This window comes from Microbacterium aoyamense, assembly GCF_023155855.1.
Taxonomy (GTDB): Bacteria; Actinomycetota; Actinomycetes; order Actinomycetales; family Microbacteriaceae; genus Microbacterium; species Microbacterium aoyamense.
The window spans coordinates 102,739-158,250 of record NZ_JAKNUT010000001.1; the positions used below are offsets into that span (position 1 = coordinate 102,739).

Below are 55,512 nucleotides of genomic sequence, written 5' to 3' on the forward strand. Positions count from 1 at the left end.
AGCGCGCACAGCAGGACCGTCGCGACGCTCGTGATGATCGCGATGAAGAGCGAGTTGACGTACCACGTGCCGTACGGCACGGCCGGGTCGGTGAACAGACGCTCGTAGTTGCGCAGCGAGAACGCCGAGAACAGCTTGTTGGATCCGGTCAGGGTGCCGGTCGGGTTGAGCGAGGCCGAGATGATGTAGAGCAGGGGGAAGAGAGCGAAGACGATCGCGACCCACGCGATCACGTGCCGCCAGCCGGTGTCGACGAACCACTGCTTGAAGGTGCGCTTGCGCTCGGTCGGGGTGCGTCGCGTCCCCTTCTCTCCGAAGGCGGCGAACCCGGCACCTTCGCCGACGTTCATCGAGGCACCGAGCTTGCCGCTGATGGTCTCGGACTCCTCGACCGCGCGGGCGTTGAGGTTGCTGTTGCTCATCAGTTCAGATCCTCCAGTGCCTTGGTCTGTCGGAAGCTCACGATCGCGACCACGGTGACGATGATGAAGATGAGGATCGACAGAGCGGATGCGAGGCCCAGGTCGCGCCCGCCGCCGCTTCCGAACGCGACCTTGTAGACCATCGTGATCATGATGTCGGTCGCGCCGATGTCGAGCGTCGTGTCGGTGAACCTCGGCGAGCCCTTCGTGAGCATGTAGATGACGCCGAAGTTGTTGAAGTTGTAGGCGAAGGTCGCGATGAGCAGCGGTGCGACGGCGACGAACAGCAGCGGGAGCTTGACGGAGCGGAAGATGCGCCACGCACCGGCGCCGTCCATCTTGCCCGCCTCGACGATGTCTTCGGGCAGCGACTGCAGCGCACCCGTGCAGACGAGGAACATGTATCCGTAGCCGAGCCACATGTTGACCAGGAGCACACTGATCCTCGCCAACCAGGGGTCGGCGAGCCAGGGTATGTCCGCGCCACCGAGGAGGACTTCGTTGATGAAGCCGAACTGCTGATTGAGCATGCCCGCCCACACGAGTCCGGTCAGATACGCCGGGAACGCGTACGGCAGGATGATCAGGATCCGGTAGTACTTCTTGCCGCGCAGAGTCGGATGATTGAGCACGATCGCGAGGAACAGGCCCAGCGCGAAGCAGAGGAACGTCGACCCGATCGCGAAGACGAACGTCCAGATCGTCACACGCAGGAGCGGGTCGCGGATCTGATCGTTGGTGAAGGCGTAGGCGAAGTTGTCCCAGCCGATCACGACGCGCCAGCCGGGCGTCAGCGTCGTGCCGTCGTCGGCACGGAAGTTGCCTTCGCCGTCGTCGACGTAGACGGCTCCGGTGTCGGTGTTGGTGAAGGTGTCGGCAGCCTCGTCGTACTCGAGGCTCGAGACGTAGACGTAGGCCTTCTGGCCGTCCGAGGTGCGCAGCGTCCCGTCGTTGATGTCGTCGGACACCTGGACGTTGAGCGCGAGGACCTCGTCCTGGAAGCGGATGATCTGGTTGAGGTTGAGCTCGTTCCATCCGCCCGGGGCGCCGTTCACGTCTTCGAGCGGCTGCTCGTTCGTGCCGAACGACAGTTCACCGCCGGGCTCCGCGACGAGCAGGCCGAACTGGTCGCCCTGCTTGAGCACCTGGACGGTGTACTCGGGCGAATCGGGCACGCGGTCCTGCGACGTGCGGATGATCTGCTCGATCGCGTCCTGCTTCGTGCTGTTGTGCGCGTCGCCGGCGTTCGTGAAGGCGATGAAGCCCGTGTAGATGATGACGAAGACCTGGAACACCGCGAGGAACGTGAGCCCCGGCGCGAGGTACTTGCCCGGAAGGAGGCCCGGACGCAGATAGATGTAGTTGACCCCGAGCACGACGAGGATGAGGATCGCGCAGGCGATCCAGTCGCCCGTGCCGATGAGGATGTAGACGGCGAAGATCGTGACGGCATCGATGATGCCGAGCAGGACCACCTTGAAGATCAGAGCGACGAGCCCGCCCGACGTGAGTCGCTTCTTCGGGTGGAACGGATCGCCGGATGCTGCGGAACCCGAGCGGGTCGCGGCATCCTGCTTCACATCGGTCATCGAGGACACTCCTCCGTCGCAGGGTCTGGGTTCTTCATTAGCAGATGGGTGGGGCTGCGAATAGCCCCACCCATCTGTGTCAGCGGCTGGTATCAGCCGTTGATCTTGGTCTGGATGTTGTCCGCCATCGTGGTCCAGATCGTGGCGGGGTCTCCGCCCTCACCCTTGATGATCTGGAGCTCGGCGTTGCCCCAGTCCGACCACACGGCACCCATCTGCGGGATCGCCGGCATTGGCATGCCGTTCTGGCCGATCTCACCGAACGCCTTGACGTCGGGGTTGTCCGCGGCAGCCGTCTCGTAGGCCGACGTGAGCGCCGGCGGGCGACCGCCGACCTCGTAGAGCGCGAGCTGCGCCTCGTCGGTCGAGAGGTAGTTGACGATGAAGTTCGTCGCCGCGAGCGCGTTGGTCGACTTGCTCGAGAGGAAGAAGCCGTTGACACCGATGAAGGGCTTCGCGTCCTGACCGCCGGCGCTGGGCAGCGGGTCGATCGCGTAGTTGATACCGGCCTCGGCGATCGCGGGAACGTTCCACGGACCCGTGAGGTAGTACGGCGACTGACCGGCGAGGAAGAACTCGCGTGCGCGGTCTCCGTCGATGTTGGCGTTGATCGCGCCGGTGCCGGCGGCACCCTGCGTCGCGAGCCACGCGGCGAAGGCCTGGCCCGCCTCGTCGCCGATCACGAGGTTGCTCGAGTCGTACGAGCCGTCGGCGTTCTGCGCGAAGACGTACGAGCCGAACGAGCTCTGGAACGGGAAGAGGTGGTAGGGGTCGCCCTGCTCGGGCGAGAGGCCCACGAGGAACGGGTACTCGGTGCCGGCGGCCTGGCCCGCGGCGAGGACCTCGTCGTAGGTGGCCTTCGCGTCGGGGACGAGGTCGGCGTTGCGCACGAGCGCGACGTTCTCGATCGAGTACGGCACGCCGTAGACCTTGCCGTCGTACGTCATCGCCTGGATGGCCGATTCGGCGAAGCCGCTCGCGACGTCACCGAGCTCGAGCGGCGCGACGACACCCGCGGCGACGTACGCGCCGAGCTTGTCGTGGGGGCTGACGATGATGTCGGGGCCCTTGCCGGTCGGAACCTGCGAGATGAAGTCCTGATCGACGGTCGCGAAGTCCTTCGTGACGATCTTGACCTCGACGCCGGTCTCTTCCGTGAACGTCGCCGCGACGGGCTCGATCGCGGGCTTGCGCTCGATGTCGACCCAGATCGTGATGGGGGTCGAGTCGCCGCTGTCTCCGCCGTCGCCGCTGTCTCCGCTGCCGCTTGCGCAGCCGGAGATCACGAGTGCGCTGCCCATGAGTGCGCCGATTGCGAGCGCGCCCTTCTTGGTCACCTTCATCGGTGTGCCTCTCTCAAGTGCTGTTGGGGGTGGTCCGGCCCCCCGGCGGTGCGGTGCACCGTGGAAGACCGTTCTTCCGCTCGCAAGAAACCTGCAAGCGCTTACATTGTTACCACGATCGCGCCCGAGCGCAAGCATTCCGTGTCCCCATCGATACGAGTTCGTGACATGACGGGGACGAACGGATGCCGCATCCATCGCCCTCGTGCAAGCGCTTGCAGATCTGCCATCGCGCGCGTCGTCGCGACTAGACTGCCGCGCATGGCAGATTCCTCCTTCGACATCGTCAGCAAGGTCGACCACCAAGAGGCGGAGAACGCGCTCAACCAGGCCCGCAAAGAGATCGAGCAGCGCTACGACTTCAAGGGCACGGGCGCCTCGGTCGAGTGGAGCGGCGAGTCCGTGCTCATCAAGGCGAGCACCGAGGAACGCGCCAAGGCGGTGCTCGACGTCTTCCAGTCGAAGCTGATCAAGCGCGGCATCTCGCTCAAGAGCCTCGACTCGGGAGAGCCGTTCGCGAGCGGCAAGGAGTACCGGATCGTCTCGACGATCAAGGACGGCATCTCGTCCGAGAACGCCAAGAAGATCTCGAAGATCATCCGCGACGAAGGCCCGAAGGGCGTCAAGTCGCAGATCCAGGGCGACGAGCTGCGCGTGCAGTCGAAGAGCCGCGACGACCTGCAGGAAGTGCAGCGCCTGCTCAAGGCATCCGACCTCGAGGTCGACCTGCAGTTCGTCAACTACCGCTAGGCCGAGGTCAGTTCGGCGAATCCTCCAGCACCGCGACAAGGTCGCAGTGGATGAGCGCTTCCCCGTCGAGATGCGCGGCCATGACCTGGCGCGCCGGCCGGGAGACGGTGTCCGGGAACATCGCCGTCCACTCGCGGTTGATCGCGTCACGGTCGCGGTAGTCGACGACCCAGAAGGTCATCTTCGCGATGTCGTCGATCGAGCCGCCCGCCGCATCCATCACCTCCCGCACGTGAGCGAAGACGTTTGCGCACTGCTCGTCGAGCGATTCGGGCATCTCCTTGGTCACGGGATCGCGACCCGTGAGCACACCGGTGAAGAGGAAGGGGCCGATCCGGCTGGCGGCGGGCACCGGGTTGGTGTGGGCAAAGCTCCCGATCTCGATGCTGACCCGCTCCGTCATGTCACGCCTCGTCGACGACGCGGTTCTCGATTGCGCCGAGCCCGGCGATCTCCGCACGGACGACGTCGCCGGGCACGAGCCAGTTCTGCGTCGGAGCGCCGATTCCTGCCGGTGTGCCGGTCGCGAGGATGTCGCCGGGCATGAGCGTCATCACTTGGGTCAGGTAGGCGATCTGCTCGTAGATGTCGTAGATCATGTCGTTCGTCGCGAAGTCCTGGCGGACCTCACCGTTGACGGTCAGTCGCATGTGCAGGTCGAGCGGGTCGTCGATCTCGTCGTCGGTCGTGAGCCACGGGCCGATCGGACCGTGTGTGTCGAAGGACTTGCCGAGCGTGAACGTCGGCGAGCGCTTCTGCAGCCAGTCGCGCACCGAGACGTCGTTGACCACGAGGTAGCCGGCGATGACCGAACGCGCGTCCTCCGCCGACACGTGACGGCACGTCTGCCCGATCACGACGCCGAGTTCGATCTCGTAGTCCAGCGCCTCGCTCACGCGGGGACGCTCGATGTCGCCGAACGGCGAGTTCAGACAGGACACCTGCTTGTTGAACCACATCTGGCTTGTGGGGATCGGGATGCCCGCGGCGCGCGCTTCCTCGGCGTGCTCCTTGTAATTCATGCCGATACCGAGGAACTTCTGCGGGTCGTCGATCGGCGCTTCCAGAGTCACGCGCGAGAGCGGGATCCTCGCACCGTCAACGGCTTCGATCGCTCCGCGCAAGGCCGGGAGCTCGGGGAGGATTGCGCGCAGCGATGTGCCCACGCCGGGGATGTCGGATATGTCGACGAGACTGTCGCCCTCGACTCGGCCGAGTCGCGCGGGACCGCCATCCTGTCGATATCGAGCGATCTTCACTTCTCGATCTCCTTGTCGTCCTCGGACGGAAGAGCACCCCACGCCTGAGTGCCGTCGGGTGTCATCTGGAAGCTGATGAACCGCCATTGCCCGTCTTCGCCACGACGGAGCACCTGGGTGACCATCCCGCCGACGACGCGTTCGGATCCGTCCTCCGACCCGAGGCGATTGGTGAGCCGCCCCGTCATGATCGCGACGTCGCCGATCAGTCGGATGGTCAGTTCGCCCCGTGACATGTCGAGGTACGCCTGCCGTGTGGCGACATGCTCCAGCAGCTGAGTCTTCGTGTGGGTGACGCCCGGCGCGTGGATGTGTACGAGCGACTCGTCGTACAGGCTGTCGAGGGTGTCGAGGTCCACCTCGAGAAGTGCACGCTGTCGCAGCTCTTCGACGGCGAGGATCTCATCCCTGGTCGTCGGGTCGGGCTCGTTGATGTTGTTCATATCTGTTCCGTGTGGTGCGGTGTCTGCGGTGCTCATGACGTCGAGACGGGTTCTTCCCAGGTGCGGAAGCCCGTAGCCTCACCGGCTTCGTGACCCGGCCGCGGCGCACCGACCAGCGCGTGGTACTTGCTGAAGATCTCGTCCGCCTCGGCGAGGGGCAGGACGTCTTCGATGTCGTCGAAGGGCTTGCCGTCGGTCCGTTCGGCGACCATCCGCCGGATCACTTCGTAGCCCTCGCCCCGCATGTTGTCGGCGATGCGGTTGACGATCGCGCGTCGAGCGTCGTCGTAGGCCGCGAACGCCTGCGCCGGGTCCTCCAGTTCGACGAGTTTCTCGGTGAGGACGCGCGCGTCGAGCATGGCCTGGGTGATGCCGTTGCCGCCGCGCGGGTACATGGCGTGCGCCGCGTCGCCGAGCAGCACGACGCGACCGTCGACCCACGTGTCGAGCGGGAAGTGACGGATGAGCGGGAAGAGGTACACCTCTCGCGACTCGCGGATCAGCTGCTGCACGTCCAGGAACGGCAGCTTCAGTGTGTCGAATGCGGGGATGATCTCTTCGGGATCGGCGACCTGGTTCCAGTCTTCGATGGTCTCTTCGCCGTTGGTCTCGACGACCCAGTTGATGAGGTCCTTGCCGCTGCCCTCGAAGTTCTCGGCGATCGGGTAGATGATCATCGTCGAGATGCGCGGGTCGCCGAGGTGCAGGATGGTGTGCCCGCCGCGGATGGGCTCGCGGAGGGTGGTGCCGCGCCACATCGTGATTCCGGAGAACTCGGGCTCTGCTTGGTTCGGGTGCATCTGTCGGCGGACCGCCGACTTGATGCCGTCTGCCGCGATGACGGCTTCGTGGCGCACCTGCTCGGTGCGCCCGTCGCGATGCTCGATGTGGAGGGTCACACCGTCGGCGTCCTGCTCGTAGCGCTCGACGCGGGCGCCGAGCACCACCGCGTCTTCACCGAGCCGTTCGAGCACGGTGCGGAAGAGCATCATCTGGAGGATGCCGCGGTGCACGAAGCGCTGCTCATGCAGGTACCCCATGTGGACGCCGCACTTCTCGGCGTAGATCTCCTGGCCGAAGTGGTTGTAGAAGATCGAGTCCTCGGCGTCGACCGAGATCGAGCGAAACTCCTCGAGCAGCCCGAGGTCGTCGAGTTCCTTCGTGCCGACGGTCTTGATGTCGACGCCGACGCCGAGCGGCTTGAGCTCGGGGACGGTCTCGTAGATCGTGGGGGGGATGCCCTGCTGGTGCAGGCGGAGAGCGGTGATGAGTCCGCCGGGGCCGGCTCCGACGATGGCGATGTCGGTCATGATTCCTCTTGGTCGTTTCGTGCTCCGACGCTCGTGAGAGCGGTCGTGCGGGGGTGAAGGGTCTCGTGGAGGAAGCGCGTCGTCGCTTCCTGGGATCTTGTCGCGGCGCGTTCGTTATAGGCCGCGATGGTCGGCTGGGGGGATGCCGCGAGCCGCGGATTCGTGAAGGCGTGCACTGTTCCGCCGTAGACGTCGAACTCCCAGTCGAGGTCGTTGGCGGTCAAGGCGGCCTGCAGGCCGGTGCGCTGCATGCGGGTGGCCATCGGGTCGTCGTCGCCGATGCAGGCCAGAACCGCGGCGCCGGAGACGGGAGACCATTCGGCGTCTTCATCGAGGAGATCGAGTCCGGGGTGGATGGCGACGACCCCGCGCACCTCTCCCCCGGTCCGCAAGTACTCGAGGGCCGACGATCCTCCGAAGCAGTAGCCGACCGTCACGATGCGATGAGGGTTCACCTCGGGCTGCTCGCAGGCGGTTCGATGGGCCGCATCGATCCTGCCGAGCCACTCCTCGCGATCGGCGGCCATCGATCCGATCAGAGGACCGACCTCATGGTTGCCGGCCGGCTGCTTCCGGTCGCCCCACACATCGGCGGCGAACACGGTGTAACCGAGGGTCGCGTAGCGGCGGGCTTCATGAAGCGAGAACCCTGCGAGGCCGAAGGCGTCGTGGATCAGGACGACGGTCGGCGCGGCGATGTTCCCGACGTCTGCGATGAGCAGGCCGCGCATCGTCGTCGCGCCGAAGGCGTACTCGACGTCGCGTTCGATGACCGCGTTCATGAGGGTCCTCCTTCTCGGACGACCCGTTCGGTCAGGTCGAGTTGCGGGCGCGGAACCACGCCGTCATGAAATCGAGGAAGATCTTCACCCGTTCGGGGGTCTGACCGCCCGGGCCGTGCACCGCGTACAGCGAGCGCGGCTGAGGTGGCAGCTGCGGAAGCACCTCGACGACCGAGCCCGAAGCCAGGGCGCGCCGTGCCGACAGCCGGGGAATGAGCCCGATGCCCCTGCCCGACTCCACCAGTTGTTCGATCACGAGGTAGGCGTTCGTCGTCACGACGGCGTTCTGCACCTTGTAGTGGACGAGGTCCTTCCCCTCGCCGAGGCGCCAGGCCGCGTCGTTCGTGTGCGCGATCAGCTCGTGCGTGTTCAGATCGTTCACTTCGCGCGGCGTGCCCCGTCGGCGCAGATAGTCCGCCGATCCGGCCAGGACGAATGGCAGCTCCGTGATCCGCCGGACACGGACCCGCGAATCGCGAGGATCCCGCGCATGGAAAGCGACGTCGAAGCCGCGGTCCAGGAAGTCGTACGGGCGATCCGAGATCCCGCCGAGTTCGAATCTCATCCGCATGCGTGGGTGCTTCTCCACGAAGGCGCCGATCGCTGTTCCGAGATCCATCAGGCCGATCCACTTGGGACTGATGACCGACAGATGCCCCTCCGCCGAGTCCTGCGCGGAGGGCGTGAGTGCGGCATCCGCATCCTCGATCTCCTGCAGGATCCGCTCGCAGAAGGTCGCGTACTCGATCCCCTCGGGCGTCAGCGTGAGAGAGCGCGGGGTGCGGTTGACGAGCCGGACCCCCAGTTGCTCCTCGAGATCCGCGACGTGTCTCGATACGAGCGACGGCGAGATTCCGAGTTCGAGCGCCGCGACGCTGAACGTCGACGACCGCGCGACCGTCGCGAACGTCCGCATCACCACCAGTCGGTCCACGGTGTCCGCCTCTCAGCTCACAGAGCGTCGCGTTCATCCTGCCACCGCCGCTCGATCCGCTATCCGCTCGGCGCGACGTTCTTCGCGCCCGACGGGCGTCGACGCGGGTGTCGCCTCGAGAAGTGTGCGGGTGTAATCGTCCTTCGGCGCGGTGAAGAGGTCCTCGGTCGCGGCGAGCTCGACCAGGCGACCGCGGTTCATCACGCCCACACGGTCGGCGATGTGGCGGACGAGACCGAGGTCGTGCGCGATGAACAGATAGGCCACGCCGGTCTCGTCCTGGAGCTCTTCGAGCAGGTTGATGATCTGCCCTTGCGTCGACAGGTCGAGAGCGCTGACCGCCTCGTCGCAGACGATGAGCTTCGGCTCGAGAACGAGTGCCCGTGCGATCGCGACCCGCTGCTGCTGACCGCCGGACAGCTCGCTGGGGAAGCGGTTCAGGTGGGAGCGGTCGAGGCCCACCATCTCGAACACCCGCTCCATGCGAGTGCGCAGATCCTTGCGGTCCGTCATTCCGTGGCGACGCATCGGCACTTCGAGCGCCTGAGCGACGAGGTGGCGGGGGTTGAGCGACGCGCTCGGATCCTGGAACACGGCCTGCACCTGCCGGCGGTAGCTGAGGGGCGTCTTGGATCCCCAGGCGGCGAGGTCTTCGCCGGCGAACCGGACGGTGCCGGTCATCGTCGGGAGGAGCCGCAGCACGACACGGCCGGTCGTGCTCTTGCCCGACCCGGACTCGCCGACGAAGGCGACGGTCTCGCCGGAGTGGATCGTGAACGAGATGTCCTCGATCGCGGGGACCTTGGTGCGCGGTGAGAAGAGAGCGCCGCCCTTGTCATACCCGGCGGTCACCGATTCGAACTCGAGAAGCGGGCGTGCGTCGGTCATCATCCCTGCCTCACCGCCAGCGCGTCGACCTCGGCGAGAGCCGCGTCGATCTCGGCGCGGAGGCCGCTGTCGATCGTGTGGAGCTTCTGCCCGGGCTCGGCCCCCATCGGGTTGGCCTTGAGCAGGGCAGCCGTGTAGGCGTGCTGCGGTGCTTCGAACAACTGCTGGACGGGTGCATCCTCAACGATCCGCCCGCTGTACATGACGGCGACCCGATCGCAGGTCTCGGCGGCGACACCGAGGCTGTGCGTGATCATGAGGACGCCCATACCGTACTCATCGCGAAGGTCCAGGATCAGGTCGAGCACTTGCGCCTGGGTTGTGACATCCAGCGCACTCGTCGCCTCGTCGGCGATGAGCAGCTGCGGCTCCGCGGCAAGGGCCATCGCGATCGCGACGCGCTGCGCCATGCCGCCCGAGAACTGGTGCGGGTAGTCGTCGAGCCGGGTTGCCGCGTTGCGGACTCCGACGCGCTCGAGCAGTTCGATGGAGCGCTCGCGAGCCTGCTTCTTGTTCATCCCCTTGTGGATGCGCAGCGGCTCGCCGAGCTGGAGCCCGACGGTGTGCACCGGCGAGAGCGCGCTCATCGGGTCCTGGAACACCGCTCCCATCCGCGTGCCGCGGATGTGACGCATATCCTTCTCGCGGCGGTGTGCGATCTGCTCGCCGAGGAGCTCGATCGATCCGCCCGACAGCCACGCCCCGGGCGGGAGCATTCCGAGGACTGCTCGTGCGAAGGTCGACTTGCCCGAGCCGGATTCGCCGAGCAGGCCCACGATCTCCCCCTTGGCAACGTCGAGCGAGACGCGCTTGACGATGTCGACGGCGGACCGGTCCGTGCGGGCGAGCGACACCGTCACGTCGCGGGTGATGAGGACGGTGGATGCCGCGGCCGGCGTGACCGGGGCCTCAGGCGGGCTGGCGACCTGCTTCGAGGCGGGAACGGGTGCCACGGGAGCGGGCAGTGTCGGCTCGGCTTTGACTCGCAGGCCGAGTCGCGGCAGGCGTCGGCGCTCGCCCGTGAGGGCGTCGTTGAGGCCGTCGCCGAAGACGCTGAAGGCGAGGACGGTGAGCACGATCGCGATGCCCGGCGGCCAGGTCAGGTACGGCGCCGTCGCCTGGTTGTCGAGCGCGAGGCTCAACATCGCTCCCCAGGTGGGAACGTCGGTGTCGAGACCGACCCCGAGGAAGCTCATCGCCGACTCGATCATGATCGCGGAGCCGAGGAACACGGAACCCTGCGTGACGATCGGGCCGACGAGGTTGGGGAGGATCTGGCCGAAGATGATCTGCGCGCGAGTGAGGCCGGCGACCTCGCTCGCCTCGACGTAGAGCTTGCTGCGCTCGACGAGAACGACCGCGCGGGTCATGCGTGCGAAGAGGCTCGCTCCGATCAGACCGATCGCGAACATGAGGATGAAGATGTTGCGGCCGAGGATCGCCACGACCGTGAGGCCGATGAGCATGCCGGGAAGGGCCTGGGCCATGTCGACGAATCGCATGCCGATGCGATCCCACCATCCCCCGTTGAATCCGAAGACGAGACCCAGCGGGACGCCGATGATCGCGCCGACGAGCACCGCACCGACCGCCACGATGAGCACGATCTGCGTGCCGTAGATAAGGCGGCTCAGCTGATCGCGTCCGAGGTCGTCGGTGCCGAGCAGGAACTCGGCTGACGGCGGCTGCAGGACGTCGTCGAAGTGCACTTCGGTCGGCGGGTAGGGCGCGAGCACGGGTGCGAGGATCGCGACGAGCACGAGGGCGAGGATGAAGAGGGCGGCGACGATGGTGGCGGGCTGGCGGCGCATCCGTCCCAGGATTCGTCCGAGGCTCGTCTGGTGGCGCTTCTCTGTCGAGACGCGGATGCGCGTGGTCTGTGTCTGGCTCATGAGGGACGCGACTTCGGGTTCAAGACGCCGTAACTGACGTCGATGATGAGGTTGACGACGATCACCATGATCGCGATGAGGAGCACACCGCCCTGGACGACGGCGAAGTCCTTGCCGGTGACGCTGCGCAGCATGAGCGCGCCGATCCCGGGGTAGGCGAACACCTTCTCGACCGAGAAGCTCGCGCCCAGCATGATGCTCACGGTGATGCCGGTGGAGGCGAGCACGGGAACAAGCGCGTTCTTGAAGCCGTAGCGCATCACGACGCGACTGCGGGGAACGCCGACAGCGGTCAGCGAGTCGACGAACCGCGACGACATCGTCACCGACATCGCGGTGCGCGTCTGGCGTGCGATGAGCGCCGCGCCGCCGAGGCCGAGCGCGATCGCAGGAAGGATGAGGCCGAACGCCCAGCCGGCGGGATCGACTGCGAAGGGCACGTACGAGACGACCGGGAAGATCTTGAGCTGGACCGCGAACAGCAGGAGCAGCACGATGCCGACCCAGAACTCGGGGAGCGACATCGATACCGAGCTGAATGTCGTCGCGACACGATCCCGGATCGATCCGGGCTTCGTGCCGCCGATGATGCCCAGCACGAGGCCCAGCGAGATCGCGACGACGAGCCCGCCGAACATGAGCGACAGGGTCGCGGGGAGCCGTTCGAGGAACAGCTCCATGACGGGGCGCCCGGAGACGAACGAGGTGCCGAAATCGCCCTGGAACAGTCCCGCGTAGTACTGGCCGAGGCGAACGAGGAACGGCTGATCGAGCCCCAGCTGCGCCTCCAAGCGCGCAATGCTCTCCGGATTGGCCGCGGCCCCGAGGATGGCGGCCGCGGGACTGCCCGGAATCAGATACATGAGCAGGAAGACGAGGAACGACAGGAGGAGCAGCTGGGGGATCGCCAGGGCGAGCCTCGAGAGGATGAGCTTGTACATCAGGCGCACACGCCCTTCGTGGCTCGCCCTGGCTGGTGGAACAGGAACATCAGGATGCGGGCGTCAGCTCGCGGTAGTTGACGGACTTGGGCTCCCACGGCTCGTTCGGCGCGTCGACGCCGGACACCGTGTCGGAGTTCCACGCGAGCAGCTCAGGGCCGCGCCAGTGCGCGCAGGTGAGAGCTTCGTCCGAGATGATCTTGGTCACCTCGGCCCACAGTCCGGCAGCCTCCTCGGAGTCGCCCGCGGCGATGGCGGCATCGGCAGCAGCAGCGAGCTCGGGGCTCTCGATCCCTGACGGGTTGCCGGGAGCATCCGCCGAGAACCAGGCCTCGTACCACTCGAAGGGCGTCTGCTCTTCGTTGCTCGAGAGGCCGAGCGGGTAGCGGCCGGAGTTCCACGTGCTGTTGTACTCCGGCGGAGGGAGCTGAGTCACGGTGATGCTGACCTCGGGAAGCGTCTGCGCGATCTGCTCCGCGAAGATCGAGATCTGCCGGTTGTTGTACGGCGCCGACACCATCTCCACGTTCACCGTCGGGCTTCCGGCGGCGGCGTACAGTTCCTCGGCCGCAGCAGGATCGGTCGGGTAACCCTCGATGTCGGGGTTGTAGCCGACCTCGCCCTCGGCGAAGTGCTGCGTGGCGCTCTCGCCCTCGCCCTGCACCTCGGACATCTGGTCGACGTCGATCGCCGTGCAGATGGACTGTCGCAGGTCGACCGATTCGAAGACACCGCCGGGTCCGCGGTCGAAGAAGAACAGGTTGTTGCGGATCGCGGGGTACTCGACGGTCTCGATCGACGTGCCCTCGAAGCGCGGGAACACTTCGTATTCGGTGTCGGTGATGTCGATCTCGCCGGCGACCAGTGCCGCTGCTTGCGCCTCGGGCTCGGTGATCGCGTAGAGCTCGACGTTCGCGAAGCCGGGCTGCTCGCCCCAGTAGTCGGCGTAGTTCGAGAAGACCATGCGCGTGCCGATGACCGAGGCATCCTCGTCATAGGCCCACGGCGACGTGCCGACCGGCGACTGTGCGATCGACCCGTCCGCAATCGCGGCGGGGCTGCCGATCGGGAGCACCCGCGACGTGAGCGTGGTGGGAAGCGAAGGGTTGGGACCGGTGAGATTGAGGCGGACGGTGTAGTCGTCGACGACGTCGACCGACTCGATCGCCTGCAGAGGTCCGGAGTACGCGGTCGCTCCGTCGCGCACGAGTTCGACGTTCGTCTTGACCGCCTCGGCGTTGAACGGCTCGCCGTCCTGGAACGTCACGTCGTCGCGCAGCGTGAGAGTGAGCGAGTCCTCCGTGAGCTCCCATTCGGTCGCCAGCCACGGCTGGATCGAGCCGTCATCGCCGCGCGCGAGAAGCGTTTCGTAGGGGATGCGGAGCGGGCCGCCCTCCATCTCCTGCCCCGGTGACCAGTTCTCGGGGAACTGGCCGAAGTTCACGCGAAGAGTCGCATCGCTCGCCGCCGACGTGTCGTCGGGGGTTGCGCTGCCACCGCCGGTGCAGCCGGTGAGGATGAGCCCTGCGATCGCCAGCGGCGCCACTGCGCCGACGAGCCATCGTCTCTTGGTCTTGCCTTTCACGCTTGCCTCCTTGCATCGTGATTGTGGACGACTCGGCGATGCTGCCGAGGGTTCCGGGTCCATGAACGCTAACCGGCGAAGATCCCCCGCAACACCGCCGCGGACGCAATGTAACTATGCAGGATCGTGCACGTCGTTCGACGCAGTTGTGCATATCGTGAATGAAGACCCAGGACATCCCGGGCCGGCAACGCGGCCGTCCGACCAGAAGGAACCACGCCAATGACCGTCGTCGACATCAACGTCCACCACCTGCCCGAAGATCTCTTCACGAACGAGAAGATCCTCAACGGCTTCCTCAACAGCGCGCCCCGCGGGTTCGGAGAGATCGCGCGTGTCGACACGACGGATGCCGGCAAGAAGCACCTCATCCTCGAGAAGCCCAAGGGCCACCAGAACCTGAACTACGTCGACGGCGACTACTCCGCCGAGGCGAAGCTCGCGGCGATGGATGACGCGGGTGTCGACTACGGCATCATGCGTGTGCCCGTCTGGCAGGAGTGGCTCGACCTCGAGACCTGCCGGGCCGTCAACGACAACGCCGCCGACATCGTGCAGCGCTCGAACGGACGCCTGTTCTCCACCGCGTGCGTCCCGCCGTGGGGTGGCAAGGAGAACATCTACGAGCTCGAGCGCTGCGTCAAGGAGCTCGGTGCCGTCGGCGTGCAGGTGGCCTGCCACTACGGCCAGCTCTACCTCGACGATGAGGTCTTCAAGCCCTACATGAAGGTCCTCAACGAGCTGAACGTTCCGGTCATCGTCCACCACACTCCCCTCCCCGTCGACTGGAAGTCGGTCGTCGACTACACGAACCTCCGTCGGGAGTTCGGCCGACTGCTCGACCAGGCGACCGCCGTCGGCCGAGAGCTGTTCAGCGGCATGTTCGAAGAACTCCCGAACCTGCGATTCATCCACACCATGCTCGGCGGCAACTGGTTCGCCAACCAGAACCTCCTCACGCCGAAGCCGTCGCCGAAGAACGAGGCCATCCAGCGCCTCGACGCGACCGGTGCCGACGAGATCCGCCGGTATCTGAAGGACAACATCTTCTACGACCTGACCCACCCGCACTCGTGGGGCAAGGACCAGGTCGAGGCGGCCATCAAGATCGGCGGCGCCGACCACTACCTGTTCGGCTCGTCGTTCCCCGTCTTCTACGGCTGGATGAGCCAGGGCGTCGACTTCGTCAAGAACGACCTCGAGATCAGCGAAGAGGACCGCGAACTGATCCTGTCGGGCAACGCCAAGCGCATGTTCAACCTCCCGATCTGAGGTATCGATGAGCGGCACCGATCCCGAAGCCATCGACGAGTTCTTCTCGACGGCCCGTACGAAGGGACGCGATGAAGCCGTCGTCCTGGGCGACGAGGGCTTCCGCGACTTCCTCTACGACCTGGACGACCCGGCTGTCGCCCCGTGGCGCGGCATGGGCTACGAGGAGTTCACCGCCGCCCGGCAGGGCAACGAGTTCCTCCAGCAGCTGCTCGACTCGTGGAACGCGCTGTACGACGAGCCGTTCGTAGGCCTCACGAGCGACGGCGTCGTGCGCGAGGGTCTGTATCGGCTTCCGACGAACGGATCGACGGATGCTGCGCTCATCGCCGCGGCGGACGAGCTGCTCGGTCTGCTGACCGGGGACGAAGCCGAGCGATTCCGCTATCCGATCGATGCCCCCCAGTGGCGCGGCTGGAGCAACCCGGAGTTCGTCTTCCACCGGGTCGGCCTCCGTCTCGAAGACCTCGCCGAGGAGAAGACTCAGGCCGTCTTCGCGCTGATGCGCGCTTCGCTCAGCCCGGAGGGGTACGACCGGGTGATCGAGGCGATGCAGCTCAACGGCTTCCTCGGCGAGCTCGTCGGCCTGCCGACCGTCATGAACGACCGGAGTTACTGGGTATCCCTCTATGGGACGCCGTCCCCCGACGAACCGTGGGGCTGGCAGATCTTCGGCCACCATGTCGCGCTCAACTTCGTAACGCTGGGCGGTCGCGATGTCATCGCACCGGTGTTCCTTGGCGCCGAACCTGCCCTTTCGGATGGCGCGCAACCGCCGATCTTCGATCACCGCGAGCGCGTCGCGATCGAGCTGGCGTCCTCGCTCACCCCCGAGCAGCGCGCCCGAGCCGTCGTGTTCGAGTCGGTGCTCGACCCTGCGATGCCCGACGATCGCCTGCATCCCGCCGATGAACGCCACGTCGCGGGCGCCTTCCGCGACAACCGCGTCGTGCCTTATGAGGGCATCCCGGCATCCGAGCTCGACGACCTCCAGCGCGCGCTCCTGCGCTCTGTCGTCGAGGACTTCCTCCTGCTTCTGCGGGCGCCGCAACGCGCGCTGACGCTCGCCGACTACGACGCTCACCTCGATGAGACGTGGTTCTCCTGGTACGGAGCCACCGATGGATCGCAGCCCGTCTACTTCCGCATCCAAAGCCCCGTCATCATCGCCGAGCTCGACAACCACGCAGGGGTGTGGCTGACCAACCGCCTGCCCGCGCGCTTCCACGTGCACAGCACGCTCCGCCTGCCGAACGGCAACGACTACGGTCGCGCCTACATCGCGCAGTGGCGGGCCTCCGCACACGACCCGAAGGATCACTGATGCTGCCCACCACCAATCACGAACCACCCTTCGCCATCACTCGCGCGAGCCACGTCTCGCTCGCCGTGACCGATCTCGAAGCGAGCCGCGACTTCTACCGCGACGTGATCGGGCTCGTCGTGACGGAAGAGACGGATGACGCGGTCTACCTGCGCGGCCTGGAAGAAGCCGCCCACCACAGCCTCGTCCTCGAGCGCGGCCCCGAAGCCAAAGCGCTACAGATCGGCCTACGCGTCCGCCGGGACGCCGACATCCTCGCCGCGGAGAAGCACTTCGCCGCGACCGGCGTGCCCTTCGAGCGCGTCGAGAAGCCGCATCAGGGACCGACCTTGCAGTTCCGCGACCCCGTGGGCACGCACATGGAGCTCACGTCGTCGATGGACCTCGTGCCGCGCAAGATGCAGGAGTTCCACGAGTTCGTCGCCGGCGCACCGCAGCGCCTGGACCACTACCAGGTCGTCACGTACGACGTGCAGACGGCGACCGACTTCTGGACAGGACTCGGCATGCGGATGTCGGAATACACCGCGACCGATGGCACCGACGAGCTGTGGGGGACGTGGATGGAGGTCAAGGGCAATACTCACGACCTCGTGTTCACCAATGGCCGAGGGCCGCGCCTTCACCACTTCGCCTACACCGTGCCGGACGCGACCGCGCTGCTGCACGCGGCCGACGTCGCAGGCGCGCTCGGGTTCGGTGAGGAGATCGATCGCGGTCCGGGACGCCACGGCATTTCGAACGCCCTCTTCCTCTACCTGCGCGACCCCGACCAGCACCGCGTCGAGCTGTTCACGACCCACTACCAGTTCATCGACCTCGAGGATCAGCCGATCCGATGGGACGTCAGCAACCCGCGGCGCGCACAGCTGTGGGGCATGCCGGCGTCGAACCGATGGTTCTTCGAGGCGAGCGAGTTCCCCGGCGAGGAAGTCCACGAACCACTCCTCACAGCGAACCCCACGACACTCGAGCAGTACCTCGGGGTGCATTGATGACGCTGGATGCCGCGCTTGAGCAGAAGCTCCGATCCGCGCCCGTCGCCGCTCTCTCCGCTCAGTTGCGCAAACGTGGAATCGACAACTCCTCGATCGACGGCGTCTACGCGCTGACACCCGGCACGAGGCTCCTCGGGATCGCCAAAACCATCCGCTACCTGCCGCTCCGCGAAGACCTCTTCGCCCAGGTCGGCGGCGGCTACAACGAGCAGAAGCGCGCCTTCGACTCGGTGCTTCCCGGAGAGGTGCTCGTGATCGAGGCGCGCGGCGAGACGCACGCCGCGACGCTCGGCGACATCCTCGCGTTCCGGGCGCTCGCACGCGGCGCTGCCGGCATCGTGAGCGACGGTGGAGTGCGTGACCACGACGCCGTCGCCGTGATCGGCATCCCGGTGTTCGCCGCATCCGCGCATCCCGCCGTCCTCGGTCGCCGGCACGTGCCGTGGGACGCGGACATCGCGATCGCGTGCGGCGGCACGACGGTGCAGCCGGGTGACGTCATTGCCGGGGACGGCGACGGGGTCATCGTGATCCCGCGCGCGATCGCCGAAGAGATCGTCGACGCCGCCCTCGCCCAAGAGGAAGAGGACCAGTGGATCGCCGCGCGCGTGCGCGAGGGGCATCCGTTGGAGGGTTTGTTCCCCCTGAACGCGGAGTGGCGAGCGCGCTACGAGGCAGACCGCGGGGACGGATGATGGATGCCGCGCAGCACGCCGCGATCGCGGACGAACTCTCAGCGGCCGAGGATGCCCGCGCGACCGTTCCGCTGCTGACGGCACGGCACGACGGCATGAGCGTCGAGGATGCGTACGCGGTGCAGCGGGAGTGGCATCGCCGCGGCATCCGCGCCGGTCGTCGTCACGTCGGGAGGAAGATCGGCCTGACGTCCAAGGTCATGCAGGTCGCGACGGGCATCACCGAGCCGGACTACGGCGCGATCTTCGCCGACATGATCTTCGAGAGCGGCGCCGTCATCGAGCACGCGCGGTTCTCGAACGTGCGCATCGAAGTCGAGCTCGCCTTCGTCCTCGGGACGGCGATCGAGGGCCCGCACGCATCGATCTTCGATGTGCTCCGCGCAACGGAATACGTCGTGCCGGCGCTCGAAATCCTCTCGTCACGGATCGAGCTCGCGGGCCGAACGATCGTCGACACGATCAGCGACAACGCGGCGATGGGCGCGATGGTCCTGGGCGGCACCCCCGTCGCGCCGGACGCGATCGATCTTCGCTGGGTGTCGGCACTGCTGCACCGCAACGAGACGATCGAGGAGTCCGGCGTCGCCGCCGCCGTCCTGGGGCATCCCGCCCACGGCGTCGCCTGGCTCGCGAACAAGCTGCATCCGCACGGCGATCGGCTGGACGCCGGCGAGATCATCCTCGCGGGCTCGTTCACCCGCCCGATGTGGGTCGAGGTCGGCGACACCGTCCTCGGCGACTACGGGCCGTTGGGGACGGTGTCGTGCCGCTTCGTCTAGACCCGACTCTCCGCGATCGGCTGGCCGAGGCATCCCGCCCCCTCGCGGGAATGTGGGTCTGCTCAGGCAGCCCACTGGTCGCCGAGATCTGCGCCGGCAGTGGGCTGGACTGGCTGCTGATCGACATGGAGCACTCCCCCAACGGTCTCGAAGGAGTGCTCGCACAACTGCAAGCGGTCGCCGCCTACCCGATCACGCCCGTCGTCCGCGTGCCCTCGGCTGATCCCGTCGTGATCAAACAGGTGCTGGACCTCGGGGCGCAGAACATCCTCGTGCCGATGATCTCGTCCGCATCCGATGCGGAAGCAGTGGTCGTCGCGGCGCACTATCCGCCACGCGGGCGCCGCGGGGTGGGCAGCGCGCTCGCCCGATCGGCACGGTGGAACCGCATCGACGACTACCTCGGAGGGGCGTCTGACCACTTGAGCGTCCTCGTCCAGATCGAGACCATCGAAGGGGTCGCCGCCGCAGCCGACATCGCCGCTGTCGAGGGCATCGACGGCGTGTTCGTCGGCCCGAGCGATCTCGCCGCGTCGATGGGACTGCTCGGTCAGCAGACGCACCCCGAGGTGATCGCCGCCGTGAAGACGACGATCGAGCGGGTGAGCTCGCAGGGCACGCCGGTCGGGGTGAATGCGTTCGACCGGACGCTCGCGGAGTCCTACGTCCATGCCGGAGTCGACTTCGTCCTCGTCGCCGCGGATGTGTCGATGCTCGCGCGAGGCTCTGAAGCGCTCGCGGCTCAGTGGGTGACCGCCACATCCTCGATCGAGCGAACAGGCTATTGATCGGTGAGCACGACACGCGATTCGATTCGCATGTCCTCGCCGAACACGTATCCGCCGAGAAAACTCGCGGCTACTGTCGTATCCGAGCCTCGCCGTTCGTGGATGTGGTGAGCGACCCCTTCGGGTCGCCGTACTGCGGAGCCGCGATCCGGCTCCCGATGAGAGGACACGACAGTGCCGAAGTATCTGATCGCATTCAACGACGAGTGGGTGCCCCTGCACACCGGCGAGGAGCTCGTCGCGAAGAGCGAGGCGTCACGAGCCGTGATCGACGACATGCAGGAGGCGGGCGTCTTCCTCTACGCGGACGGCGGGATCGATGCATCCACCGCCATCTTCAATGTCGTGAGCAAGAACGGCGAAGCGGTCTTCGCGGACGGCCCGTTCGTCGAGACAAAGGAGCACCTCGGAGGGTTCACCGTCATCGAGGCGGCTGACGACGAGGCGGCGCGCTACTGGGCCGGACGCCTGGCGGTGGCGCTCGACTGGCCGCAGGAGGTCCACCGCTTCCCTTCCGACATGGACGAGATCGTCGAGAAGCACGGCGCACCCGCACAGGAGACGTGACGCCGCCCTCGGTCGACGAGGCGATCACCCGTGCCCACCAGGACGAGTGGGCGCGGGTGGTGGCAGGTCTCGCCCGCCGCTTCGGTGACCTCGGAATCGCCGAGGACGCGGCAGCCGAGGCATTCCTCACGGCGGTCGAGAGGTGGCCGCGCGATGGCGTACCGCCCAATCCGGGAGCCTGGCTCACGACGACAGCCACCCGCAAGGCGATCGATCGGCTGCGTCGCGAGTCCCGCCGAGACGACAAGCACCTGGCGGCCGACATGCTGCGCGACGACACCCCGCATGAACCGACGGGACCGGTGGAGGATGACCGGCTCCGCCTGATCTTCGTGTGCTGTCATCCCGTGCTCCCGACCGAGGCGCGGGTCGCGCTCACGCTGCGGCTGCTCGGCGGTCTGACGGTCGCCGAGATCGCCCGCGCGTTCCTGGTGCCCGAGACCACGGTCGCGCAGCGGATCACGCGCGCGAAGGCGAAGCTGACGGCATCCGAAATCCCCTTCACGGTGCCGCGCGAGGACGACATCCGCGAGCGCCTCGCGGGCGTGCTCGCCGTGATCCTCCTCATCTTCAACGAGGGATATCTGGCGACGGCGGGCGATGATCCGCTCCGCACCGAGCTCATCGATGAGGCGATCCGGCTCGGCCGACTGCTGCGCGCACTACTCCCGGATGAGGGCGAAGTCGCGGGGTTTCTCGCCCTCATGCTGCTGACCGATGCACGGCGCCCGGCGCGGGTGTCCCGGACGGGCGAGCTCGTGACGCTCGATGAGCAGGACCGCGGGTCGTGGAACCGACCCATGATCGTCGAGGGGCACGCGCTCGTGCGCGAGCGGATCGCGACCGGCGAACCACCCGGCCGCTATCAGCTCCTCGCCGCCATCAACGCCGTGCACACCGACGCGCGGTCCGCCGCAGACACCGACTGGTCGCAGATCGTCACGCTCTACGACCGACTGACGATCGCCGACGACTCGCCCATCGTGCGGCTCAACCGAGCCGTCGCCGTCGCCGAAGTCGATGGCCCCGACGTCGCACTCGCAGAGGTCGAGCGACTCGGAGATCACCTCGAGGGCTACCATGCCTTCCACGCCGCCCGCGCCGACCTCCTGCGCCGCATCGGGCGCAGCGACGACTCCCGCGCGGCCTACGAACGCGCCATCCAGCTCGCGGGCAATCCCGCTGAACGGGCGTACCTCACCCGCCGACTCGGGCAGCTCGGCGCGACGTCCGCCTGACACGCCCTGGCGTCCGCACGCCGACGGGTGCACAATGACGGCCATGGTCGCCGATGCCGCCGATCCGCCCCCTCGAGAGTCCGACGCGCTTCTCGCGCGGAGGGCGCAGATCCTCGCGACCGAGCACTGGGGCCTCCTCGCCGCGCGGGGAACCGCGCAGAGCGAAGTGCTCACTCGGATCACGATCTTCCTGACACTCGTCTCGGCCGGCCTCGTGACGATCGGGCTCCTCGGCCAGGCGACCGGGTTCGCGGGATGGTTCCCCGCCGCCGCGCTGTCGATCCTCGCTTTCCTCGCACTCGTCGGCCTTCTGACGCAGATCCGGGTCTTCAACGTCGCCGAGGACGACATGATGTTCGTCACGGCCATGAACCGGCTGCGCGGCGCCTACGTCGATCTGGACCCGAAGGTCGAGGAGTATTTCCTCGAAGCGACGACCGACGACATGCTCGGGATGCAGGTCACGTACTCCTTCATGGTCCCCCGAGGCGACGCGAAGGTCATGGGCGGCAGTTCCGCGTTCCTCATCGTGATCGTGAACGCGTGCGTCCTGGGTCTCATCCTCGGTGGCCTCGTCGCGCTCACCGACCTGCCCGTCGGCTGGGCGATCACGGCGGGCATCCTGACCGGGCTGCTCGTCATCCTCGGATCGGGCATGTCGGTCTATCGCGCCTACCTCGACGTCTGGCGACGCTATGAGCCTCGGCGGAGGATGGACGAGCTCCCCGCGTACCTGCGACCGCGATCGCGATCGCGCCACTCTCGCTGAATCAGCGCTTCGCGAGCATCGCGGTCGTCCACCGCTCGAGGCGGGCGTAGGCATCCTCCCGCGCTTCGTGGCGCGACAGGAACACATCGTGCAGGGCGCCGTCGATGCGCTCGATCGTGACGGAGCGACCGAGCTTGAGCGCCGCTCGCGCGATGTCGTCGACCACGAGCACCGTGTCGACCGAGGTGAGGTCCTCGGTCCAGCGGGTCGGCGGCACGAAGCGCGCCGACAAGAGGACGCAGACCGGAACCGGGATGCCGAGGCCCGCCGCGACGGCCGCATGCCCCGCGATGACGGCGTGCATCCATCCGACATGCACCGGCATCGTCTGCGCCGGGCGCCAGTCGAGATTCACCTCGACCGGGTCCTCCGCATCCGCGACCTCGTTCTGCGCCCTCGTGTAGAAGCCGAGATCGGTCTGCGGCCACAGATCGAAGGGACGGTAGCGGGAATGGATGCCGAGTACCGGCGCGATCGCGGCGCGCGTCGTCGCGCTGAGCTGGAACTCGAGCCAGGGGCTGTTGAGCACGACGGCGGCGACGTGCTCCCGATGCCGTGCGGCCCAGAGACTCAGCGTCAGACCGCCTGTCGAGTGCCCCATGAGCACGAGGCGGCGGTCGCCCGCGCCATCGGTGCCGCGGCCCATCGCCTCGAGCGCCGCGGCGATGTCGGCGTCGTAGTCGTGCAGGTCGGAGATGTAGCCGGGTGTCTGACCGGGCCGCAGGCTCCGACCGTACTTGCGCAGGTCGAGGGCGAAGAAACGCGCGCCGCGCCCGGCCCAGAAGTGCGCGAGCCGCTTCTGGAAGAAGTAGTCCGACCAGCCGTGGACGTACAGCACGTCGATGTCGGCGAACGGGCGGTGGTCGCCGAAGATCCCGCCGAGGATCGCGTGCTCGGGCAGAAGCCGAACGACCGTCGCGACGACGTCGCCCTCGTCGTCGACCCCGAGCTCGAGCGTCCGCTGCGCGAACGGCTCGCCGAGGACATCGGGCACCCAGTCGCTCGTCATGGCGTCACTCTAGCGGCGCCTACTCACCGCGCGAGATCTTCACCATCTCGTCGCGAGGCACGACCTTGATGCGTGCGCGCTCGTGCGGAGCACCGAGCGCGATCTCGTGCTCGTCGAGGCGGTGCCAGCCGTCGAGATCGGTCCACGCCACCGCACGCTCGGCGAGCAGCGCCGGGATCGCCTCCTCGGACGGATCCGTCGGCTGCCACCACGAGCCCTGGTCGTTGATGAGATGGCGAACCGTCTCCATCGCGTCGGACTTGGTGTGGCCGATGAGCCCCACCGGCCCGCGCTTGATCCAGCCCGTCGCGTACACGCCCGGCACCCGCTCGTTCGAGTCCTTGCGCAGCACCTGACCCTCGTGGTTGGGGATGACGCCGTGACGCTTGTCGAACGGAACCCCGTCGAGCGGCGAGCCGAAGTATCCCACCGCGCGATAGATCGCCTGAATGGCGACTTCGCGCAGCTCGCCCGTGCCGACGACGCCGCCCTCGCCGTCGGGACGCGTGCGCTCGTAGACGAACGACGCGACACGACCCTCGTCGTCGGTCTTCACCTCGACGGGCTTGGCCCAGAAGTGCAGGTGCAGTCGACGGGATGCCTCACCTCCGCTGCCGTTGACCGAAGGCCGCTGGCGCCACGACTGCAGCACCCGGTCGATCACCATGACCTGCTTGTTCGAGGCGATCGCCGCCTTCGAGGCTTCGTCGTAGTCGAAGTCCTCGTCGTAGACGACCATGTCGACGTCGCGCAGCTCGCCGAGCTCGCGCAGCTCGAGCGGTGTGAACTTCACCTGTGCGGGGCCGCGGCGCCCGAACACGTGCACGTCGGTGACGGGGGATGCCGCGAGCCCCGCGTGCACGTTCTCGGGGATCTCCGTCGGCAGCAGGTCCTCCGCGTGCTTGGCGAGCATGCGTGCGACGTCGAGAGCGACGTTGCCGTTGCCGATCACGGCGAGCGACTCGGCCTCGAGCGGCCATTCGCGCGGCACGTCGGGGTGACCGTCGAACCAGCTCACGAAATCGGCCGCCCCGTACGAGCCGACGGCCTCGATGCCCGGGATCTCGAGGTCTGCGTCGTGGATCGCTCCGGTCGAGAAGATGACGGCGTTGTAGTGCTTCTTGAGGTCGTCGAGCGTGATGTCCCGCCCGAAGTGCACGTTGCCGAAGATGCGGATGTCGCCGCGGTCGAGCACTTCGCGCAGAGCCGTGATGATGCCCTTGATGCGAGGGTGATCCGGCGCGACCCCGTAACGGACGAGGCCATAGGGGGCGGGAAGCTGCTCGAACAGGTCGATCGAGACGTCGAACTTGCGCTCGGCCTTGAGGAGGATGTCGGCGGCGTAGATGCCCGCGGGCCCGGCGCCGACGATCGCGAGTCGGAGCTTGGTCATGGAGAGTCCTTCAGTCGTCGGTGGCGCGCGTGAAGCGCGGTACTAGCTGGAGCGGTCGGCGACGGCCTGCGCGAAACGCGTGAGCGCTTCCTTCACGGCTCCGTCGGGAACCGGTGCGAGGGCGTCGATCGCTTCGCGCGACCACGCGTTCGCGAGGTCGAGGGTCGCCTGCGTGGCTTCGTGCTCGCGCAGTCGCGCGAGCGGCTCGTCGAGGATCGCGGGGTCGGCGCCCTCGGCGATGCGGGCGACGCCGTCGTCGATCGCCGCATGGAGGGCGATGGATTCGGCATCCGTCCGTTGCCCGAGGAGCAGGTACGGCATCGTGGGGACGCCGGCGCGCAGGTCGGTGCCGGGCACCTTGCCCGTCTCGTCCGGGTCTGCCGACAGGTCGATGACGTCATCCAGCAGCTGGAATGCGACACCGGCCTTCTCGCCGAACGTGATCATGGGCTGCTCGAGCTCGGTCGGGCCGTTCGAGAAGATGACGCCGGCCTGGGCCGCGGCGGCGATGAGCGAGCCGGTCTTGTCGGACAGCACCTGCAGGTAGAACGCGACCGGGTCGTCGTCGTCGCCGGGCCCGATCGTCTCGTGCATCTGTCCGAGCACGAGGCGTTCGAAGGTGTCGGCCTGCAGCTGGATCGCCTGGTTCCCGTGGCGGGCCATGATCTGGCTCGCGCGGGAGAAGAGCAGGTCGCCCGTCAGGATCGCGACGTTGTTGCCCCATACCGCGTGCGCGCTGGGCACACCGCGGCGCTTGTCCGCGGTATCCATCACGTCGTCGTGGTACAGCGACCCGAGGTGCGTCATCTCGAGCGCCGTCGCACCCTCGATGACGGCCTGCGTCGCCCCGTCGCCCAGTTGGGCGGTGAGCAGAGCGAGCATCGGCCTGACGCGCTTGCCTCCCGCTTCGTACAGGTAGCGGCTCGTGGCGTCGGCGAGGGCGTCCGTCACGCGGAGCTCGTTCGCCAGCGATTCGTCGACGCGCTCGAGGCCGGCTTCGACGGTGGCGAGGAGTCGCCGGGAGCGCGGGCCCGCGAAGATGCGGTCGGTCAAGCCCAGCTTGCCCGCGATCCGCGAGCCCGGAGCTGAGGGAGTCACGGGTCCAGCCTACCGGGCGGGCTCAGCGGCCGGTTTCTTCGCCCGGTGAAGTGCGACGATCCCGAACGAGAGGTTGCGGTAGGCGACCTCGCTCCAGCCCGCCTGGCGGATCCAGCTCGACAGCGTCGGTTGATCGGGCCAATCCCGGATCGACTCGTTGAGGTAGTCGTACGCTTCGGCGTTGGAGCTCATCGCCCGCGCGACGACAGGCAGGATGCGGTCGTTGTAGAACCGGTACAGCCCGTTGAAGGCGGGCGAGGGCGGATGCGAGAACTCGCAGACGACCAGGGTCCCGCCCGGCTTCGTCACGCGCAGCAGTTCGGCGATCGCCTTCTTCGGCTCGTTCACGTTGCGCAGACCGAACGACATCGTGACGGTGTCGAACGAGTCGTCGTCGAACGGCAGGGCCGTCGCATCCGCCTCTTCGAAAGTGAGATTCGGGATGCCGGAGTGCCGCCTCCGGCCTTCAGCGATCATTCCGGGCGAGAAGTCCGCCGCGACGACCTCGGCGCCGCTGCGGGCGAGCGAGACGCTCGACGCCCCCGTTCCCGCGGCGAGGTCCAGGATGCGTTGACCGGGTCGCGGTGCGACCGCGCGGGTGGTGGCGACGCGCCAGAGGCGGTCGTTGCCGAGGCTGAGGACGTCGTTGGTGAGGTCGTAGCGCTGCGCGACCTGGTCGAACATGCCACTGACCTTCGCCGGATCCTTGTGGAGGTCGGCGCGGTTGGGCTGGGGCTCGGTCACCCGATCAGTCTAGGTTCAGTGCGGCGAGGCGCTCGAGCCAGCGGTCGCCCGTCGCGACGTCGAACGGCGGCTCGCCGGCATCCACCCGCCGCTCGAGGTCGACGGCGCGCGACTCGAGCTTCTCGACGATCTCGAGCGGGTAGCCGTAGGCGACACGGTGCTCGTCCCACTCGTCCTGATCGTCGATGAACAGTCCGCGTTCGTCGACGGCCAGCACGACGTCGAGGTCCATGTCGATGCCGGTGGGCTCGTCGCCCTCCCACTTCGCATCCCACGAGATGTCGATGTAGATGCGGTACCTCGCCGGTGGCACCTGGTTGATCGTCACGACGTACTCGCCGTTCGGCGGCAGGAGCGTCACGTTGGGGCCGTCCACTGTGAAGTCGCGCCCCGGACGGTGGCTCCGCCATCCCGTCGGCTGACCGAACCAGTCGCCCCACTCATCGGAGCCGAGGTAGACGCAGTCGTGCGCCCAGTGCGGTCCGCCGTCCCACTTGCGCCAGCGGAACACGAGCCGCGTGCCCGGCTCGGGACGGACGGGGATCACGCTCATCCTGCGAGTCTAGAGTTGAAGCGTGACCGATCCGACCCGCCCGCCGCGACTGGTCGCACACACGCAGGAAGTCGATGCGATCGACGATCTGATCTCGTACGCGTCGCCCGACGAGCCGCTCGCGTTCCTGCGGCGCGGCGACGGCATCGTCGGGATCGGGCGCCCCGTCGCCGGGTTCTCGCCCTACACGCGCCTCGGCGGCCCGCACGACCCGTCCCACGCCGACGGGTGGCGATGGCTGTGCTCCGATGCCCGCGTCCACGACGAGGTGCGACTGCCTGGGACCGGTCTCGTCGCCTTCGGCGCCTTCCCCTTCGACGCGCGCTCCGAGCGCTCCCCCGCGCTCGTCGTGCCTCCGCTCGTGATCGGTCGCCGCGACGGACGCTCGTGGATCACGCGCATCCACAGCCTCGACGCCGTCGTCGCGGACGAGAAGCCTGCCTTCGAGCCGCAGCCGTACGGTCCGTACTGGTCGGCGACGCTCGGACCGGGACGCTTGGATCCCGAAGGCTACGAGGCGGCCGTGCAGATCGGACTCGAGGCGATCGCGGCCGGCACTGTCGACAAAGTCGTGCTGGCTCGCGATCTCGTCGGCACGATCCCCGTCGGCGCCGACCTGCGGCGCCTCCTGCGCGCGCTGTCGACGGGGTACCCCGATACGTGGACCTTCGCCGTCGACGGGCTCATCGGCGCGAGCCCCGAGACGCTGGTCACGGTCGCGGGCGGAACCGTGACGGCCCGTGTGCTCGCCGGCACGGCTCCGCGCGGCGCCGACGCGCAGGAAGACGCCGCGGCATCCCTCGCCCTCGCGGCGAGCACGAAGGACCTCGACGAGCACCGCTATGCGGTGCAGAGCGTCCTCGAGGTGCTCGAGCCCCACACGCGGTCGCTGCAGGCGGACTCGGCGCCGTTCACACTCGAGCTGCCCAACCTGTGGCACCTCGCAACGGACGTCGCCGGCGACCTCGACGACGGTGCTTCCGCGCTCGATCTGGTGGCGGGGCTGCACCCGACGGCGGCGGTGGCCGGCACGCCGACGGATGCCGCGATCGAGCTCATCCGGCGGATCGAGCCGTTCGACCGCGGTCGCTACGCCGGCCCCGTCGGGTGGGTCGACGCCAACGGCGACGGGGAATGGGCGATCGCATTGCGCTGCGCGCAGGTCGGCTCACCGCCCCTGCGGAGCTTCTCGGCTTACTCCGACACGATCCCGGTCGTCGCGCACGCCGGCGCGGGGATCGTCGCGGGCAGCGAGCCCGAGACCGAACTGCTCGAGACGCGGGTGAAGTTCCGCCCGATCGTCGACGCCCTGGCCTAGACGCCCTGCAGGTCGGCTGTCACGCGCGTCCGCGTCGGCGCGCCGATGCGTGCCACGCCGACGGCGAGCGCCGAGAGCGTCGCGAGCGTGACGAGGATCAGCGCGCGCTGCACGAGACCCGCGACGCCGACGTTGCCGCCTGCTCCGGTCGCGTCGAAGATCCCCATGAAGATCGCGAAGAGGACGAGGGATGCCGCGCCGCCGCCGATCCCGATGAGACCCAGCGTCGGCGACTCGAGGCGCACCGCGAGCCCCGCGAGCACGAACCCGACCGCGGGCAGCGGCACGGCGAGGAGGAAGCCCGACAGGTGTAGCATCATCGACTCGAGGGTGAAAGCACCGCACACGATCATGCCGACGCCCGAGAGCACCATGAGCACGACCGCGGTGCGGCCGAGTCCTCCCCGACGCCACCACGCGCGAGCGGTCGCGAGCGTGCCCACGAGCACGAGCAGCCCGCCGACGATGAACGCCGCGTTCATCGTCGGGCCGGTGACGCCCAGGCCGAGCCCGCTCACGGGCTGGCTGATCCAGGAGTACGGGGCGATCGTGTGGCCGAAGAGCTCGTACCCGGGGCTCACGGCGCCGAGCACGATCCACGCGAGCGTGAAGATCGCGGTTCCTGCGACCGTGAGCCAGGAAAGCGCGCGCATCAGCCGGCCGACCGTTCGCTCTTGTCGGGGGCGAAGAGCATGCGGGCGAGGACGAGCATCATGACCGCGAAGCCGCCCGCGAAAGCGAGGGGCGCCCACCACCAGCCGACGGTGAAGATGAGCACGGCGATGATCGCGAAGGTCACGAGCCAGATGACGGCCGAATAGATGCCGAAGCGCGCGGCGGTCTCGGGCTCGCGCTCGAAGCGGTTCGCGGGCACGCTCGCGCGCGCCTGACGGGTCCACGCCTTGCGACGATTGGTCTGGCTCGCGCCAAGGAACGCGAACAGCACGATCGAGGCGATCACGCCGAGCGCGGCGAAGACGATGCACCAGATCGGCAATGCGCCGACGGCGACCATGAACCCGAAGAACAGGCCGAGGGAGGCGAGGAAGGTCGCCGCGGCGAACTCGCCCGCCCTGTTCCCGGGCATCGGGTGGTTCGTGGTGGTCTCCTGGGCCAGCGAGTCGCCCACGAGGAGTCCGAGAGCCGTCGATGCCATGCTGAAGAAGCCGATGACCGGCCCGATCACGACGGGCAGAACGCCCGTCGACCCGAGGATGCCGAGCACGATTCCGACGACCGCCACGATCGACCAGACGACGGCCCGCACGACGTAGCCGACCTTGGGGCGCACGTGATAGCGCTGCTGCAGGGCGGCGTAGTCGCTGGATGACGCGGCGGGCGCGGCATCCGGAATCTCCCCGAGGAGTTCGCGCACATCGCCGAGCTCCGCCACGGCGGTGCGCGCCGAATCGGAGGGAGCGACGCCGGATGCCTCGAGCTCCGCCGCGCGGGCGACGAGGTTGGCGCGCACTTCCTCTTTCAGATCCTGCGCGTCGGGCGTCATCTCGACGCCGGCGAACGCTTCGTCGAGCAGACGGTGGATGTCTGTGTTCATGATTCAGTCCTTCGCAGTGATCGACGGGACGTCGAGGAGGGAGTCGATGACGCGGCGGGTGGCGACCCAGGCCGTGACGTTGGAGGCGAACACCGCGCGGCCCGCGTCGGTGATCCGGTAGTACTTGCGGCGCCCGCCCTGCGTCTCGTCGCCCCAGTAGGACTCGACGAGGCCGTCCTTCTCGAGGCGGCGGTACGTGGCGTACAGCGTCGCCTCTTTGATCTCGTGGTCGCCGCCCGTCGCATCGCGGATGGCTTTGTAGATCTCGAAGCCGTAGCTGTCGCCGCGGCGCAGCACACCGAGCACGATCGTGTCGGTGTGACCGCGCAGCAGGTCGGCTGCGAACGCATCGTCGTTGGTCATGTCCAGTACTGTATCACATCAAGTACTTGAGCGGACAGATATCTACATCACACCGACATGGCGTTCAGGATGCCGCGAGGCGCGCCCTTTCGACGCCGACGTCGAACGTCGCGGCCGGCCACTGCGGGTCGATCGCCTCGAGGGCCTCGAGCAGGAGCGCCTGCACCGCGAGGCGCGCGTACCACTTGCGGTCGGCCGGCACGACGTGCCAAGGCGCGGCATCCGTCGACGTCCGCTCGAACACCGTCTGATACGCGTCCATGTACGCGGGCCAGAGCTCGCGCTCGTCGATGTCGCCGGGGTTGTACTTCCAGTGCTTGTCAGGCCGATCGAGCCGCTCCCCCAACCGCGCTTTCTGCTCCTCGGGCGAGATGTGGAGCATGACCTTGACGATGCGGGTTCCCGCCTCCGTCAGGCGCGTCTCGAAGTCGTTGATGGCGCCGTACCGGCGCTCGATCTCGTCGGCGGGTGCGAGCCGGCGCACACGGCCGATGAGCACGTCTTCGTAGTGGGATCGGTCGAACACCCCGATGAAGCCCGGCTCGGGCAGACGCTTCTCGATGCGCCAGAGGAAGTCGTGGGCGAGCTCTTCGGGCGTCGGCTTCTTGAAGGCCGTGAGCATGACGCCCTGCGGGTCGACGGACCCGACCACGTGCCGGATGATCCCGCCCTTGCCCGCGGAGTCCATCGCCTGCAGGACGAGCAGCACACTCGCGTCGGTGGCGTCGGATCGGGACGCCGCGTACAGCCGCTCCTGGTACTCGTCCAGCTCGTCGACGCCCGCGGCGAGATCGGCGATGCCGTGGTCCTTGCGGCCGGTGTGGCCCGGCGTGGACCGAGGGTCCACGTCAGCGAGCCGGAACCCCGGCCCCACCCGGAGGATGTCGCTCGCATCGGTCGTCCAGTACCGCTGGCTCTTGGCGCTCATGCGCCCATTCTGGCGGGGGTTCGTCGTTTCGTCTCGCTGCGCTCGCTCAACGACCGGCGAAGCTCGGGGTCAGCGCTCGAGCGGAACCTCGATCAGCTGCCGTCCGCCGACGGGCGAGGTGAGCGCCTGATCGAGAGCTGCACGCGTCGTGACGCGCTGGTACTCCCAGCCGTAGGCGAGGGCGAGGTGTTCGAACCGCGTCGTGTGCGGCGTGTACAGCACGCGGTCCATCGCTCCGTCGCCCGCGACGCCGGCGACTTCGAGTCCGTCGAAGATCGTGCCGCCGCCGTCGTTGCCGACGATGACCTGGATGCGGGGCTCGCGCTCACCCGGCGGCAGCAGAAGTGCCCCCACATCGTGCAGAAGGGTCAGGTCGCCGAGGAGCACCCGCGTGACGCCCGGCTCACCGCCGGCCTGGCTGGCGAGGGCGACGCCGGTCGCGGTCGCGATCGTGCCGTCGATGCCGGCGAGCCCGCGGTTGGAGTGCACGCGCACCTTCTTGCCCCCGAGCACGGTGTCGGCGACCCGGACGAGCCGCGACGAGCCGAAGACCAGCCGATCGTGCGGCCACGTCGCGCGCCACACGGCGTCGACGAGCGCCGCGCGGTCGAGCGGCGCCCGCGCGACCGCGAGCTCGGCCGCGATCGCGCCGAGTCGTTCGTTCGGCACGGCCGACGAGAGCGCGTCGGCGTCGGGCGCAGGAGGAGAGAGGTCGATGGATGCCGCGCGAGATGCCTGCATCCATTCTCCGAGCCACGCTCGATCGGTCTCGCCCGACGCGACGGCGACGGAGTCGATCGCGACGGTCTCGCCGTTGAGGTTGAGGGGCTCCCCCGGACCGCGGAGCGCAAGAACCTCGACGTCGGCGCGCGAAAGGAGCGCGGCCGCTTCGCGCGAGAGCGTGGGATGGCCGAGCACGACCACCCGCTCGACGCGGCCGCCGAGTGCGGGGTCGGCGAGCAGGGCCCGGTACCCGTGGACGAGGTGCCGACCGAATCGTGCGCCGCTGACGATCTCGGCGACGAGCGGCCAGCCGCCGACATGGGCGATCTCTTCGGCCGAGGGTCCGGCGTCGGCCCCTGCGATGACGATCGTGCGGGGTCCGCGCTCGAGCACGAACGGGGCTTCGTCGGGCTCAGGCGGAAGGTCGGCCTCGCCGATGCCGCCGCCTCCTTGATACAGCGCACCGAACGCCTCTTCCTCGACGGGCTCCGGCTCGGGCGGCGCATCGAGGTCGGCACCGGGTTCGACGGCGAGCTCGGTCTCGGGCACGCCGAGCCACTGCGGGAGCACGCCCGCGAGCGGCTCGCGGTAGGGCAGGTTCAGGTGCACGGGACCGGCGGAGCGGAGGCCGGCACCGAGCGCCGCAGCGACCGCATCGGCCGCAACGGCGCGGAGCATCGCGCTCTGCTCGCCGTCACCGTCGGCGTCGAGGGTCTCGGGCGTCGGCAGATCCGCCTCGAATCGCGTGTTCGGCGAGAACATGCCGGGCTGCCGCGTGGTCTGGTTCGCACCGACACCGCGGAGCTCGTGAGGCCGGTCGGCCGTGAGCAGGATGAGCGGCACACCGGCGTGGTGGGCCTCGAGCGCGGGCGGCAGCAGGTTCGCCGCGGCCGTTCCCGACGTGCAGACGACGACCGCCGGCATCCCGCTCTCGCGACCGATGCCCAGTGCGGTGAATCCGGCGACCCGCTCGTCGATGCGCACGTGCAGACGCACGAGGCCGCGCTGCTCGAGTTCGGCGGCGACCAGCGCGAGCGCCTGCGAGCGCGACCCGGGGCTCAGCACGATGTGCTGGACCCCGTGCTCGACCAGCGCGCACAGCAGCGCGGCCGCAGCATCCGTCGCCGGCGAACGATCCTCTTCCGGGCGCGACGCGTCCGCGCCGGGCGGGCTCGTCACGATCAGCCGACGGCGCCGCGCTGACCGCGGGCGTCGTCATCGCCGTCGGCGCGAGGAGCGGGAGGCTCGGTCTTGCCATCGACGATTCGCGGCGACGGCGGCTCGGGCTCGCTCACGGGCGGCGTCGACCAGCGAGGATCGTCGTCCTCGGAGTCGAGGAGAGCGAGCTCCTCTTCGAGACGGCGGATCCGTTCGTCCTGGTCGCTTCGCGCACCGAGCTTGCCGAGGAACTCGGGGTCGTCGTCTGGTGCACGGCGGGCGGCGATCTGGCTCTGGCGGACGCGGCCGACCGTGAGCCACAGGAGTCCACCGAGGACGGGGATGAGGACGACGATCGCGATCCAGGCGGGCTTGCTCACGCCGCGATGACGCGTCGGCGGCTGCACGGCGCAGTCGACGATGGTGAAGACCCAGAAGACGGCCGCCACCAGCCCACCGATGAGGAGCGCACGTGCCACGACTCCATCCTAGGCGCGCGCGGCTGGGGGCGGCCTGCGAGAGTGCCTCGCTTACGATGGAGGCATGAAAGCCCGCTCCATCGTCGTCTACACGGTGCTGCGGCTCCTCGCGTTCCTCGTGCCGTTCGGCATCCTGATGATCTTCCCGCTGTTCCGCGAGTACTACTGGCTCGCGGCGATCTTCGCGGCCCTCATCGGACTGAGCCTCTCGATGCTCTTCCTGCGTCGCCCGCTCGACGACGTCAGCGCGGGGCTCGCCGCTCGTCGCCGCGAGGAGAAGGCTGCGGCGAGCGACGAAGAGGTCGAGGACGAGGCCGGAGGCCGCTGACGGCGATCAGCCGATGAAGGCCCAGAGCAGGAAGCCGCCGTAGGCCACCGAGGTCAGCGACGTCAGGCCCAGCGCGACGACGAGCTCCTTCGGCTCGCGATAGGTCCACACGATGAGGATCGCGGGCAGCGCTGCCAGCAGTGCGAGCAGCGACAGCCACGCGATGGGGTAGAACAGCGCGAGGAAGCCCGCGAGCACGAACGGCACGAGCACGAAGATCGTGAAGAGCCACCGCGTCGCGGTTCGGCCGATGAGCACCGTGAGGGTGCGCTTGCCGGCCTCGCGATCCTGGTCGATGTCGCGGAGATTGTTGGCGAGCAGCACGGCGCACGCGAGCAGACCCACGGCGACGGCGCCGAACCACGCTTCCTGCGGCAGCGCGAACGCCTGCACCCACGTCGTGCCGAGGGTGGCGACGAGCCCGAAGAAGACGAAGACGAACAGCTCTCCCAGTCCGTAGTACCCGTACGGACGCTTGCCGCCCGTGTAGAACCACGCGGCGAGGATGCAGACCGCGCCCACCGCGAGGAACCACCACTGCTGCGTGCGGATCGTGATCGCGAGGCCCGCAAGTGCCGAGATCGCGAAGAACGTGAGGGCCACGATGAGGACGGTGCGCGGCTTCGCCTTGCGTGAGGCGGTCAGCCGAGCAGGACCGACGCGGTGATCGTCGGTGCCGCGGATGCCGTCGCTGTAGTCGTTCGCGTAGTTCACGCCGATCTGGAGCGAGATCGAGACGATGAGGCAGAACAGCGCGATGACCCAGTGGAACTCGTCGACGACGAGCATCGCGGCCCCCGTGCCGACGAGGATCGGGGTGACGGCCAGCGGGAATGTGCGCAACCGCGCGGCGCCTACCCAATCGCCGAACGTCGCCTTCGCGACGGTGCGCGGATCGCGCGGCGCGTGGGCCTTCTGCGGGTTGCCGCGCGGCGGCTGCTTCTTCGGACCGTGCGCCTTGCGCTTCTTGCTGGGGGTACCTGCCACGAGCAGTCATCCTAGATCCCCTTCCGATGCGCACACGCGCAGAGGTAGCACGGCTCGCGCCGCAAACCGTAGGAGATGTCGGCCGTTCAAGCCACGGGCGGGCCGGTATGCACCGAATCTCCTACTCTTTGCGACGGTTCGTCCAACCTCTTGGCAGGAGATGACTCCTGACGCATGATGGCGGCATGCTCAGCCTCGGAACAACCGTCCTGTCGGTCGAAGACCTCACGCGCGCCGGCGACTTCTGGCGCGCGGCTCTCGGTTACGTCAACCGCAGCGAACCGAGCGACGACTGGGTCATCCTCGATCCGCCGGACAAGCAGAGCTGGGACGCGCCCGGCGCGAGCATCGCGCTCTCGGTGACCGGGTACCCGGTGCACTACCCGCCGCGCATCCACCTCGACCTGTACGCCGACGACCAAGCCGCCGAGATCGCGCGACTGCTCACGCTCGGCGCGCGCGAGGTCGATTTCGACGGCTATCCGCCCGACGCCGACTGGATCGTGCTCGAGGACACCGAGGGCAATCGGTTCTGCGTCATCGACACCGGCGAGCGCGACTGATCAGTGCAGGGCGGCGACGGCGCGACGGATGGCCTCGCGATCGGGCTTGCCCGACGGCAGGGTCGCCAACTCGTCGACGAGCACGAGGCGCGCAGGACGTGCGTGCGCCCCGATCTCGTCCGCCACGGCGACGCGCGCCTCATCGAGCTGGATCGACTCGCTGCGGCGCAGGGCTTCGCCGCGCGTCGCGACGATGACGGATGCCTCGCCCCACCGCGCGTCGGGAACCCTGACGACGACGGCCGACGCGAGACCCGGCACGCTCCGCACGACGCGCTCGACGCGGTCGAGCGAGATGTTGATGCCCCCCGAGACGATGACGTTGTCGATGCGACCGCGGATGCGCAGCACGCCGTCCTCGACGATCCCGGCGTCGCCCGTGCGGTACCAGCGGGTGCCGTCGACGTCGCGGAGGAACGCGGCATCCGTCAGCTCCTCGTCGCCGAGATACCCGTCGGCGAGCGTCGGTCCCGATAGCTGCACCTCGGCATCCACCACGCGGACGCCGACGCCGCGCAGCGGAGACCCGTCGTAAACGCAGCCGCCGCTGGTCTCGGTCGAGCCGTACGTGCGCGCGATGCGCGCGCCCGCCTGCTCGGCGCGCTCGAGCGTGACGGGCGGGAGCGCCTGACCACCGATGAGGATCTTCTCGAACGAGCGCAGGGCGGCCAGCACCGCCGAATCGTGCTCGGCGGCGTCGAGAAGCGTCGTCAGCTGAGCCGGCACGAGCGAAGTGAAGGTCGGGATCCGGGAGCCGTGCTCCGTCGACACCATCATGAGCGCGGCGGCGGCGAACGCCTGCGGCGTGAACGATCCGCTCATGATCGCGGGCTCGCGGTCCGCGACGATCGCGCGGACGAGCACCTGGAGCCCCGCGACATAGCTCGCCGGCAGTGCGAGCAGCCACGACCCTTCGCCGATGCGGTCGGCCGTCGCGAGCGCACTCGCCGTCAGCGCGTCGCGACTGAGCACGACGCTCTTGGGCACGCCCGTCGAGCCCGACGTCGTGACGACGACCGCCGCGCCAGCGCGCACTTCGGTGCCGACGTGGCCGACGAGCCCGAGCGCCAGCGCGGGCCCCGGGCCGTGCAGCGCGGACTTCAGCGCGCGGAGGATGTCGCGGGGGTCGTCGCCCGTGACGGGTTCGAGTCGCATCAATAGTGGTAGGGGTAGGGCGACCAGTCGGGATCGCGCTTCTCGAGGAAGGAGTCACGGCCCTCGACGGCTTCGTCGGTGCCGTAGGCGAGTCGCGTCGCCTCGCCGGCGAAGAGCTGCTGACCGACGAGCCCGTCGTCGACGAGGTTGAACGCGTACTTGAGCATGCGGATCGCGGTGGGCGATTTGCCGAGGATGACGCGCGCCATCGCGATCGCTTCGCGCTCGAGCTCCGAGTGGGGCACGACCCGATTGACGGCCCCCAGCTCGTATGCGCGCTGCGCGGAGTACTCCTCGGCGAGGAAGAAGATCTCGCGCGCGTTCTTCTGACCGATCTGGCGCGCGAAGTACGCGGAGCCGTAGCCGGCGTCGAACGAGCCCACGTCGGCGTCGGTCTGCTTGAAGCGCCCGTGTTCCGCCGAGGCGACGGACAGGTCGCACACGACGTTGAGCGAGTGCCCACCGCCGGCAGCCCATCCGGGAACCACGGCGATCACGACCTTGGGCATGAAGCGGATGAGCCGCTGCACCTCGAGGATGTGCAGGCGCCCCGCCCGGGCGGGGTCGGTCACGGCATCCGTCTCGGAGTACTTGTAGCCGTCACGGCCGCGGATGCGCTGGTCGCCGCCCGAACAGAAGGCCCAGCCGCCATCCTTCGGGCTCGGTCCGTTGCCGGTGAGCAGGACGACGCCGATCTTCGGGTCCTGGCGCGCGATGTCCAGCGCCCGGTAGAGCTCGTCGACCGTGTGGGGCCGGAAGGCGTTGCGCACCTCGGGCCGGTCGAACGCGATCCGGGCGATGCGGCCGTCGTGCGAGACGTGGGCCGTGATGTCGGTGTACGAATCCGCGCCGGGGGCCGGCATCCATTCGTCCGCGTCGAAGAGCTCCGAAACCATGGGCTTCACTCTAGAGCGCGAACCTCAGGCGTTCTTGGCGTCGCGCCAGGCGAGCCAGCGCTCGACGATCGAGTAGTCGTAGTCCGGTCCGCCGAAGCCGAGCGTGAAGAGTCGCGCGCCGCGCGCATACAGGTCGTCGGCGTCCGACTCGTCACGTCGCTGCAGCTCGTTCGAGATCACGATGCCGCTCGTGTCGCGGCCGTCCTTCTCGCCCCAGCGCTCGATGACCGAGATCTTGTGCGTGAGGTCGTCGCCGTGCGTGAAGCTGTGCCAGATGTCGGCGTGCTTCGCGACGAGGCGGAGCGTCTTCTGCTCGCCCTTGCCGCCGATCATCACGGGGATGCGACGCGTCGGCGCGGGGTTGAGCTTCGCCCATCGCGCCTCGATGCGATCGAGACTCTCGGCGAGGTCGTTCAGGCGCGTACCCGGGGTGCCGAACTCGTAGCCGTACTCGTCGTAGTCGCGCTGGAACCAGCCCGCGCCCGTGCCGAAGATGAACCGGCCCTCGCCGCCGTTCTTGGCGGAGATGTGGTCGATCGTGCGGGCCATGTCGGCCTGCAGATCGGCGTTGCGGTAGCTGTTGCAGTTCACCAGCGCGCCGAACTCGACGCGCTCGGTCTGCTCGGCCCACGCCCCGAGCATCGTCCACGACTCGAAATGCGGGCCGTCCATGTCGTCACCGTGCAGCGGGAAGAAGTGATCCCAGTTGAACAGGATGTCGACCCCGAGCTCTTCGAGCCGGAAGACCGCGTCGCGGATCTGGGGGTAGGTCACGTGCTGCGGCTGGATCTGCACGGCGAGGCGCACGGGGGTGTCGAGAAGCATTCCTCAAGCCTAGGCACGCCGCCGGCATGGTGGGCCGCGAGAACCCATCCGCGGGACGAGAACACACGCTCGAACGGGTGTTCTCGTGACGCAGTCGGGTTCTCGCGGCACTGGCGGATCATCGCCGGGCGCGCAGCGCCTTGAGGAAGCCGTCGAGGATGTCCCACGCGGCGACGCCCGCGATCACGAACCCGGTGACCGTCGAGACGACAGATGCCACGGTCGCCGCCGAATCCTCGGGGATCACCGTGGAGAAGAACTCCGGGTTGATGAGCGTGCCCTGCACGAGCAGCACCAGCGCCGGAACCGCCACGGCGAGCGCGAGGACCGTGTTGAGCACGGCGAACGCGATCGTCCATCGTCCGACGACGTAGACGAGCACGGCGAGCATCGCCTCGACCGCCATCACCAGGAAGAGCAGGAACACCCACCACGGCCACAGGCCGGGGTCGAGGAACGACAGACCCGGCTCGCTCGGCGCGAAGCCGATGAAGTGGTCCCAGACGACCGCGCCCGCCGCGAGCACGAGGAACACGATCGAAGCGATCATCTCGCCGAAGGTCGTGCCCTTCTCGCGCGGCTCGGGGAGCGAGTCCGGCGTCCACTCGCCCGACATCGGAGCCTTCGACCCCGAGCGCTCGACGATGAAGAAGACGAGAGTCACCCAGAAGCCGACGTGCACGATCGTCGAGATGAGCACCGCGAAGACGCTGCCCACGATGTCGCCGAAAGGCTCGCCGGCCAGCGTCATGCCGAGCGCGACACCGAAGACGGCGCAGGCCGGAACGATGGCCCACAGGAGCTTCAGCAGGCGCCACCAGTCGAGGTAGTAGCGCGGGCCGATGAGGTAGAGCTTGCGGTCGGTGTATCCGGCCGCGAGCTTGTCGGGATCGCCGAGCTCGGTCAGCACGGCCCGCTCCGCGGAGTCGTGCGGCTGACCCGCTTCCAGGCGCGCGTCGAGCTGATCGGCGATGCGCTCGCGCAGCTCGGCCGCGATCTCGGCGCGCTGGTTCTCGGGAACGCTGCGGGTCGCGGCATCCACGTATCGATCGGTCAGAGTGGCGTTCATGTCAGTTCTCCTTCGGGAGTGCGCCGATCGCTGCCGCGAGCGCGCGGAACTCTTCGGTGAGGGAGGCCGCGAGTCGGTGACCCGCGGCGCTGGTGCGGTAGAACTTGCGAGGCCGCGCCTCGTCGGTGTTCCACTCGCTTGTGAGGTGCCCCTGCTTCTCCAGCCGCCGCAGCAGCGGATAGAGGGTGTTGGCGTCGGTGTCGAACCCGCGCCCCTGGAGCTCTTCGAGCAGGCCGTAGCCGTAGCCCGGTTGTTCGAGGAGCCGGAGGCACGCCAGCACGACGGTGCCACGACGCAGCTCTTGCACATGCGTCTCGAGTGCTTCGGTTTCGCTCATGCCTCACACCATACTGTGTTACGCACACTATCGTCAATGGCACATTGAAGTCTTACTCGCGACCCTTCTGCCCCGCACGCTCGCGTGACAGGATGAGCGCATGAGCCGCCCGTCGCTGTGGACACGAATCACGAGGCCGTTCCGCCGCGCGCCACGCACCTTCGAGCAGGCGCAGACGCGCGAAGCCGCGGAGCGGGCGCAGCAGTACGCTCAAGCGCGCAGCGAGGCCCAGTCCGCCCTCCAGCGGATGCCCCGGCCGTATTGAGCGGAGTGCCGTGACCACCATCCCCGGCCTCGCCGAACTCCTCGCGTCGGCGCGCGTGGTCGCGCTCCCCCTCGCGACCCGGTTCCGGGGCGTCGACGTGCGCGAGGCCGTCCTGTTCGAAGGCCCCGAGGGCTGGACCGAGTTCTCCCCGTTCGTCGAGTACGACGACATCGAGGCGGCCACGTGGCTCGCCGCTGCCGTCGATTACGGATGGATGCCGCAGCACGAGCCGCTGCGCGAATTCATCCCCGTCAACGCGACGGTGCCCGCCGTCGCCGCGGCATCCGTTCCCGAGGTGCTCGCTCGCTACGACGGATGCCGCACCGCCAAGGTCAAGGTCGCCGAGCGCGGCCAGTCGCTCGCGGACGACGTCGCGCGCGTGCGGGCCGTGCGCGAGGCGATGGGACCCGAGGGGCGGGTGCGCATCGACGCCAACGGCGGGTGGAACGTGGACGAGGCGGAGCACGCGCTTCACGCTCTGGCCGAGTTCGACCTCGAGTACGTCGAGCAGCCGTGCGCAAGCGTCGACGAACTGGCCGACGTGCGCAGCCGCGTGAAGTACATGGGCATCCCGATCGCGGCGGACGAGAGCGTCCGCAAGGCCGAAGACCCGCTCGCCGTCGCGCGTGCGGGCGCCGCCGACCTGCTCGTCGTGAAGGCGCAGCCGCTCGGCGGTGTACGCCGCGCCCTCGAGATCGTCGCCGAAGCGGGCCTGCCCGCCGTCGTCTCGAGCGCCCTCGACACGTCGGTCGGGCTCGCGATGGGCACTGCGCTCGCCGCCGCGCTGCCGTCGCTCGACTACGACTGCGGGCTCGGCACGGCCGCGCTGTTCACGACGGACGTCGCCGAGCCGCCGCTCGTGCCGGTGCGCGGGATGCTGCGGGTCGGGCGCATCGCGCCGTTCGATCTCGACCGGATCGAGGCATCCCCCGATCGCGTCGCGTGGTGGCTCGAACGGGTCGCGCGCTGCCACGCGATCCTGACGTCCGCGGACTAGCTATGCGGGCAGCTCCACGAGAAGCTGCGCGGTGCTCGCGAGCTCCTCGTTCGTGCGGCGACACATCTCCTCGTTCGACAGCCCGGCCATGACGCCGCGCACCGACGTGTTCTCCCACACGGTCAGCAGCAGCCGCGCGCACTGCTCGGCCGGCATCCGGAAGCGCAGGGTGCCAGCGCGGCCGATGTCGGTGATGATGTGCTCGACATTGCGCAGCATCTCGGCCTCCTGCGCGAGGTACGCGGCCGCGAGCGCGGGGTTGCGCAGGGCATGGATGCGGATCTCGCTCATGAGCAGGACACCCAGACGATCGTCGGCCGAGACGTCGAGCACGCCCTGCACGATCCGGAGCGGATCGGCGGGCACCTCGGTCAGCACGCCCTCGCGCTCGAGCTCGGAGACGCGGCCGCGCACGGCATCCACCCGCTCGCGTGCGACGCGACCCACGAGCTCGAGGAACAGTTCGTCCTTCGTCTCGAAGTTGGAGTAGAACGCACCGCGCGTGAAGCCTGCGGCCTCGCAGATCGCCTCGACGGAGGCCGCATCGAGGCCGACCTCGGCGAAGACCTGGGCTGCGGCGTCCAGCAGCTTCTGACGCGTCGCCTCGCGGCGGCGCGTCGTGACACCCACGTCGGTCATGCGTCCTCCTTCCGCCATCTTCACACGGACTACTCAGGCAAGGGCGAGCGGATCGCCTTACGATACACTCATGTATCCGATACAGCGCTGTATCGAAAAGTTCTGACTCGGCTCGGAGGCGCTGTTGTCCACTCTTCTCTACGCGCTCGGACGCTGGTCGTTCCGTCACCCGTGGCGCGTCCTGATCTCCTGGATCCTGCTGCTCGGCATCGCCGGCGGGGGCGCTCTCGCGTTCAGCAAAGGCACCGACAACTCGTTCTCGATCCCGGGCACCGAGGCGCAGGCGGGTCTCGAGCAGCTCAACCGCACCTTCCCGCAGGTGAGCGGCACGAGCGCGCAGGTCGTGATCGTCTCAGGTGACGGCTCCGTCGTCACCGACGAGCCGTACGCCTCCGCGATCACCGACACGGTCGCCGATCTCGGTCGCATCGACGGCGTGCTGGGCGTGACCGACCCGTTCGACGAGATGGTGAGCGGACTGGTCAACGACGACGAGAGCGCGGCGATCATCCGGCTGCAGTTCGACGGGCAGGCGACGGACGTCTCGCCCGAAGCGAAGCAGGCGTTGACGGATGCCGCGGCCGACCTCGAAGCGGATCTCCCGGCCGGATCCCAGGTCGCGCTCGGCGGCGATCTGTTCTCGATGTCGGTGCCGGGCATCACGGTGACGGAGCTCGTCGGCATCCTGATCGCCCTCCTCGTGCTCATGGTGACGTTCCGCTCGTTCCTCGTCGCGGGGCTGCCCCTCGCGACGGCCCTGATCGGCGTGGGCCTCTCGATGGCGCTCATCCTGCTCTCGACGGCCTTCGCGTCGATCTCATCGACGACGCCGCTGCTGGCCCTCATGCTCGGACTCGCGGTCGGCATCGACTACGCCCTGTTCATCGCCGCACGACATCAGGATCAAGTGCGCGGCGGCATGGACCCCGAGGAGTCCGTCGCGCGCGCGACGGGCACCGCGGGCTCGGCCGTCGTCTTCGCCGGGGTGACCGTGCTCATCGCGCTCGTCGGGCTGTCGTTCGCGAACATCCCGTTCCTCACGACGATGGGCATCGCCGCGTCCGTCGCGGTCGCGATCGCGGTGGCGGTCGCCGTCACGCTCACGCCCGCGCTCCTCGGGTTCGTGAAGGGCCGTGTCGTCGGTCGGCCCCGCAAGGCGCGCGCGGCCGAGACGAAGGCCCCTCGCCGCGGATTCGCCGACCGCTGGGTCACGGGCGTGACGCGGCATCCCGTCGTCACGACCGTCGCCGTCGTGGTCGGCCTCGGCGTGCTCGCGATCCCCGCGTCGAGCCTCGCCCTGGCCCTGCCGAACGCCGGCGTGCAGCCGGAATCATCGCAGGCGCGCGTGTCGTACGACCTCGCGGCCGAGCAGTTCGGCCCGGGCTTCAACGGTCCGCTCATCATGACCGGCACGATCGTCACCTCGACCGACCCCGTGGGCCTCATGGACGACCTCGCCGCCGAGGTCGAGAAGGTGCCGGGCGTCAAGGAGATCGCGCTCGCGACGCCGAACGAGACGGCCGACACGGGCATCATCCAGGTGATCCCCGAGACAGCGCCCGACGACCCCGCGACCGCGCAGCTGGTGCGCGACCTGCGTGCGCTCGCACCCGAGCTCGCCGACGAATACGGCGTCGACCTCAAGGTCACCGGCTTCACCGCCGTCGGAATCGACATCTCCGACCGGCTCGGCGGGGCGCTGTTCCCCTTCGGCCTCTTCGTCGTGGGCCTCTCGTTCATCCTGCTGATGATCGTGTTCCGCTCGATCGCCGTGCCGCTCACGGCGGCCGTCGGCTACCTGCTGTCCGTGACCGCCGCATTCGGCGTCGTCGCCGCCGTCTTCGAGTGGGGCTGGTTCGCCGACCTGCTCCATGTCGCACGGGTCGGGCCGATCATCAGCTTCATGCCGATCGTGCTCATGGGCGTGCTCTTCGGCCTCGCGATGGACTACCAGGTCTTCCTCGTCTCGCGCATGCGCGAGGACTACGTCCACGCCGTGCGCCGCGGCGAGAAGGCCGATAAGAGCACCGCGGTGGCCGCGATCCGCTCCGGGTTCACCGCATCCGCCCGCGTCGTGACCGCCGCCGCCCTGATCATGTTCGCGGTGTTCGCGGCCTTCGTCCCCGAAGGCGACTCGTCGATCAAGCCGATCGCCCTGGGACTCGCGGTCGGCATCGCGATCGACGCGTTCCTCGTGCGCATGACGCTCATCCCCGCGCTCATGGCGCTGCTCGGCGAGAAGGCGTGGTGGATGCCGCGGTGGCTCGAACGCGTTCTCCCGCACTTCGACATCGAAGGCGAAGCGGTCGAGCGCGAGCTCGCCCTCGCGGACTGGCCCGAGCCGGACACGACCGCCGCTGTCGTCGGCGAGCGCGTCGCGGTGCGCGCCGAGACGGGACGCGCCGCGGGTGAGGTCACGCTGTTCGAGGGCGCCGACTTCCGCGTCGAGCCCGGCGGCACGCTCGTGGCGACGGGCGACCCCCGCGCGGGCCGCGCGTTCGCGCTGACGATCGCCGGACGCCTGACCCCGAGCGACGGACTGCTGCGCGTCGCGGGGCACCTGCTTCCCGGCCGCGCGGCGTGGGTGCGCGCACACGTCGGCGTCGCACTGCTCGCCGACGCCGACGACCCTGCCCGCGAACTGCGGCGGGCCCTCCGCGGCAAGACCACGCTCGTGGTCGTCGACGGCCTCGATGCCGTCGACGGCGCCGCGCGCGACCAGGTCGCAGCGGTGCTGCGGGATGCCGCGACCGGACGCCCGGTCACGCTCGTCGCGACGGCCCAGAACGAGGGCCGCGCGCTCGCGATGCTCGCCGATGCGCGGCGCTCCGACATCCATTCCCTTCCCCTGCGAGCGGGCGTCCGCCCGACCACCGAGGTGACCGCATGACCACCGTTCTCGAGCGCGCCCGTTCGCGCAAGCCCATCACGTGGCTCACGCTGATCGGCGTGCTGCTGCTCCCGGTCGTGATCGGCGGCATCCTCGTCGCCGCGCTCTACAACCCCGTCGAGCGCCTCGACGGCATGCAGGCCGCGATCGTGAACGACGACGAACCCGTCACGATCGACGACCAGCTCGTCCCGCTCGGCCGGCAGCTGACCGCGGGACTCGTCGAAGGAGCCGACGACCAGCCGTCGAATCTCGACTGGACGATCTCCAACGCCGACGACGCGGCCGAGGGCCTCGCCGACGGCACCTATGCCGCCGTCATCTCGATTCCGTCGAACTTCTCGGCGGCGGCGACGTCGACGCGGCCGGGCGAGACGCCCGAGCAGGCGACGATCCAGGTGCAGACGCCGCCCGACAGCCTCATCGTCGATGACGCGATCACGGCGCAGGTCGCGGCGGCCGCGGCATCCGTCATGGGCGACCAACTCTCGTCGGTATACCTCGAGAACGTGTTCCTCGGCTTCACGACGCTCGGCGACCAGCTCGGCACCGCCGCCGACGGCGCATCGCAGCTCGCGTCGGGTGCGACGTCGGCCGCCGACGGTGCGGACCATCTCGCGAGCGGGATGCCGCAGCTCTCGCAGGGCGCGTCGGGCCTCGCGTCCGGTGCATCTTCGTTGCAGTCCGGCCTCGGTCAGCTCGCCGGCGGGGCGCGCGGCGCCGCCTCGGGCGCGGACCAGCTGGCGGCCGGGGTGAACGCCGGGGCTGACAAGGTGATCCGAGAGGGCATCGTGCCGTCGCAGCTCACGCAGGTCGCCGCGGGAGCCGAGACGGCGACCTCGCTTGCGGCCGGGCAGGCGAAGGATGCCGCGGCTCAGGTCGCCGGTACCGCGCAGACGCTCGGAGCGCTCGCGGCCCAGTGCACCCAGTCGGAGGACTTCTGCGCGGCGCTCGCGACCGCCGCATCGTCTGCGGGCACGGCCGCCGTCTCCGCGGGCACGACCTCGGCGATCCTGTCGGGCGACGGGTCGGAGCAGAACCCGGGCGCGGTGGCGCTCACGGGCTACGCCAGCGACGGGATCGCCCAGCTGGCGAAAGATGCGCCGACAGCGCTCGCCGCTCAGTTCCGAGAGATCGCGACGAACATCTCCGCTCTCGGTGGCGGTATGAACAAGGTCGCCGGGGGCATCGATCAGTCCGCGGCGGGCGCGGGTCAGCTCTCGTCCGGCGCCACGCAGCTCGCGGGCGGAATCGACCAGGCCGGCTCGGGTGCGGTGTCGCTCGCGGACGGCGTCCGGCAGCTCGCCGACGGCACCGACGAGCTCGCGTCGGGCCTGGCGACCGCGGTCGAGCAGGTTCCCTCGTACAGCGACTCCGAGGCATCCACCCTCGCCGACGTCGTCGCGAACCCGGTCGAGGCAGAGGGGGTCGGCACGTCGCTGTTCGGCGCATCGGCGATCCCACTGCTCGCGATGCTCGCGCTGTGGTTCGGCGGCCTCGGCACCTTCATCGCCCTGCAGGCCGTCTCGCGCCGCGCACTGTCGGCGCGCGAGCCGTCGATCGCCCTCGCATTCCGCTCCTTCCTGCCCGCCGCCGCGCTCGGCGCCGCGCAGGGCCTTCTCGTCGCCGGAGTCGTGCAGATCGCCGCCTCGTACGAGTGGGGGCAGTGGTGGGCGTTCGCGGGCATCTCGGTCGTCGCCGGGGTCGCCTTCGCGGCCGTGAACCAGGCACTCGTCGCGGTCTTCAGCGGCGCCGGACGATGGATCGCCGCACTCATCGGAGTGCTCGCGATCGCGACCGGCGTGGTCTCGACGGCGCCCGGGGCCTTGGCGGGCATCGCGGGCCTCATGCCGACGGCCCCCGCGTATCACGGCATGGTCGCCGCCCTCACGTCAGCAGGCGGCTACGGCGTCGCGATCACGGGGATGCTCATCTGGGCCGCCCTGGCCTTCACCGCGACGATCCTCGCGGTGGCGCGCCGCCGGACGACGTCCGCTCGCGCGCTGCTCGAGGCATCCCCCGCTCCCGCCTGACGAGCGCTTCGTTCGCCTCAGAATGCTTCCCAGCCTCCGGCAGGCGGCTCTTTGAGGCGAACGAGCGCCTGCCCCCATCACGCCTGGACACGTACGGCGAACACGACCCGGTTGTCCTTGTAGGAGCCCACCGACGCATCGAACTCGCCTCCGCAGGTGATGAGGCGCAGCTCGTCGGCGGCAACGGCACCGAACACCCGGACGGTCGGGAAGTCCGACTTGGAGTAGTCGGCCACCTCCACGACGCGATAGGTGTGCAGCGCCCCGTTCGCGTCCGAGACGTCGACGGTGTCGCCGGCGGCGAGTTCGCGAAGACGCATGAACACGGCAGAACCCGTCGGGGAGTCGACGTGGCCGGCGATGACGAGCGGACCGTGACCGCCGGGTCGTCCTCCAGGCGTGAACCAGCCGACGGCGTCGAAATCGGACGGCACCTCCATCGCCCCGTCATCGGCGATGCCGAGATCGATGAGCGGCTCGTCGAGACCGATCTTCGGGATCCCGACCCGTACCGGGGGTACACCCTCGGCCAGAGGCGTCACCGACGGAGTGGGAGAAGGCGCGGGCGCTGCGGTGACGGGCAGCGGTGAGGATGCCGCGGCGACGCGCTCGTCCGGCGCGGCCGAGCAGCCCGCGAGCAGGAGGACGCAGAGCGCCATCGACGGCGCCGCGCGCAGAAACGGGCGGCGCCGTCGGGAGAGGGACGATCCGCTCACCGGGTGGCGGAGCGGCGACGCAGGTGCAGGCCGATGCCGACCGCGGCGAGGAGCCCCGCGGCTCCGACAGCGAGGCCGGTGCCGAGAGCGGCGGAGTCTGTGGCCGTGGATGCTGCGGCCGCGCCGCCGGCTCCGGTGTCGATGCCGCCGACGGGCACCTGCTGGAGCTGACCGCGCACGACCCCCGCGGCGAACGAGACCGTGTGCGAATCCGCAGAGAAGCCCCCCGGGTTCGCCTCGATCTGCGCGAGCGAGAACCCCGTGCCCGTGTCGACGCCGTCGGCGAGCACCCCCGTCGTGAACGGCCCCTGCAGGCAGCCGGAGCTCGTGCGCGGTCCGTCGCCGATGGGCGCGGGGTTGGGGAAGGCGATCCGCGGCGGGCCGGGCTGACCCGCGTCCGCCTGATGGATGTGGGTCGCGGTGCGCGCAGGGCTCTGGTAGTCACCCGTCACGCCCGTCAGCTCGATGTCATAGCAGATGATCTCGAGGTCCGAGTTGATGCGGAATGAGAAGGTGCCGGTGGCTCCGGGCTCGCCGGGAGCCGCGACACCGTCGTTGTTGACCACGGTGTCAGGCGTCGCCATCACGGTGAAGGCACTCGTGAACGACGAGGGCGGCGAGACCTCGGTGTCGGCGTGCGCCGGCGCGGCCGTCAGCACGAGGCCGACAGCGGCGGCGGTCCCGATCGTGAGAGCGAACGGCATTGTCTTCTTCTGCATGTCAGAACCTTCCGTCGGGACGCCTGGTGCGTCCGATGACGAGACATACGTCGAGCACGCGGCATCCGTTCATCGAACGTCCTCGAATCACGGATGAACGTCGACGCACATCCGGACGTATTCCCCCTCGACGACACCGCTGGGAGGCGAGATGCACGCCGAGCGAGAATCCCGACCGCACGCGACGACGACGACGCGCTCGCGGAACGCGCGACCCTTCGATGCGGGGCGGGCCTTCGACGATCACGCTTCTGCCCTCCTCGGCTTCGCGGTCAACGCGCTGCGTGACCGGCACGTCGCGGAGGACTGTCTGCAGGAGATCTTCCTGCGGGCGTGGCGGGCGCGCGAGCGCTTCGACAGCGACCGCGCGACGGAACGCACCTGGCTGTTCGCGATCGCGCGGAACGTCATCGCCGACGCGCTGCGCGCGCGAGCGCGGATGCCGCGCATCGGCGGTGAGGACGAGCTGCAGAACCTCCGCTCCGCGGACGCGGATCCGCTCGAACGGCTGCGGATCGTCGAGGCGTTGGCGAGGCTGAGCTCGGCGCACCGCGAAGCGGTCGTAGCCGTCCATCTGCATGGTCGCTCCTACCAGGAGCTCGCCGACGCGACCGGCGTCCCCGTCGCCACGTGGCGCACTCGCGCCTTTCACGCTCTCCGCGCCATGCGCGGGTATCTCGAGGGAACGGAGGAGCCCGATGCACACGCCCGCTGACCGCATCGAAGAACTCATCGCGGCGAGCGTCGCCGGCGATCTCACTCCGCATGAGCAGGACGAACTTCGCCGACTCGCGCTGGATCACCCGTGGATCGAAGACGAGCTCGCGCGTCTTCGCGAAGTCGCCGTGCGCGTGCAGGCCGCCGACATCGAGTGGGATGACGTGGTCGTGACCCAGAGCCTCCGCGAACGGGTGCTCGGCGACATCCCGGCGCGCGCGCCGACATCGCTGCGCTCTCGGCGACCGTGGGCGACTGCCCTCGTCGGCGCCGCCTGCCTCGTCCTCGGGCTGGCGCTCGGCGCGGGCATCCCCGCGCTCGGCGCGCTGCCCCCGACGGGTCCGCCCGGCACCCTCGGGGCGTACGAGCCGATCGCCGTCGCCGAGGAGACGGGGCTCGACATCGATGCCGACCTCGTCGCGCACACCTGGGGCACCGAGGCGGTCCTCGACATAGAGGGTCTTACCGCCGGCGCGACGTATCGCGTGGTGTTCATCGGCGCGGACGGCGCTGAGTTCCCCGCAGGCGAGATGCTGGGCTCGACCGTGGCGATCCACTGTCGCCTGAATGCGGCGGTGCTTCGCGAAGAGACGGTCCGTCTCGAGATCCGCGATGCGGGATCGGTCGTGGTCGCGAGCTCGGACCTGCCGGACGTCTGACCGGCGGCGGGTCAGCTCAGGCCGCTGTAGGCGTGCAGACCCTTGAAGAACATGTTCACGATCGTGAAGTTGAAGATGACCGCCGTGAAGCCGATGATCGACAGCCACGCCGAACGGCTCCCGCGCCAGCCGCGCGTCGCGCGCGCGTGGATGTAGCCGGCGTAGAGCACCCAGATCACGAAGGTCCACACTTCCTTCGTGTCGAAGCCCCAATAGCGGCCCCACGCGTCGTTGGCCCAGATCGAGCCGGCGATGAGGGTGAACGTCCAGAAGATGAAGCCGAGGATCGCGAAGCGGTACGCGAGCGACTCGAGCGCCTCGGCGCTGGGGAGCGTCCGCAGGAAGCCCGGACCCGCCTTGACGGCTTCGCCTTCGGCGGCGGCGACGGCCTTGCGCTCGCGGCGCGCCTGCATGAGCTGCAGCACCGAGAGCCCGAAGGCGAGGGCGAAGAGCGCTGTCGCGAGCGACGCGACGAAGACGTGGATGACGAGCCAGACCGATTTCAGCGGGTCCATGAGCGGCACGATCTCGACGTAGAACGCGAGCGTTGCGCCGCCGAGCAGCACGACGACGAGCCCCGTGATGAACGTGCCGAGGAACCGCAGGTCGTAGCGGAACAGCACCGCGAGGTACACAGCGACGATCAGCAGCGTGCCCGTGAGCGAGAACTCGTACATGTTCGACCACGGCACGCGGCCTGCGGCGATGCCACGCGTGACGTCGCCGCCGAGGTGGAAGAGGAAGCCCAGGACGGTGAGCGAGGTGCCGATGCGCGCCCACATGAGGCGCGGACGCTGCGACGGCGGCGCGTTGAGAGCCGCTTCGGCAGCGCGCTCCTGCTCGCGCACCTGACCGATGGTCGTGCGGCCGGATGCCGCGGCGCCGACGAGCTCGCGATCCTTGACCTCGACGGCCATGGCCGAGCGACGGGCCAGGTCGATCGCGTAGGCGACGAACGCGAGCGCATAGATCGCGATCGCGGTCCAGACCAGCAGCAGCGAGACGTCGTCGAGCGAAAGCGGGCTTGATCCGGGCATGTGCGTCAGTCTACTTTCCCGGTGGAGGCCCCGCCCCTGGCGCTCAGCACATCATCGAGCTGGACGGCGTGGCGCTGAGCGACCTGATCGACGGCGGCATCCAGCGTCGGATCCTCGCCGCGCGCGAGACCCGCGTACGTGAGCTGCAGCGTGTGGCCCGACGGGGTCGCGCGCACCCACATGCGCCGACGCGGGATGAACAGCGCCGCGAGCAGGCCCGCCAGGGCGAGGAGCGCGAAGGCGAGCACCCAGGGCGCGCCGACGTCGCGGTGCACGGACAGCGAGACGTAGCGTTTCACCGAACCGTCGTAGCCCTCGGTGCTCGCGGGCGCCTCGTTCTCGAAGGTGATCGTGCCGAGGCCGTTCGGCAGGTCGGCCTCCTCGCCGGGCGCGAGCTCGATCGTCGGGGCCTCGTCGACGCCTCGGCCGGCGATCTTGTCCATATCGCCCGTGTCGAGCGTGTAGACCGAGCGCGGAGTCCCGTCGTCGATGCCGAGGTCGCCCTGATAGACCTCGAGCGTCACGACCGGGTTGATGAGGGCCGGGTAGCTCGAGGCGTACGCGCCGTCGGCGCGCTGCACCTGGGTCGGATAGAAGAACCCGACGAGACCGAGCTGCTCCGGCATCCCGTCCGGAACCTTCACGACGCCGAGCGAGGTCATCTGGGTGTCCTGCGGCAGGAAGGGCACGGACTCCGAGAACACGACGTCGCCGTCGGCATTGCGGATCGTGAGCGTGGGCGCGTAGCCGTTGCCCATGAGATAGACCCGGTCTCCGGCGATGTCGAGCGGATGGTTGACCCGCACGACCCCCTCCTGCGGCTGCTCGCCCGCGAGCTGCGTCGTGAGGTTCGCCGCGAAGTCCCCGGCCTGGCCGCCGCCCTGCTCGCCCGAGGGGACGTACGTGACGTCGAATCTGTCGAGCGTGAGCGAGTACGGCGTCAGCTGGTCGGAGTCTACGAAGCGACCCGGATTGAACGAGTTGTAGTCGAGCAGCGTGTTGACGAACGAGCGGCCCTCGATGATGACGCTCTGGCCCGTGTAGGTGAGGCCGCCCCCGATGCCGACCGCGAGGAGCACGCCGATGAGCGCGCCGTGGAAGACGAGGTTGCCGGTCTCGCGCAGGTACCCGCGCTCGGCCGAGACCGAGAAGCTGCCGCGCGAGTCGTACCGCTGGACGCGGTAGCCGGCCTTCTTCAGCTGACGCTCGGCGAGCCCGATCGCCGCCTCGGCGTCGGCCGCGGCATCCGCATCCGCCGCGAGTTCGACGACCTCGGTGCGATGCGCGTCGAGCCGTTCGAGGCGTGCCGGCGTGCGCGGCGGGAGCGCGCGCATCGCCTTCCAGTGGTGCTTCGTGCGCGGGATCACGCAGCCGATGAGCGAGACGAACAGCAGGATGTAGATCGCCGAGAACCAGGGCGAGCTGTACACGTCGAAGAGCTTGAAGAACTCAAGCACGGGGTACAGGTCGGGATTGTCGACCTGCCACTGCGTGACGCCGTTCGGGTCGGCGCTGCGCTGCGGCACGAGCGACCCGGGCACCGCCGCGATCGCGAGGAGGAGCAGCAGCACGAGGGCCGTGCGCATCGAGGTGAGCTGGCGCCAGCCCCACCGCATCCATCCCACGAAGCCCAGCGCCGGCTGGGTGACCTCGTCGGTCGAATCCATGTGGTCGGAGGGGCGCAGCGGGTCGACCGCGACGTCGTCAGAGGATCGTCGGGACACCGAGGAACACCCCCTGCAGCTGTGCCATCCACATGGTCCAGACGCCGGTCACCATGAGCAGGCCGAGCACGATGAGCAGGACGCCTCCGATGATGTTGACGGTGCGGATGTGGCGGCGGATGAAGTCGACGGATGCCGCGGCCCACCCGAATCCGAGAGTGATGAGGACGAACGGGATGCCGAGTCCGAGCGAGTAGGCGAGACCCAGCAGCGCTCCGCGGCCGGCCGAGGCGGAATCGAACGACATGCCCAGGATCACGGCGAGCGTCGGACCGATGCAGGGAGCCCAGCCGATCCCGAGTGCGAGACCCAATAGGGGCGCCCCGATGAGGCCGAGGTTGCCGCGTACCTGCGGGCGCTGGATGCGCTGCGCGAACCCGAGAAGACCGATGAAGACGAAGCCCATCACGATGATGACGACGCCGAGCACCCGCGTGATGAGGTCCTGGTACTCGATCAGGAACCGGCCGAGCGTGCCGCCGAGCATGTTCATCGCGACGAAGACGACCGTGAAGCCCGCGATGAACAGCAGGACTCCGAGCAGCAGGCGGCCACGACCCGGCGCGGATCGCTCAGGATAGATGGAGCCGTCGGCCGCCGACCGAGCCTCGGAGGCTGATCCATCCTGAGCGATGCGCACCGCGGCTGGAGCCGGGGCGGCACGGGGGGCGACGGCCCCGCCGATGAAGCCGAGATACCCCGGCACGAGCGGCAGCACGCACGGCGACAGGAACGACACGAGTCCGGCGAGCACCGCGATCGGGATCGCGATCAGCAGCGAGCCGTCGGCGACGAGGTCTCCGGGGTTCACGACTCCTCCACGACGGTCTGCACGATCGTCGAGAGGATGGATGCCTCGGAGATCTGGCCGATCAGGCGCGCGGCGACGCGTCCCTCGCGATCGAGCACCAGTGTCACCGGCACGGCGCTGAGCGGCGTCTGCCCGGCGAAGGCGAGCTTGATCGAGCCGTCCTCGGTCGCGAGGGCGCTCGGGTACGTGACGCCGTACGTCTCGGCGAACGCCTGCGACGCCTCGGCGCCGTCGTAGAGGTTGACGCCGAGGAACTGCACGCCGTCACCTGCGAGCTCGGTGTTGACCTCTTCGAGGATCGGCGCTTCGACACGGCATGGTGCGCAGGCTGCGTACCAGAAGTTCACGACGGTGACGTCGCCGAGGTAGTCCTCGCTCATCGCGGTGCCCCCGGCATCCAGCACCCCCTCGAACTCGATGGGGTCGGTGCGGTCGGCTTCGGGGATCTCGACGAACCGGAAGCCGTCGGCCGCGATGTAGCCCTTGTTGTCGCCCGCGCGGTACTGCTCGGCGAGCGGGTCGTTCGTGCAGGCGGCGAGCGCGCCCACGAGTCCTGCGGCGACGACGACGGATGCCGCGGCCCGCGCGATCCGGCTGGTCATACCGCCCCCACGTCCACGGCGCCGGAGGTCGAGGCCGGCTCGGCGTACGAGACCTCCGTCCACTTGCCGTCGACCATCTTGAACGACGTGACACTCGACAGCGCGCAGCGGCGAGCGCGCGGGTCGTGCCGCAACGACTCCCCCGCGACCGCGAGGTGCGTGATCCAGATCGGCAGCTGATGCGAGACGATGACGACGTCGCCGGATGCCGCGGCATCCCACGCCTGCGTCATCGCCGCGTTCATGCGGCCGACGACGTCCGCGTAGGGCTCGCCCCAGCTGGGCAGCGCGGGCTTGCGCAGATGCCGCCAATTCCACGGGTTGACGAGGGCGCGGGCCATGCGCCGCCCCTCGAAGACGTTCGTCGGCTCGATGACGCGCTCGTCGATGACCGGCTCGATGCCGAAGAGCTCGGTGAAGGGCTCGGCCGACTCCTGCGTGCGCTGCAGCGGGGAGCAGATGAGGCTCGCGATGGGCCGGTCGAGGCTGTGGATGTACTCGGCGGCCTGCCGCGTCATCCGGCGCCCTTCGACGCTCAGTCCGTATCCCGGGAGCCGTCCGTACAGCACGCGACGGGGGTTGTGGACCTCTCCGTGGCGCACGAGATGAAGGCGATCCGCGGGCACCCGCCCAGTCTACTTCGGGGGTTCTTGTGGGCAGGCTGAGCGCGTCTCCCGTCCCTGCGGTCGGAGAATTGCGCTTCGGTCGGAGGATCCGGCACGATTCCTCCGACATCGGCGACATTCTCCGACCGGGACGACTGCTGAGCGCGTCAGTCGGCCGCCGGGTCTCGGCGCGAGTCCAGCAGCGCGCGGATGCGGGCGTACACGAACCACGCGACTCCGACGACGACGAGCCCGACGACGAGGTACTGCACGACATCCACGTAGGCCTCGACGATGTGCCACGACTCCCCGAGGAACCATCCGCACAGCACGAAGATCGCGTTCCACACGAGGCTGCCCGCCGCCGTCAGCAGGCCGAAGCGCCACAGTGGCATCCGCGAGACCCCGGCGGGGATCGAGATGAGGCTGCGGAAGAGCGGGATCATCCGCCCGAAGAACACGGCCTTGCCGCCGTGCTTCGCGAACCACGCGACGGTGCGGTCGACGTCTTCGGGATGCAGGAGCGGCACCCTCGCGGCGACCGCCCGCAGGCGGGCTGTGCCGAGCCAGCGGCCGAGGCCGTAGAGCGCGAAGGCGCCGACGATCGAGCCGACCGTCGTCCAGATGAGCGCTTCGGCGAGCGTGAACGCGCCGCGGCTCGCGGCGAGGCCGGCCATCGGCAGCACGACCTCGCTCGGCAGCGGCGGGAAGAGGTTCTCGAGGGCGATCGCCAGGCCCGCGCCCGGGGCGCCGATGACGTCCATGAGCGAGACGGTCCAGTCGGCGAGCACGCTCAGCCAGGACGCTTCGGAAACGTTGTCGGTCATCGGTATCCCGTCGAGATGGCGCATGTCGGTGATCGGCAGGCCGCGCCCGGCGGGGACACGACGCTTCGACCGTAGCCGCGGAAGGTTACGAGAACCTGGGCAGAACCCTCTGATCCTCTGCTCAGCCAAGGTTGTCTGCCGAGATGAGGATGATCTGGCGGTCTGCTCCCCTCATCTCGTCAACCGACCTTGGCTGAGCAGAGGGCTGCGAGCGCACGG

Annotated in this window: 57 protein-coding genes and 1 pseudogene (1 of these 58 only partly in view); 19 read left to right on the forward strand and 39 right to left on the reverse strand. The window is 68.8% G+C overall.

What is annotated here, in order from left to right; all coding sequences use genetic code 11:
• The 3 genes from MA876_RS00785 to MA876_RS00795 form a co-directional block, all read right to left on the reverse strand.
• A protein-coding gene (locus tag MA876_RS00785) for a sugar ABC transporter permease (protein ID WP_248145078.1) crosses the window boundary here: on the reverse strand, positions 1 to 422 show its 5' end (the start). 580 nt of this gene lie to the left of the window's left edge; only the first 422 of its 1,002 coding nucleotides appear in the window; the start codon lies at positions 420 to 422; its stop codon lies off the left edge, out of view.
• Complete coding sequence (locus MA876_RS00790; RefSeq protein WP_248145080.1) at positions 422 to 2,011, reverse strand: ABC transporter permease subunit; 1,590 nt, start codon at positions 2,009 to 2,011, stop codon at positions 422 to 424. Before MA876_RS00790 ends, MA876_RS00785 begins: the two co-directional genes overlap by 1 nt.
• 92 nt (positions 2,012 to 2,103) lie before the next feature.
• A complete protein-coding gene (locus tag MA876_RS00795; RefSeq protein WP_248145083.1) occupies positions 2,104 to 3,354 on the reverse strand; it encodes a sugar ABC transporter substrate-binding protein in 1,251 nt (416 codons plus the stop codon).
• A gap of 261 nt (positions 3,355 to 3,615) precedes the next feature.
• Between MA876_RS00795 and MA876_RS00800 the strand changes: the two genes are divergently transcribed.
• Entirely contained in the window at positions 3,616 to 4,104 is a 489-nt protein-coding gene (locus MA876_RS00800) for a YajQ family cyclic di-GMP-binding protein (RefSeq protein ID WP_248145086.1), read from the forward strand.
• A gap of 7 nt (positions 4,105 to 4,111) precedes the next feature.
• Here the strand turns inward: MA876_RS00800 and MA876_RS00805 are convergent, their stop codons facing one another.
• The 10 genes from MA876_RS00805 to MA876_RS00850 are packed head-to-tail and all read right to left on the reverse strand — an operon-like array spanning position 4,112 to position 14,138.
• Complete coding sequence (locus MA876_RS00805; RefSeq protein WP_248145089.1) at positions 4,112 to 4,507, reverse strand: RidA family protein; 396 nt, start codon at positions 4,505 to 4,507, stop codon at positions 4,112 to 4,114.
• A gap of 1 nt (position 4,508) precedes the next feature.
• Positions 4,509 to 5,363 carry a fumarylacetoacetate hydrolase family protein gene (locus tag MA876_RS00810; protein ID WP_248145090.1) on the reverse strand — a complete coding sequence of 285 codons (855 nt, stop codon included), beginning with the start codon at positions 5,361 to 5,363 and terminating at the stop codon, positions 4,509 to 4,511.
• On the reverse strand, positions 5,360 to 5,806 hold the full coding sequence (locus tag MA876_RS00815) for a YybH family protein (protein ID WP_248145093.1): 447 nt from the start codon (positions 5,804 to 5,806) through the stop codon (positions 5,360 to 5,362). Before MA876_RS00815 ends, MA876_RS00810 begins: the two co-directional genes overlap by 4 nt.
• Positions 5,807 to 5,838: 32 nt before the next feature.
• A complete protein-coding gene (locus MA876_RS00820; protein ID WP_248145097.1) occupies positions 5,839 to 7,116 on the reverse strand; it encodes an FAD-dependent monooxygenase in 1,278 nt (425 codons plus the stop codon).
• Positions 7,113 to 7,898, reverse strand: a complete 786-nt coding sequence (locus tag MA876_RS00825; protein ID WP_248145099.1) for a dienelactone hydrolase family protein — start codon at positions 7,896 to 7,898, stop codon at positions 7,113 to 7,115. The genes MA876_RS00820 and MA876_RS00825 overlap by 4 nt, the downstream gene beginning before the upstream one ends.
• Before the next feature lie 31 nt (positions 7,899 to 7,929).
• Positions 7,930 to 8,832: a LysR family transcriptional regulator gene (locus tag MA876_RS00830; protein WP_248145102.1), complete on the reverse strand. Its 903-nt coding sequence runs from the start codon at positions 8,830 to 8,832 to the stop codon at positions 7,930 to 7,932.
• 33 nt (positions 8,833 to 8,865) lie between these two features.
• Positions 8,866 to 9,720: an ATP-binding cassette domain-containing protein gene (locus MA876_RS00835; RefSeq protein ID WP_248145104.1), complete on the reverse strand. Its 855-nt coding sequence runs from the start codon at positions 9,718 to 9,720 to the stop codon at positions 8,866 to 8,868.
• Positions 9,720 to 11,612: a dipeptide/oligopeptide/nickel ABC transporter permease/ATP-binding protein gene (locus MA876_RS00840; protein WP_248145107.1), complete on the reverse strand. Its 1,893-nt coding sequence runs from the start codon at positions 11,610 to 11,612 to the stop codon at positions 9,720 to 9,722. Before MA876_RS00840 ends, MA876_RS00835 begins: the two co-directional genes overlap by 1 nt.
• Entirely contained in the window at positions 11,609 to 12,553 is a 945-nt protein-coding gene (locus tag MA876_RS00845) for an ABC transporter permease (protein WP_248147127.1), read from the reverse strand. Before MA876_RS00845 ends, MA876_RS00840 begins: the two co-directional genes overlap by 4 nt.
• Before the next feature lie 49 nt (positions 12,554 to 12,602).
• Complete coding sequence (locus tag MA876_RS00850; protein WP_248145109.1) at positions 12,603 to 14,138, reverse strand: ABC transporter substrate-binding protein; 1,536 nt, start codon at positions 14,136 to 14,138, stop codon at positions 12,603 to 12,605.
• Positions 14,139 to 14,360: 222 nt separating this feature from the next.
• Here MA876_RS00850 and MA876_RS00855 point away from each other — a divergent pair, with 222 nt between their 5' ends.
• From MA876_RS00855 to MA876_RS00895, 9 genes and pseudogenes are all read left to right on the forward strand, one after another.
• Positions 14,361 to 15,410: an amidohydrolase family protein gene (locus tag MA876_RS00855; RefSeq protein WP_248145112.1), complete on the forward strand. Its 1,050-nt coding sequence runs from the start codon at positions 14,361 to 14,363 to the stop codon at positions 15,408 to 15,410.
• 7 nt (positions 15,411 to 15,417) lie between these two features.
• Positions 15,418 to 16,734 carry a DUF3500 domain-containing protein gene (locus MA876_RS00860; RefSeq protein ID WP_248145114.1) on the forward strand — a complete coding sequence of 439 codons (1,317 nt, stop codon included), beginning with the start codon at positions 15,418 to 15,420 and terminating at the stop codon, positions 16,732 to 16,734.
• Entirely contained in the window at positions 16,734 to 17,729 is a 996-nt protein-coding gene (hpaD, locus tag MA876_RS00865) for a 3,4-dihydroxyphenylacetate 2,3-dioxygenase (RefSeq protein ID WP_248145116.1), read from the forward strand. The genes MA876_RS00860 and hpaD overlap by 1 nt, the downstream gene beginning before the upstream one ends.
• 5 nt (positions 17,730 to 17,734) lie before the next feature.
• Positions 17,735 to 18,427, forward strand: a pseudogene (locus MA876_RS00870) (RraA family protein); the annotation flags it as partial.
• A complete protein-coding gene (locus MA876_RS00875) occupies positions 18,424 to 19,209 on the forward strand; it encodes a fumarylacetoacetate hydrolase family protein (RefSeq protein WP_248145128.1) in 786 nt (261 codons plus the stop codon). The pseudogene MA876_RS00870 and the gene MA876_RS00875, both read left to right, overlap by 4 nt.
• Positions 19,194 to 19,997: an HpcH/HpaI aldolase family protein gene (locus MA876_RS00880; RefSeq protein WP_248145131.1), complete on the forward strand. Its 804-nt coding sequence runs from the start codon at positions 19,194 to 19,196 to the stop codon at positions 19,995 to 19,997. The genes MA876_RS00875 and MA876_RS00880 overlap by 16 nt, the downstream gene beginning before the upstream one ends.
• 174 nt (positions 19,998 to 20,171) lie before the next feature.
• On the forward strand, positions 20,172 to 20,564 hold the full coding sequence (locus tag MA876_RS00885; protein ID WP_248145134.1) for a YciI family protein: 393 nt from the start codon (positions 20,172 to 20,174) through the stop codon (positions 20,562 to 20,564).
• Positions 20,561 to 21,802: an RNA polymerase sigma factor gene (locus MA876_RS00890; RefSeq protein WP_248145136.1), complete on the forward strand. Its 1,242-nt coding sequence runs from the start codon at positions 20,561 to 20,563 to the stop codon at positions 21,800 to 21,802. Before MA876_RS00885 ends, MA876_RS00890 begins: the two co-directional genes overlap by 4 nt.
• Positions 21,803 to 21,836: 34 nt before the next feature.
• A complete protein-coding gene (locus MA876_RS00895) occupies positions 21,837 to 22,571 on the forward strand; it encodes a hypothetical protein (RefSeq protein WP_248145138.1) in 735 nt (244 codons plus the stop codon).
• Position 22,572: 1 nt separating this feature from the next.
• Here the strand turns inward: MA876_RS00895 and MA876_RS00900 are convergent, their stop codons facing one another.
• Genes MA876_RS00900 through MA876_RS00920 form a run of 5 tightly spaced genes read right to left on the reverse strand, consistent with a single transcriptional unit; the run spans position 22,573 to position 27,368 of the window.
• Entirely contained in the window at positions 22,573 to 23,580 is a 1,008-nt protein-coding gene (locus tag MA876_RS00900) for an alpha/beta hydrolase (RefSeq protein ID WP_248145141.1), read from the reverse strand.
• A gap of 19 nt (positions 23,581 to 23,599) precedes the next feature.
• Complete coding sequence (locus MA876_RS00905; RefSeq protein ID WP_248145144.1) at positions 23,600 to 24,973, reverse strand: FAD-dependent oxidoreductase; 1,374 nt, start codon at positions 24,971 to 24,973, stop codon at positions 23,600 to 23,602.
• Between the two features lie 42 nt (positions 24,974 to 25,015).
• Positions 25,016 to 26,071 carry a polyprenyl synthetase family protein gene (locus MA876_RS00910; RefSeq protein ID WP_248145147.1) on the reverse strand — a complete coding sequence of 352 codons (1,056 nt, stop codon included), beginning with the start codon at positions 26,069 to 26,071 and terminating at the stop codon, positions 25,016 to 25,018.
• Positions 26,072 to 26,080: 9 nt separating this feature from the next.
• Entirely contained in the window at positions 26,081 to 26,815 is a 735-nt protein-coding gene (locus MA876_RS00915) for a demethylmenaquinone methyltransferase (protein WP_308221627.1), read from the reverse strand.
• 4 nt (positions 26,816 to 26,819) lie between these two features.
• Positions 26,820 to 27,368, reverse strand: a complete 549-nt coding sequence (locus MA876_RS00920; RefSeq protein ID WP_248145149.1) for a DUF402 domain-containing protein — start codon at positions 27,366 to 27,368, stop codon at positions 26,820 to 26,822.
• 22 nt (positions 27,369 to 27,390) lie between these two features.
• On the opposite strand from MA876_RS00920, the gene MA876_RS00925 reads away from it, so the two are divergent.
• Positions 27,391 to 28,686: an isochorismate synthase gene (locus MA876_RS00925; RefSeq protein WP_248145150.1), complete on the forward strand. Its 1,296-nt coding sequence runs from the start codon at positions 27,391 to 27,393 to the stop codon at positions 28,684 to 28,686.
• On the opposite strand, the gene MA876_RS00930 is transcribed toward MA876_RS00925, so the two are convergent.
• The 6 genes from MA876_RS00930 to MA876_RS00955 form a co-directional block, all read right to left on the reverse strand.
• On the reverse strand, positions 28,683 to 29,339 hold the full coding sequence (locus tag MA876_RS00930) for a DUF998 domain-containing protein (protein ID WP_248145152.1): 657 nt from the start codon (positions 29,337 to 29,339) through the stop codon (positions 28,683 to 28,685). The two genes, MA876_RS00925 and MA876_RS00930, sit on opposite strands and share 4 nt — an antisense overlap.
• Positions 29,339 to 30,241 (reverse strand): permease prefix domain 1-containing protein, encoded by a 903-nt coding sequence (locus tag MA876_RS00935; RefSeq protein ID WP_248145154.1) that lies wholly within the window; start codon positions 30,239 to 30,241, stop codon positions 29,339 to 29,341. The genes MA876_RS00930 and MA876_RS00935 overlap by 1 nt, the downstream gene beginning before the upstream one ends.
• 3 nt (positions 30,242 to 30,244) lie before the next feature.
• Positions 30,245 to 30,604 (reverse strand): PadR family transcriptional regulator, encoded by a 360-nt coding sequence (locus MA876_RS00940; protein WP_248145167.1) that lies wholly within the window; start codon positions 30,602 to 30,604, stop codon positions 30,245 to 30,247.
• Between the two features lie 64 nt (positions 30,605 to 30,668).
• Positions 30,669 to 31,532, reverse strand: coding sequence for a polyphosphate kinase 2 family protein (locus MA876_RS00945; RefSeq protein WP_248145170.1), 864 nt, complete (start codon positions 31,530 to 31,532; stop codon positions 30,669 to 30,671).
• A 69-nt stretch (positions 31,533 to 31,601) separates the two neighbouring features.
• Complete coding sequence (gene menD, locus MA876_RS00950; protein WP_248145172.1) at positions 31,602 to 33,434, reverse strand: 2-succinyl-5-enolpyruvyl-6-hydroxy-3-cyclohexene-1-carboxylic-acid synthase; 1,833 nt, start codon at positions 33,432 to 33,434, stop codon at positions 31,602 to 31,604.
• 2 nt (positions 33,435 to 33,436) lie between these two features.
• On the reverse strand, positions 33,437 to 33,892 hold the full coding sequence (locus tag MA876_RS00955; RefSeq protein ID WP_248145175.1) for a PLD nuclease N-terminal domain-containing protein: 456 nt from the start codon (positions 33,890 to 33,892) through the stop codon (positions 33,437 to 33,439).
• A 64-nt stretch (positions 33,893 to 33,956) separates the two neighbouring features.
• Here MA876_RS00955 and MA876_RS00960 point away from each other — a divergent pair, with 64 nt between their 5' ends.
• On the forward strand, positions 33,957 to 34,220 hold the full coding sequence (locus MA876_RS00960) for a DUF4229 domain-containing protein (protein WP_248145177.1): 264 nt from the start codon (positions 33,957 to 33,959) through the stop codon (positions 34,218 to 34,220).
• A gap of 6 nt (positions 34,221 to 34,226) precedes the next feature.
• On the opposite strand, the gene MA876_RS00965 is transcribed toward MA876_RS00960, so the two are convergent.
• Positions 34,227 to 35,207, reverse strand: coding sequence for a 1,4-dihydroxy-2-naphthoate polyprenyltransferase (locus MA876_RS00965; protein ID WP_248145180.1), 981 nt, complete (start codon positions 35,205 to 35,207; stop codon positions 34,227 to 34,229).
• Between the two features lie 185 nt (positions 35,208 to 35,392).
• Between MA876_RS00965 and MA876_RS00970 the strand changes: the two genes are divergently transcribed.
• Positions 35,393 to 35,770 carry a VOC family protein gene (locus MA876_RS00970; RefSeq protein ID WP_248145182.1) on the forward strand — a complete coding sequence of 126 codons (378 nt, stop codon included), beginning with the start codon at positions 35,393 to 35,395 and terminating at the stop codon, positions 35,768 to 35,770.
• Here the strand turns inward: MA876_RS00970 and MA876_RS00975 are convergent, their stop codons facing one another.
• From MA876_RS00975 to MA876_RS00995, 5 genes are all read right to left on the reverse strand, one after another.
• Complete coding sequence (locus MA876_RS00975; RefSeq protein ID WP_248145184.1) at positions 35,771 to 36,925, reverse strand: AMP-binding protein; 1,155 nt, start codon at positions 36,923 to 36,925, stop codon at positions 35,771 to 35,773.
• Entirely contained in the window at positions 36,925 to 37,821 is an 897-nt protein-coding gene (locus tag MA876_RS00980; protein ID WP_248145186.1) for a 1,4-dihydroxy-2-naphthoyl-CoA synthase, read from the reverse strand. The genes MA876_RS00975 and MA876_RS00980 overlap by 1 nt, the downstream gene beginning before the upstream one ends.
• A gap of 24 nt (positions 37,822 to 37,845) precedes the next feature.
• The gene (locus tag MA876_RS00985) at positions 37,846 to 38,646 is read right to left on the reverse strand and encodes an LLM class F420-dependent oxidoreductase (RefSeq protein WP_248145188.1); all 801 of its coding nucleotides are present in this window, start codon (positions 38,644 to 38,646) and stop codon (positions 37,846 to 37,848) included.
• A gap of 118 nt (positions 38,647 to 38,764) precedes the next feature.
• Positions 38,765 to 39,715, reverse strand: a complete 951-nt coding sequence (locus MA876_RS00990) for a permease prefix domain 1-containing protein (protein ID WP_248145190.1) — start codon at positions 39,713 to 39,715, stop codon at positions 38,765 to 38,767.
• A gap of 1 nt (position 39,716) precedes the next feature.
• On the reverse strand, positions 39,717 to 40,052 hold the full coding sequence (locus MA876_RS00995; protein WP_248145193.1) for a PadR family transcriptional regulator: 336 nt from the start codon (positions 40,050 to 40,052) through the stop codon (positions 39,717 to 39,719).
• A gap of 100 nt (positions 40,053 to 40,152) precedes the next feature.
• On the opposite strand from MA876_RS00995, the gene MA876_RS01000 reads away from it, so the two are divergent.
• Both MA876_RS01000 and MA876_RS01005 read left to right on the forward strand, forming a co-directional pair.
• On the forward strand, positions 40,153 to 40,317 hold the full coding sequence (locus tag MA876_RS01000) for a hypothetical protein (protein ID WP_248145195.1): 165 nt from the start codon (positions 40,153 to 40,155) through the stop codon (positions 40,315 to 40,317).
• 10 nt (positions 40,318 to 40,327) lie between these two features.
• A complete protein-coding gene (locus MA876_RS01005) occupies positions 40,328 to 41,314 on the forward strand; it encodes an o-succinylbenzoate synthase (RefSeq protein WP_248145198.1) in 987 nt (328 codons plus the stop codon).
• Here MA876_RS01005 and MA876_RS01010 read toward each other — a convergent pair whose 3' ends face one another.
• Positions 41,315 to 41,953, reverse strand: coding sequence for a TetR/AcrR family transcriptional regulator (locus MA876_RS01010; protein ID WP_248145200.1), 639 nt, complete (start codon positions 41,951 to 41,953; stop codon positions 41,315 to 41,317). It lies immediately after the preceding gene.
• 124 nt (positions 41,954 to 42,077) lie between these two features.
• Here MA876_RS01010 and MA876_RS01015 point away from each other — a divergent pair, with 124 nt between their 5' ends.
• Positions 42,078 to 44,843 carry an efflux RND transporter permease subunit gene (locus MA876_RS01015; RefSeq protein ID WP_248145203.1) on the forward strand — a complete coding sequence of 922 codons (2,766 nt, stop codon included), beginning with the start codon at positions 42,078 to 42,080 and terminating at the stop codon, positions 44,841 to 44,843.
• Positions 44,840 to 46,876, forward strand: a complete 2,037-nt coding sequence (locus tag MA876_RS01020; protein ID WP_248145205.1) for a YhgE/Pip domain-containing protein — start codon at positions 44,840 to 44,842, stop codon at positions 46,874 to 46,876. The genes MA876_RS01015 and MA876_RS01020 overlap by 4 nt, the downstream gene beginning before the upstream one ends.
• A gap of 77 nt (positions 46,877 to 46,953) precedes the next feature.
• Here MA876_RS01020 and MA876_RS01025 read toward each other — a convergent pair whose 3' ends face one another.
• Together MA876_RS01025 and MA876_RS01030 are read right to left on the reverse strand one after the other, a co-directional pair.
• Entirely contained in the window at positions 46,954 to 47,535 is a 582-nt protein-coding gene (locus MA876_RS01025) for a class F sortase (protein WP_248145207.1), read from the reverse strand.
• Positions 47,536 to 47,588: 53 nt separating this feature from the next.
• Positions 47,589 to 48,311, reverse strand: coding sequence for a CHRD domain-containing protein (locus tag MA876_RS01030; protein WP_248145209.1), 723 nt, complete (start codon positions 48,309 to 48,311; stop codon positions 47,589 to 47,591).
• Between the two features lie 151 nt (positions 48,312 to 48,462).
• On the opposite strand from MA876_RS01030, the gene MA876_RS01035 reads away from it, so the two are divergent.
• Both MA876_RS01035 and MA876_RS01040 read left to right on the forward strand, forming a co-directional pair.
• On the forward strand, positions 48,463 to 49,026 hold the full coding sequence (locus tag MA876_RS01035) for a sigma-70 family RNA polymerase sigma factor (protein WP_248145212.1): 564 nt from the start codon (positions 48,463 to 48,465) through the stop codon (positions 49,024 to 49,026).
• Positions 49,010 to 49,687, forward strand: coding sequence for a hypothetical protein (locus MA876_RS01040; RefSeq protein WP_248145213.1), 678 nt, complete (start codon positions 49,010 to 49,012; stop codon positions 49,685 to 49,687). The genes MA876_RS01035 and MA876_RS01040 overlap by 17 nt, the downstream gene beginning before the upstream one ends.
• Before the next feature lie 11 nt (positions 49,688 to 49,698).
• Here the strand turns inward: MA876_RS01040 and ccsB are convergent, their stop codons facing one another.
• The 6 genes from ccsB to MA876_RS01070 all read right to left on the reverse strand — a co-directional run bounded on the left by ccsB (position 49,699) and on the right by MA876_RS01070 (position 55,293).
• A complete protein-coding gene (ccsB, locus tag MA876_RS01045; protein ID WP_248145214.1) occupies positions 49,699 to 50,724 on the reverse strand; it encodes a c-type cytochrome biogenesis protein CcsB in 1,026 nt (341 codons plus the stop codon).
• A 5-nt stretch (positions 50,725 to 50,729) separates the two neighbouring features.
• A complete protein-coding gene (gene resB / locus MA876_RS01050; protein WP_248147130.1) occupies positions 50,730 to 52,391 on the reverse strand; it encodes a cytochrome c biogenesis protein ResB in 1,662 nt (553 codons plus the stop codon).
• Positions 52,392 to 52,428: 37 nt separating this feature from the next.
• Complete coding sequence (locus tag MA876_RS01055) at positions 52,429 to 53,259, reverse strand: cytochrome c biogenesis CcdA family protein (protein WP_308221628.1); 831 nt, start codon at positions 53,257 to 53,259, stop codon at positions 52,429 to 52,431.
• Positions 53,256 to 53,861, reverse strand: coding sequence for a TlpA family protein disulfide reductase (locus MA876_RS01060; RefSeq protein WP_248145215.1), 606 nt, complete (start codon positions 53,859 to 53,861; stop codon positions 53,256 to 53,258). The genes MA876_RS01055 and MA876_RS01060 overlap by 4 nt, the downstream gene beginning before the upstream one ends.
• Positions 53,858 to 54,487, reverse strand: coding sequence for a histidine phosphatase family protein (locus MA876_RS01065; RefSeq protein WP_248145216.1), 630 nt, complete (start codon positions 54,485 to 54,487; stop codon positions 53,858 to 53,860). The genes MA876_RS01060 and MA876_RS01065 overlap by 4 nt, the downstream gene beginning before the upstream one ends.
• Before the next feature lie 146 nt (positions 54,488 to 54,633).
• On the reverse strand, positions 54,634 to 55,293 hold the full coding sequence (locus tag MA876_RS01070) for a DedA family protein (protein WP_248145217.1): 660 nt from the start codon (positions 55,291 to 55,293) through the stop codon (positions 54,634 to 54,636).
• Positions 55,294 to 55,512: the final 219 nt, after the last annotated feature.

What these genes read in the sequence shown, in the direction of transcription:
- MA876_RS01035 (WP_248145212.1), top strand. Translation starts at nt 48,463, where the DNA reads ATGCACGCCGAGCGAGAATCCCGACCGCACGCGACGACGACGACGCGC.
- MA876_RS00990 (WP_248145190.1), bottom strand. Translation starts at nt 39,715, where the DNA reads ATGAACGCCACTCTGACCGATCGATACGTGGATGCCGCGACCCGCAGC.
- MA876_RS01020 (WP_248145205.1), top strand. Translation starts at nt 44,840, where the DNA reads ATGACCACCGTTCTCGAGCGCGCCCGTTCGCGCAAGCCCATCACGTGG.
- MA876_RS00855 (WP_248145112.1), top strand. Translation starts at nt 14,361, where the DNA reads ATGACCGTCGTCGACATCAACGTCCACCACCTGCCCGAAGATCTCTTC.
- ccsB (WP_248145214.1), bottom strand. Translation starts at nt 50,724, where the DNA reads ATGCCCGGATCAAGCCCGCTTTCGCTCGACGACGTCTCGCTGCTGCTG.
- MA876_RS00995 (WP_248145193.1), bottom strand. Translation starts at nt 40,052, where the DNA reads ATGAGCGAAACCGAAGCACTCGAGACGCATGTGCAAGAGCTGCGTCGT.
- hpaD (WP_248145116.1), top strand. Translation starts at nt 16,734, where the DNA reads ATGCTGCCCACCACCAATCACGAACCACCCTTCGCCATCACTCGCGCG.
- MA876_RS00840 (WP_248145107.1), bottom strand. Translation starts at nt 11,612, where the DNA reads ATGAGCCAGACACAGACCACGCGCATCCGCGTCTCGACAGAGAAGCGC.
- MA876_RS01070 (WP_248145217.1), bottom strand. Translation starts at nt 55,293, where the DNA reads ATGACCGACAACGTTTCCGAAGCGTCCTGGCTGAGCGTGCTCGCCGAC.
- MA876_RS00945 (WP_248145170.1), bottom strand. Translation starts at nt 31,532, where the DNA reads ATGAGCGCCAAGAGCCAGCGGTACTGGACGACCGATGCGAGCGACATC.
- MA876_RS00860 (WP_248145114.1), top strand. Translation starts at nt 15,418, where the DNA reads ATGAGCGGCACCGATCCCGAAGCCATCGACGAGTTCTTCTCGACGGCC.
- MA876_RS00835 (WP_248145104.1), bottom strand. Translation starts at nt 9,720, where the DNA reads ATGACCGACGCACGCCCGCTTCTCGAGTTCGAATCGGTGACCGCCGGG.
- MA876_RS00800 (WP_248145086.1), top strand. Translation starts at nt 3,616, where the DNA reads ATGGCAGATTCCTCCTTCGACATCGTCAGCAAGGTCGACCACCAAGAG.
- MA876_RS00935 (WP_248145154.1), bottom strand. Translation starts at nt 30,241, where the DNA reads ATGAACACAGACATCCACCGTCTGCTCGACGAAGCGTTCGCCGGCGTC.
- MA876_RS01060 (WP_248145215.1), bottom strand. Translation starts at nt 53,861, where the DNA reads ATGACCAGCCGGATCGCGCGGGCCGCGGCATCCGTCGTCGTCGCCGCA.
- MA876_RS01000 (WP_248145195.1), top strand. Translation starts at nt 40,153, where the DNA reads ATGAGCCGCCCGTCGCTGTGGACACGAATCACGAGGCCGTTCCGCCGC.
- MA876_RS00815 (WP_248145093.1), bottom strand. Translation starts at nt 5,806, where the DNA reads ATGAACAACATCAACGAGCCCGACCCGACGACCAGGGATGAGATCCTC.
- MA876_RS00895 (WP_248145138.1), top strand. Translation starts at nt 21,837, where the DNA reads ATGACGGCCATGGTCGCCGATGCCGCCGATCCGCCCCCTCGAGAGTCC.
- MA876_RS00930 (WP_248145152.1), bottom strand. Translation starts at nt 29,339, where the DNA reads ATGCGCGCGCTTTCCTGGCTCACGGTCGCAGGAACCGCGATCTTCACG.
- MA876_RS00960 (WP_248145177.1), top strand. Translation starts at nt 33,957, where the DNA reads ATGAAAGCCCGCTCCATCGTCGTCTACACGGTGCTGCGGCTCCTCGCG.
- MA876_RS00845 (WP_248147127.1), bottom strand. Translation starts at nt 12,553, where the DNA reads ATGTACAAGCTCATCCTCTCGAGGCTCGCCCTGGCGATCCCCCAGCTG.
- MA876_RS00905 (WP_248145144.1), bottom strand. Translation starts at nt 24,973, where the DNA reads ATGACCAAGCTCCGACTCGCGATCGTCGGCGCCGGGCCCGCGGGCATC.
- MA876_RS01040 (WP_248145213.1), top strand. Translation starts at nt 49,010, where the DNA reads ATGCACACGCCCGCTGACCGCATCGAAGAACTCATCGCGGCGAGCGTC.
- MA876_RS01025 (WP_248145207.1), bottom strand. Translation starts at nt 47,535, where the DNA reads ATGGCGCTCTGCGTCCTCCTGCTCGCGGGCTGCTCGGCCGCGCCGGAC.
- MA876_RS00970 (WP_248145182.1), top strand. Translation starts at nt 35,393, where the DNA reads ATGCTCAGCCTCGGAACAACCGTCCTGTCGGTCGAAGACCTCACGCGC.
- resB (WP_248147130.1), bottom strand. Translation starts at nt 52,391, where the DNA reads ATGGATTCGACCGACGAGGTCACCCAGCCGGCGCTGGGCTTCGTGGGA.
- MA876_RS00985 (WP_248145188.1), bottom strand. Translation starts at nt 38,646, where the DNA reads ATGCTTCTCGACACCCCCGTGCGCCTCGCCGTGCAGATCCAGCCGCAG.
- MA876_RS00820 (WP_248145097.1), bottom strand. Translation starts at nt 7,116, where the DNA reads ATGACCGACATCGCCATCGTCGGAGCCGGCCCCGGCGGACTCATCACC.
- MA876_RS00875 (WP_248145128.1), top strand. Translation starts at nt 18,424, where the DNA reads ATGATGGATGCCGCGCAGCACGCCGCGATCGCGGACGAACTCTCAGCG.
- MA876_RS00825 (WP_248145099.1), bottom strand. Translation starts at nt 7,898, where the DNA reads ATGAACGCGGTCATCGAACGCGACGTCGAGTACGCCTTCGGCGCGACG.
- MA876_RS00940 (WP_248145167.1), bottom strand. Translation starts at nt 30,604, where the DNA reads ATGACCAACGACGATGCGTTCGCAGCCGACCTGCTGCGCGGTCACACC.
- MA876_RS00980 (WP_248145186.1), bottom strand. Translation starts at nt 37,821, where the DNA reads ATGGTTTCGGAGCTCTTCGACGCGGACGAATGGATGCCGGCCCCCGGC.
- MA876_RS01030 (WP_248145209.1), bottom strand. Translation starts at nt 48,311, where the DNA reads ATGCAGAAGAAGACAATGCCGTTCGCTCTCACGATCGGGACCGCCGCC.
- MA876_RS00805 (WP_248145089.1), bottom strand. Translation starts at nt 4,507, where the DNA reads ATGACGGAGCGGGTCAGCATCGAGATCGGGAGCTTTGCCCACACCAAC.
- MA876_RS00900 (WP_248145141.1), bottom strand. Translation starts at nt 23,580, where the DNA reads ATGACGAGCGACTGGGTGCCCGATGTCCTCGGCGAGCCGTTCGCGCAG.
- MA876_RS00795 (WP_248145083.1), bottom strand. Translation starts at nt 3,354, where the DNA reads ATGAAGGTGACCAAGAAGGGCGCGCTCGCAATCGGCGCACTCATGGGC.
- MA876_RS00920 (WP_248145149.1), bottom strand. Translation starts at nt 27,368, where the DNA reads ATGAGCGTGATCCCCGTCCGTCCCGAGCCGGGCACGCGGCTCGTGTTC.
- MA876_RS00975 (WP_248145184.1), bottom strand. Translation starts at nt 36,925, where the DNA reads ATGCGACTCGAACCCGTCACGGGCGACGACCCCCGCGACATCCTCCGC.
- MA876_RS01010 (WP_248145200.1), bottom strand. Translation starts at nt 41,953, where the DNA reads ATGACCGACGTGGGTGTCACGACGCGCCGCCGCGAGGCGACGCGTCAG.
- MA876_RS00790 (WP_248145080.1), bottom strand. Translation starts at nt 2,011, where the DNA reads ATGACCGATGTGAAGCAGGATGCCGCGACCCGCTCGGGTTCCGCAGCA.